The organism is Methylophaga muralis (genome assembly GCF_001720165.1).
Lineage (GTDB): Bacteria > Pseudomonadota > Gammaproteobacteria > Nitrosococcales > Methylophagaceae > Methylophaga > Methylophaga muralis.
The window spans coordinates 57,672-115,342 of the sequence record NZ_MCRI01000002.1 but is presented as its reverse complement, the minus strand read 5'-3'; the positions used below and the strand labels follow the sequence as shown (position 1 = coordinate 115,342).

Annotated in this window: 56 protein-coding genes and 5 pseudogenes (1 of these 61 only partly in view); 29 read left to right on the top strand and 32 right to left on the bottom strand. The window is 45.2% G+C overall.

Annotated features, from left to right (window positions below; all coding sequences use genetic code 11):
- Positions 1-67: 67 nt before the first annotated feature.
- Positions 68-1,021 carry an arsenic resistance protein gene (locus A9E74_RS02205; protein WP_069295029.1) on the top strand — a complete coding sequence of 318 codons (954 nt, stop codon included), beginning with the start codon at positions 68-70 and terminating at the stop codon, positions 1,019-1,021.
- A 104-nt stretch (positions 1,022-1,125) separates the two neighbouring features.
- Positions 1,126-1,638 (top strand): annotated as a pseudogene (locus A9E74_RS02200) (exopolysaccharide biosynthesis protein); the annotation flags it as partial.
- A gap of 37 nt (positions 1,639-1,675) precedes the next feature.
- On the opposite strand, the gene A9E74_RS02195 reads toward A9E74_RS02200, so the two are convergent.
- On the bottom strand, positions 1,676-2,740 hold the full coding sequence (locus A9E74_RS02195) for a Vgb family protein (RefSeq protein WP_245652012.1): 1,065 nt from the start codon (positions 2,738-2,740) through the stop codon (positions 1,676-1,678).
- A 176-nt stretch (positions 2,741-2,916) separates the two neighbouring features.
- Between A9E74_RS02195 and A9E74_RS02190 the strand changes: the two genes are divergently transcribed.
- The 7 genes and pseudogenes from A9E74_RS02190 to A9E74_RS02170 all read left to right on the top strand — a co-directional run bounded on the left by A9E74_RS02190 (position 2,917) and on the right by A9E74_RS02170 (position 8,410).
- Positions 2,917-3,639 (top strand): ZIP family metal transporter, encoded by a 723-nt coding sequence (locus A9E74_RS02190; RefSeq protein ID WP_069295028.1) that lies wholly within the window; start codon positions 2,917-2,919, stop codon positions 3,637-3,639.
- Positions 3,640-3,959: 320 nt separating this feature from the next.
- Positions 3,960-4,817, top strand: a complete 858-nt coding sequence (locus A9E74_RS02185; RefSeq protein WP_069295027.1) for a hypothetical protein — start codon at positions 3,960-3,962, stop codon at positions 4,815-4,817.
- Positions 4,818-5,106: 289 nt separating this feature from the next.
- Positions 5,107-5,976 (top strand): DinB family protein, encoded by an 870-nt coding sequence (locus A9E74_RS02180; RefSeq protein ID WP_218104272.1) that lies wholly within the window; start codon positions 5,107-5,109, stop codon positions 5,974-5,976.
- A 23-nt stretch (positions 5,977-5,999) separates the two neighbouring features.
- Positions 6,000-6,092 (top strand): annotated as a pseudogene (locus A9E74_RS15040) (SUMF1/EgtB/PvdO family nonheme iron enzyme); the annotation flags it as partial.
- 51 nt (positions 6,093-6,143) lie between these two features.
- Positions 6,144-6,416 carry an SUMF1/EgtB/PvdO family nonheme iron enzyme gene (locus A9E74_RS14475; RefSeq protein WP_245652011.1) on the top strand — a complete coding sequence of 91 codons (273 nt, stop codon included), beginning with the start codon at positions 6,144-6,146 and terminating at the stop codon, positions 6,414-6,416.
- Positions 6,416-7,444 carry an L-histidine N(alpha)-methyltransferase gene (gene egtD / locus A9E74_RS02175; protein ID WP_069295026.1) on the top strand — a complete coding sequence of 343 codons (1,029 nt, stop codon included), beginning with the start codon at positions 6,416-6,418 and terminating at the stop codon, positions 7,442-7,444. The genes A9E74_RS14475 and egtD overlap by 1 nt, the downstream gene beginning before the upstream one ends.
- A 93-nt stretch (positions 7,445-7,537) precedes the next feature.
- The gene (locus tag A9E74_RS02170; RefSeq protein WP_069295025.1) at positions 7,538-8,410 is read left to right on the top strand and encodes an ADP-polyphosphate phosphotransferase; all 873 of its coding nucleotides are present in this window, start codon (positions 7,538-7,540) and stop codon (positions 8,408-8,410) included.
- Positions 8,411-8,433: 23 nt separating this feature from the next.
- Here the strand turns inward: A9E74_RS02170 and A9E74_RS02165 are convergent, their stop codons facing one another.
- On the bottom strand, positions 8,434-8,904 hold the full coding sequence (locus A9E74_RS02165) for an Lrp/AsnC family transcriptional regulator (RefSeq protein ID WP_069295024.1): 471 nt from the start codon (positions 8,902-8,904) through the stop codon (positions 8,434-8,436).
- A 331-nt stretch (positions 8,905-9,235) separates the two neighbouring features.
- Here A9E74_RS02165 and leuA point away from each other — a divergent pair, with 331 nt between their 5' ends.
- The 3 genes from leuA to A9E74_RS02150 all read left to right on the top strand — a co-directional run bounded on the left by leuA (position 9,236) and on the right by A9E74_RS02150 (position 13,912).
- Positions 9,236-10,900 carry a 2-isopropylmalate synthase gene (gene leuA, locus A9E74_RS02160; protein ID WP_069295023.1) on the top strand — a complete coding sequence of 555 codons (1,665 nt, stop codon included), beginning with the start codon at positions 9,236-9,238 and terminating at the stop codon, positions 10,898-10,900.
- Between the two features lie 176 nt (positions 10,901-11,076).
- Complete coding sequence (locus tag A9E74_RS02155) at positions 11,077-11,514, top strand: LEA/WHy family protein (RefSeq protein WP_069295082.1); 438 nt, start codon at positions 11,077-11,079, stop codon at positions 11,512-11,514.
- A 289-nt stretch (positions 11,515-11,803) separates the two neighbouring features.
- Positions 11,804-13,912, top strand: a complete 2,109-nt coding sequence (locus A9E74_RS02150) for a methyl-accepting chemotaxis protein (protein WP_069295022.1) — start codon at positions 11,804-11,806, stop codon at positions 13,910-13,912.
- Positions 13,913-13,931: 19 nt separating this feature from the next.
- Here the strand turns inward: A9E74_RS02150 and A9E74_RS02145 are convergent, their stop codons facing one another.
- Positions 13,932-14,828 carry an SDR family oxidoreductase gene (locus tag A9E74_RS02145; RefSeq protein WP_069295021.1) on the bottom strand — a complete coding sequence of 299 codons (897 nt, stop codon included), beginning with the start codon at positions 14,826-14,828 and terminating at the stop codon, positions 13,932-13,934.
- Positions 14,829-15,203: 375 nt separating this feature from the next.
- Between A9E74_RS02145 and A9E74_RS02140 the strand changes: the two genes are divergently transcribed.
- From A9E74_RS02140 to A9E74_RS02115, 6 genes are all read left to right on the top strand, one after another.
- A complete protein-coding gene (locus A9E74_RS02140) occupies positions 15,204-15,668 on the top strand; it encodes a DUF2383 domain-containing protein (RefSeq protein ID WP_168800120.1) in 465 nt (154 codons plus the stop codon).
- A 93-nt stretch (positions 15,669-15,761) separates the two neighbouring features.
- Positions 15,762-16,175, top strand: coding sequence for a hypothetical protein (locus A9E74_RS02135; RefSeq protein WP_069295020.1), 414 nt, complete (start codon positions 15,762-15,764; stop codon positions 16,173-16,175).
- 137 nt (positions 16,176-16,312) lie between these two features.
- Entirely contained in the window at positions 16,313-17,020 is a 708-nt protein-coding gene (locus A9E74_RS02130; protein WP_069295019.1) for a hypothetical protein, read from the top strand.
- Positions 17,021-17,241: 221 nt separating this feature from the next.
- Positions 17,242-20,940, top strand: coding sequence for a methionine synthase (metH, locus tag A9E74_RS02125; RefSeq protein WP_069295018.1), 3,699 nt, complete (start codon positions 17,242-17,244; stop codon positions 20,938-20,940).
- A gap of 68 nt (positions 20,941-21,008) precedes the next feature.
- Positions 21,009-21,212, top strand: a complete 204-nt coding sequence (locus A9E74_RS02120) for a SlyX family protein (protein WP_069295017.1) — start codon at positions 21,009-21,011, stop codon at positions 21,210-21,212.
- A 13-nt stretch (positions 21,213-21,225) separates the two neighbouring features.
- Positions 21,226-23,259: a tRNA(Met) cytidine acetyltransferase TmcA gene (locus A9E74_RS02115; RefSeq protein WP_069295016.1), complete on the top strand. Its 2,034-nt coding sequence runs from the start codon at positions 21,226-21,228 to the stop codon at positions 23,257-23,259.
- Here the strand turns inward: A9E74_RS02115 and A9E74_RS02110 are convergent.
- Genes A9E74_RS02110 through rluC form a run of 8 tightly spaced genes read right to left on the bottom strand, consistent with a single transcriptional unit; the run spans position 23,248 to position 28,785 of the window.
- On the bottom strand, positions 23,248-23,586 hold the full coding sequence (locus tag A9E74_RS02110) for a Rieske (2Fe-2S) protein (RefSeq protein WP_069295015.1): 339 nt from the start codon (positions 23,584-23,586) through the stop codon (positions 23,248-23,250). The genes A9E74_RS02115 and A9E74_RS02110 overlap by 12 nt on opposite strands.
- Positions 23,583-24,446: a PfkB family carbohydrate kinase gene (locus A9E74_RS02105; RefSeq protein ID WP_069295014.1), complete on the bottom strand. Its 864-nt coding sequence runs from the start codon at positions 24,444-24,446 to the stop codon at positions 23,583-23,585. Before A9E74_RS02105 ends, A9E74_RS02110 begins: the two co-directional genes overlap by 4 nt.
- 12 nt (positions 24,447-24,458) lie before the next feature.
- The gene (locus A9E74_RS02100; protein ID WP_069295013.1) at positions 24,459-25,106 is read right to left on the bottom strand and encodes an adenylate kinase; all 648 of its coding nucleotides are present in this window, start codon (positions 25,104-25,106) and stop codon (positions 24,459-24,461) included.
- Positions 25,107-25,148: 42 nt separating this feature from the next.
- Entirely contained in the window at positions 25,149-25,988 is an 840-nt protein-coding gene (locus tag A9E74_RS02095; RefSeq protein WP_069295012.1) for an HDOD domain-containing protein, read from the bottom strand.
- Positions 25,979-26,140 (bottom strand): hypothetical protein, encoded by a 162-nt coding sequence (locus tag A9E74_RS14320; RefSeq protein ID WP_168800121.1) that lies wholly within the window; start codon positions 26,138-26,140, stop codon positions 25,979-25,981. The genes A9E74_RS02095 and A9E74_RS14320 overlap by 10 nt, the downstream gene beginning before the upstream one ends.
- The gene (locus A9E74_RS02090; protein WP_069295011.1) at positions 26,140-27,123 is read right to left on the bottom strand and encodes a S49 family peptidase; all 984 of its coding nucleotides are present in this window, start codon (positions 27,121-27,123) and stop codon (positions 26,140-26,142) included. Before A9E74_RS02090 ends, A9E74_RS14320 begins: the two co-directional genes overlap by 1 nt.
- A 43-nt stretch (positions 27,124-27,166) precedes the next feature.
- Entirely contained in the window at positions 27,167-27,829 is a 663-nt protein-coding gene (locus A9E74_RS02085) for an HAD-IA family hydrolase (protein ID WP_069295010.1), read from the bottom strand.
- Positions 27,826-28,785 (bottom strand): 23S rRNA pseudouridine(955/2504/2580) synthase RluC, encoded by a 960-nt coding sequence (gene rluC / locus A9E74_RS02080; protein ID WP_069295009.1) that lies wholly within the window; start codon positions 28,783-28,785, stop codon positions 27,826-27,828. Before rluC ends, A9E74_RS02085 begins: the two co-directional genes overlap by 4 nt.
- 541 nt (positions 28,786-29,326) lie before the next feature.
- On the opposite strand from rluC, the pseudogene A9E74_RS02075 reads away from it, so the two are divergent.
- Together A9E74_RS02075 and A9E74_RS02070 are read left to right on the top strand one after the other, a co-directional pair.
- Positions 29,327-31,764: pseudogene (locus A9E74_RS02075) on the top strand (Rne/Rng family ribonuclease).
- A gap of 16 nt (positions 31,765-31,780) precedes the next feature.
- Positions 31,781-32,041 (top strand): hypothetical protein, encoded by a 261-nt coding sequence (locus A9E74_RS02070; RefSeq protein WP_084002831.1) that lies wholly within the window; start codon positions 31,781-31,783, stop codon positions 32,039-32,041.
- Here the strand turns inward: A9E74_RS02070 and kdsB are convergent.
- The 7 genes from kdsB to A9E74_RS02035 all read right to left on the bottom strand — a co-directional run bounded on the left by kdsB (position 32,009) and on the right by A9E74_RS02035 (position 39,053).
- Complete coding sequence (kdsB, locus tag A9E74_RS02065) at positions 32,009-32,767, bottom strand: 3-deoxy-manno-octulosonate cytidylyltransferase (RefSeq protein ID WP_069295007.1); 759 nt, start codon at positions 32,765-32,767, stop codon at positions 32,009-32,011. The genes A9E74_RS02070 and kdsB overlap by 33 nt on opposite strands.
- Positions 32,767-32,946, bottom strand: a complete 180-nt coding sequence (locus A9E74_RS02060) for a Trm112 family protein (RefSeq protein WP_069295006.1) — start codon at positions 32,944-32,946, stop codon at positions 32,767-32,769. The genes kdsB and A9E74_RS02060 overlap by 1 nt, the downstream gene beginning before the upstream one ends.
- Positions 32,947-33,927, bottom strand: a complete 981-nt coding sequence (lpxK, locus tag A9E74_RS02055) for a tetraacyldisaccharide 4'-kinase (protein ID WP_069295005.1) — start codon at positions 33,925-33,927, stop codon at positions 32,947-32,949.
- Positions 33,927-35,681: a lipid A export permease/ATP-binding protein MsbA gene (gene msbA / locus A9E74_RS02050; protein ID WP_069295004.1), complete on the bottom strand. Its 1,755-nt coding sequence runs from the start codon at positions 35,679-35,681 to the stop codon at positions 33,927-33,929. The genes lpxK and msbA overlap by 1 nt, the downstream gene beginning before the upstream one ends.
- Positions 35,678-36,103, bottom strand: a complete 426-nt coding sequence (locus A9E74_RS02045; protein ID WP_069295003.1) for an ExbD/TolR family protein — start codon at positions 36,101-36,103, stop codon at positions 35,678-35,680. The genes msbA and A9E74_RS02045 overlap by 4 nt, the downstream gene beginning before the upstream one ends.
- Positions 36,100-36,735, bottom strand: a complete 636-nt coding sequence (locus A9E74_RS02040) for a MotA/TolQ/ExbB proton channel family protein (protein WP_069295002.1) — start codon at positions 36,733-36,735, stop codon at positions 36,100-36,102. The genes A9E74_RS02045 and A9E74_RS02040 overlap by 4 nt, the downstream gene beginning before the upstream one ends.
- 200 nt (positions 36,736-36,935) lie before the next feature.
- Entirely contained in the window at positions 36,936-39,053 is a 2,118-nt protein-coding gene (locus A9E74_RS02035) for a DNA internalization-related competence protein ComEC/Rec2 (protein ID WP_245652010.1), read from the bottom strand.
- A gap of 71 nt (positions 39,054-39,124) precedes the next feature.
- Between A9E74_RS02035 and A9E74_RS02030 the strand changes: the two genes are divergently transcribed.
- The gene (locus A9E74_RS02030; RefSeq protein WP_084002829.1) at positions 39,125-39,643 is read left to right on the top strand and encodes a DUF2062 domain-containing protein; all 519 of its coding nucleotides are present in this window, start codon (positions 39,125-39,127) and stop codon (positions 39,641-39,643) included.
- 1 nt (position 39,644) lies between these two features.
- On the opposite strand, the gene lolD is transcribed toward A9E74_RS02030, so the two are convergent.
- The 3 genes from lolD to rpiA are packed head-to-tail and all read right to left on the bottom strand — an operon-like array spanning position 39,645 to position 42,275.
- Entirely contained in the window at positions 39,645-40,325 is a 681-nt protein-coding gene (lolD, locus tag A9E74_RS02025) for a lipoprotein-releasing ABC transporter ATP-binding protein LolD (protein WP_069295000.1), read from the bottom strand.
- Entirely contained in the window at positions 40,318-41,565 is a 1,248-nt protein-coding gene (locus A9E74_RS02020; RefSeq protein WP_069294999.1) for a lipoprotein-releasing ABC transporter permease subunit, read from the bottom strand. Before A9E74_RS02020 ends, lolD begins: the two co-directional genes overlap by 8 nt.
- A gap of 47 nt (positions 41,566-41,612) precedes the next feature.
- Positions 41,613-42,275, bottom strand: coding sequence for a ribose-5-phosphate isomerase RpiA (gene rpiA, locus A9E74_RS02015; protein WP_069294998.1), 663 nt, complete (start codon positions 42,273-42,275; stop codon positions 41,613-41,615).
- 116 nt (positions 42,276-42,391) lie between these two features.
- Here rpiA and ilvA point away from each other — a divergent pair, with 116 nt between their 5' ends.
- Positions 42,392-43,906: a threonine ammonia-lyase, biosynthetic gene (ilvA, locus tag A9E74_RS02010; protein WP_069294997.1), complete on the top strand. Its 1,515-nt coding sequence runs from the start codon at positions 42,392-42,394 to the stop codon at positions 43,904-43,906.
- On the opposite strand, the gene A9E74_RS02005 is transcribed toward ilvA, so the two are convergent.
- Positions 43,907-44,617 carry an SIMPL domain-containing protein gene (locus A9E74_RS02005; protein WP_069294996.1) on the bottom strand — a complete coding sequence of 237 codons (711 nt, stop codon included), beginning with the start codon at positions 44,615-44,617 and terminating at the stop codon, positions 43,907-43,909.
- 137 nt (positions 44,618-44,754) lie between these two features.
- On the opposite strand from A9E74_RS02005, the pseudogene pgl reads away from it, so the two are divergent.
- The 3 genes and pseudogenes from pgl (at position 44,755) to apaG (ending at position 46,817) form a co-directional block, all read left to right on the top strand.
- A pseudogene (gene pgl, locus A9E74_RS02000) lies at positions 44,755-45,464 on the top strand (6-phosphogluconolactonase).
- 2 nt (positions 45,465-45,466) lie between these two features.
- Positions 45,467-46,435: a glucokinase gene (gene glk / locus A9E74_RS01995; protein ID WP_069294995.1), complete on the top strand. Its 969-nt coding sequence runs from the start codon at positions 45,467-45,469 to the stop codon at positions 46,433-46,435.
- Between the two features lies 1 nt (position 46,436).
- Positions 46,437-46,817, top strand: a complete 381-nt coding sequence (apaG, locus tag A9E74_RS01990) for a Co2+/Mg2+ efflux protein ApaG (protein WP_069295080.1) — start codon at positions 46,437-46,439, stop codon at positions 46,815-46,817.
- 11 nt (positions 46,818-46,828) lie between these two features.
- Here the strand turns inward: apaG and A9E74_RS01985 are convergent, their stop codons facing one another.
- Positions 46,829-47,689: a pentapeptide repeat-containing protein gene (locus A9E74_RS01985; protein ID WP_084002852.1), complete on the bottom strand. Its 861-nt coding sequence runs from the start codon at positions 47,687-47,689 to the stop codon at positions 46,829-46,831.
- Between the two features lie 63 nt (positions 47,690-47,752).
- On the opposite strand from A9E74_RS01985, the gene fliK reads away from it, so the two are divergent.
- The 4 genes from fliK to A9E74_RS15035 all read left to right on the top strand — a co-directional run bounded on the left by fliK (position 47,753) and on the right by A9E74_RS15035 (position 51,618).
- The gene (gene fliK, locus A9E74_RS01980) at positions 47,753-49,321 is read left to right on the top strand and encodes a flagellar hook-length control protein FliK (protein ID WP_176718895.1); all 1,569 of its coding nucleotides are present in this window, start codon (positions 47,753-47,755) and stop codon (positions 49,319-49,321) included.
- Positions 49,318-49,596, top strand: coding sequence for an EscU/YscU/HrcU family type III secretion system export apparatus switch protein (locus tag A9E74_RS01975; protein ID WP_069294992.1), 279 nt, complete (start codon positions 49,318-49,320; stop codon positions 49,594-49,596). Before fliK ends, A9E74_RS01975 begins: the two co-directional genes overlap by 4 nt.
- Positions 49,597-49,807: 211 nt before the next feature.
- The gene (locus tag A9E74_RS14895; protein WP_281198082.1) at positions 49,808-51,319 is read left to right on the top strand and encodes a diguanylate cyclase; all 1,512 of its coding nucleotides are present in this window, start codon (positions 49,808-49,810) and stop codon (positions 51,317-51,319) included.
- 14 nt (positions 51,320-51,333) lie between these two features.
- A complete protein-coding gene (locus tag A9E74_RS15035; protein ID WP_281198081.1) occupies positions 51,334-51,618 on the top strand; it encodes an EAL domain-containing protein in 285 nt (94 codons plus the stop codon).
- Here A9E74_RS15035 and A9E74_RS01965 read toward each other — a convergent pair.
- From A9E74_RS01965 to A9E74_RS01930, 9 genes and pseudogenes are all read right to left on the bottom strand, one after another.
- The gene (locus A9E74_RS01965) at positions 51,615-52,001 is read right to left on the bottom strand and encodes a DUF2802 domain-containing protein (protein ID WP_069294991.1); all 387 of its coding nucleotides are present in this window, start codon (positions 51,999-52,001) and stop codon (positions 51,615-51,617) included. The genes A9E74_RS15035 and A9E74_RS01965 overlap by 4 nt on opposite strands.
- A 15-nt stretch (positions 52,002-52,016) precedes the next feature.
- Complete coding sequence (locus A9E74_RS14315; RefSeq protein WP_176718894.1) at positions 52,017-52,193, bottom strand: hypothetical protein; 177 nt, start codon at positions 52,191-52,193, stop codon at positions 52,017-52,019.
- Positions 52,194-52,202: 9 nt separating this feature from the next.
- Entirely contained in the window at positions 52,203-52,682 is a 480-nt protein-coding gene (locus A9E74_RS01960; protein WP_084002825.1) for a chemotaxis protein CheW, read from the bottom strand.
- Positions 52,683-52,790: 108 nt separating this feature from the next.
- The gene (locus tag A9E74_RS01955; RefSeq protein ID WP_069294989.1) at positions 52,791-53,381 is read right to left on the bottom strand and encodes a chemotaxis protein CheW; all 591 of its coding nucleotides are present in this window, start codon (positions 53,379-53,381) and stop codon (positions 52,791-52,793) included.
- Positions 53,374-54,168, bottom strand: coding sequence for a ParA family protein (locus A9E74_RS01950; RefSeq protein WP_069294988.1), 795 nt, complete (start codon positions 54,166-54,168; stop codon positions 53,374-53,376). Before A9E74_RS01950 ends, A9E74_RS01955 begins: the two co-directional genes overlap by 8 nt.
- The gene (gene motD / locus A9E74_RS01945) at positions 54,165-55,079 is read right to left on the bottom strand and encodes a flagellar motor protein MotD (protein WP_069294987.1); all 915 of its coding nucleotides are present in this window, start codon (positions 55,077-55,079) and stop codon (positions 54,165-54,167) included. Before motD ends, A9E74_RS01950 begins: the two co-directional genes overlap by 4 nt.
- A 2-nt stretch (positions 55,080-55,081) precedes the next feature.
- Complete coding sequence (locus A9E74_RS01940) at positions 55,082-55,822, bottom strand: flagellar motor protein (RefSeq protein WP_069294986.1); 741 nt, start codon at positions 55,820-55,822, stop codon at positions 55,082-55,084.
- A 2-nt stretch (positions 55,823-55,824) separates the two neighbouring features.
- On the bottom strand, positions 55,825-56,865 hold the full coding sequence (locus A9E74_RS01935; protein ID WP_069294985.1) for a protein-glutamate methylesterase/protein-glutamine glutaminase: 1,041 nt from the start codon (positions 56,863-56,865) through the stop codon (positions 55,825-55,827).
- Positions 56,866-56,873: 8 nt separating this feature from the next.
- Positions 56,874-57,671 (bottom strand): annotated as a pseudogene (locus tag A9E74_RS01930) (chemotaxis protein CheA); it runs 1,202 nt beyond the window's last position.

Here is a 57,671-nt window from a genome sequence, read left to right as displayed (position 1 = left end):
GCTTGAAAAGCCTTTGGCACGATTGTGACACACATAAATTTCAGTTTGTTCAGGAAGGATTAATACGTTGACCCGCTTAACCTTGGAAAAAAATCAGCTGTTTATTTATCTGCTGGCAATATCGTTAGGCGTAATTTTGGGTATTAATGCACCGCAAACCAGTAGTTTGTTGGGAGTTATGTTGTGGCCGTTGCTTGGGCTTTTGCTTTATGCAACGTTTACTCAGGTGCCATTAATTCATTTGCAGCAAGCGTTCTACCAACCAAAATTTCTATTGGCAGCGATAACGGGAAATTTTGTATTCATTCCTCTTATTGTGGCGGGACTGATGTTGGTTGCCCCAGATAATCCTGCGGTGCGTTTAGGAATTTTATTGGTGTTATTAGTTCCGTGTACCGACTGGTTTATCACGTTCACACAACTGGGGCGCGGTGACTCCAATCTTGCAATAGCGTTTTCTCCCATCAGTTTGTTGTTACAAATTATTTTGTTGCCGTTTTATTTATGGTTGTTTTTAGGCCATGAGATAACAATCAGTTTGGCGCATCGGAATATGTTATGGGCTTTCGTCGGATTGATTATTTTTCCTTTATTGCTGGCATGGTTCACACAGAAGTGGGCCGACAGTCATGCTCTCGGTGAAAAAATCATCCATAAATTAGCTTGGTTTCCGGTGATATTACTGGCAACAGTGCTGTTTATCATTTCAGCAACTCAGGTGAATGTCGTCAGGGGCTCAGTGAGTTTATTGGCGAACCTGCTACTCATTTTTATATTGTTCTTAGCCATTGCAGCTTTAATTGCCAAGCTTTTATCCAGGTTATTACAACTGTCATCAACACAGGGTAGGGTATTAGCATTCAGTTTCGGCAGCAGAAATTCATTTGTGATGTTGCCGCTGGCGTTAGCTTTGCCCGTCGGGTATGAGTTGGCAGCGGTAGTCATCGTATTTCAATCATTAGTCGAGTTGCTTGGTATGTTGATATTTCTATGGTGGGTGCCGAAACATCTTTTTCCCTGATGACAGGCTCTAGCTAAATGGGTAAGGAACAAAAGGTAAGTGATCTCGAACAATTATTCGATTGCATAGGTGAGGCTGCCGAGTAAAAAAACGGCGAAAAGGTTTCCATCGATTTGATTATGGATATGATTGGTCGCCGTTCTTTTGGCCCCATGTTGCTGGTGGCGGGCTTGGTTATATTAGCTCCGGTAATTGGTGATATTCCGGGGGGGCCGAGCATTATGGGCATGTTTGTTTTTTTAATTGCCGTTCAGCTTTTAATCGGACAGGAACATTTCTGGTTACCCCATTGGCTGTTGCAACGGGCTATTTCCAGCGAAAAGCTGGCTACTGCCGTCAAATGGTTACGAAAACCGGCAGGTTATATCGATAAACTTATTCGTCCGCGTTTACTGGTTTTTGTAAACGGCACAGCCAAATATATTATTGCAGTCGTCTGTATTCTGATTGCGTTGATGCTGCCGTTTATGGAGGTCGTCCCGTTCAGTGCCAACGCCGGAGGTCTTGCCTTAGTGGCATTTGGTCTGGCCTTGATTGCCAAAGACGGATTACTCGCACTGCTGTCGTTTATTCTTACCGGTTTAACTGCGTCGCTAATAATCAGTAATTTATTTTAATACCGTTTTGAACGACCCTTATCTCTGACAGTGTCAGTCAATCCGGCACTACCGCTCGACCAATAGTATGTGCATCGGTGCCGAACCAAATGGCATTGCTTTCTTTATCAAACACCATATGTCTTACCGTTTGCCCGCCTGAAGGCACCTCATCAATCGCAATAAATTGTTCAGTTTTGCTATCAAAACCGATAAACCTGTTGGGTTGTAAACCGGTTTCGACATACCAGATACGATCCTGATTATCGACGGTCATCGCATATAAGCCTGCTGATTCACCACCGGGTGTCTGCCATTGCTGCATGGATTTATCCCGCGGATTGTAGACACCGACATAACCAACATCGGCATCCACCCACCAGACACGTCCGTCCGACGTTAAACCGATTCGACGAATAATGCTCTCTTCATTGGGAGTGTTAATGATTTCCAGTTGCATGGTTTGTGGATCTACGGTGCCAATGGCATTACTGCCCATAAAGGCAATCCATGGACGATCTTGTTTATCCATCACCAGCCCGTAAGGACGCATATTGTTACCGGGCACTTCAATGATGTCGACCTCACCCGATTCAGTGTTTAAGGTACCGATAAAACCAGCTTTGCCTGAGCGCTGAACGGTAAACCAGATATTGCCGTCGGAGGTCCAGTCCATCGTATGTGGATCGTTGACACCTTCCGGCATCTCATAACGAGTCACCTCACCGCTGGCAGGATCCAATCGACCGATATGTTTATCTTTATTGCCGGCATACCAAGGATAACCCTGATTATCGACAATGACTGTATGTGGGCCTGCTTTGGGAATTTCGTAGCGTTGCATTTCGCCTGAGACTGGATCTAATCTGGCGACATAATCACCAACCTGACCAACAAACCACACACTGCCATCCGGGCTGACATAGGGATCTCGAGGCCGGGTATTCTGCCATTCAACATTCCACTCGTAGAAATCCAGAGAAACCCTGTCAGCTTCATTTACGATATTTTTATCATTGGGTGAATCAGCCATAACCAAGCTACTGATAATAAGCCCTGTTAGTGTCGTCAGAAAATAGGCCATAAAGCGATGAAATTGAGCTGCCTGTTTAAGTGTTGTCATCTTTGTTCTCCATGCTTTTGGGGTGATGAGTTTCAATGATTGACATGTGTATGTGATAAAAGTGCTGATTAATTAATGATTTAAATATTCAAAGCCGGCTTGGTATGGTGTAGCAAATCTGGCTAATATCGAAAGTATTAATAAACAGCATTCTCAGCAAGTGGTGAAGGCAAACAATGGACAACACAACCGTTCTGCAGATTGTATTACTCACAATGGCCGCCGGTATCTGCATCCCTGTCGGTGGTTTTGTGGCCAGCTTTGAGCGGGTACATTCACAATGGCTGGAAAAAGAATTAAGGCACTTCATTATCGCTTTGGGGGGCGGCATTTTGCTGGGTGCGGTAATGCTGGTGCTGGTTCCCGAAGGCCTGGAGAATATGGGGGATTCTGTTTGGAATATTTTGTTTATTGTCGCTGGTGGCCTGGCTTTTTTCTACATAGAACGATTGCTCGGTTTGCACAAAAATGAATCTCCCCAGCTCATGGGCATGATATTGGATTATGTGCCGGAAGCTATCGCCTTAGGCGGTTTGATGGCACTGAACCCGGCTTCAGGACCTTTACTGGCATTGCTGATAGGATTACAGAATCTACCCGAGGGTTTTAACGCCTATCGCGAGCTAAAACAGCACAACAGGCACAGTAATGTGCTTAGCAAGATGACATTGTTTGTTGCGCTTGGTCCGATAGCCGGAGTGGCGGGCTATTTCTTTTTATCTGAACACCCCGGCATACTCGGGGCGATTATGCTGTTTGCCTCGGGTGGCATTCTGTATCTGGTGTTTCAGGACATTGCCCCTCAGTCAAAACTCGCCAGACACTGGGCTCCACCTTTGGGAGCGGTGTTCGGTTTTTGTCTGGCCCTGTTCAGCCATCTGTTGCTGAGTCATTCCTGACCATTATCTGCATAGTAATGATCACCGAAACGTCGCGAGATGATTATTTTTCGTGAACTTTAACCTATGTAATATCAGCCGACTGCTTTGGTTGCTACCTTGAACTTCGTAGTGTCTTTGAAAACTCTTTCAGCACTGACACTACGATACTTTTCCTCAGCTCACAAATGTCGAAAAGTATTCGTTGTAATTCTGTTTTATTCAATTGTCTGAATGGCATTTCAGGCGTTTAAAAAGTTAATTTCTGGGCATAACTGCCTAGGTGATTTTCCTCAGAAAAAGCAAATCCGGATTTGAAAGCAAATTAAAAGGAAAGCGATATGGAAACTCTCTCAGCAAGCAACAACAGTAGTGTGTCATGGGCAGCGATTTTTGCCGGGGCGGTTAGCGCCGCAGCCATGACATTGATAATGTTAATCCTCGGTTTTGGATTAGGTTTTTCCGTTATTTCACCTTGGCAGAATGAAGGTGTGAGTATGGAAGCCATTGGTTGGTCAACCGTTATCTGGTTAACCTTCACCCAAATCGTTTCAGCAGGACTCGGTGGTTATATGGCCGGTCGTCTTAGAACTCGCTGGACGGATATCAATATTGATGAAATTTATTTCCGTGACACGGCCCATGGCCTTATCAGCTGGGCAGTAGCCACGCTTCTGGTCGCAACATTAATACTCTCAAGTATTGGTGCAGTCATCAGTGGCTCGGCCAAAGCAGGAGCTTCTTTAGCCGGTGGTGCAACTTCGGCCGCACCAATGATCAGTGATGCCGTATCCGAGTCATCGGATTACGTTACCAATGCGCTTTTACGTACAGCCCCAGGTGCAGAAATTGAACAACGTGCTGATAGGGATGTTCGTGATGAACTCTCCACAATTGTGGTGCAGGCATTGCGTGATGGTGAGCTGAACGAAGACGACAAACAATATGTTGTCGGCTTGGTAGCAAACTACACCGAGCTGAATGAAGCTGAAGCAGAGCAACGTATTGATGAAGTGATTGCCCGAGCTCAACAAGCAGCCGCTGACGCTGAACTTGCTGCTCGTGAAGCGGCTGATGCTGCATTGACCAGTGCTACTTTTGCCTCGTTATGGTTGTTTATCGCTTTATTGATTGGTGCATATATCGCCAGCTTTATGGCTACGGTTGGCGGTCGTCAACGTGATTCAGTTATTCATTAATCCATTGATGACATTAAGCATCTTTTAAGGAGAAATATTATGCGATCTATTCTTTTATGGTTTTTAGGTGTGCCAATTCCAATCATTATTCTGTTGGCCATCTTGTTGTAGTTATCTGGAAAAAGGTGTGCGGGGTCGTTCACGACTCCGCTATCTCAAGTAAATGGTGGTCATCTCAACCCAGCAAGCAATGTGTTTGCAGTTGAGGACTTCAGTTCTCAATTTAACCAGCTAATCGCGACATTTTAAAGGTCAGGTGGTTGATAAAACCCAATATGGAGTTGAATCAATGACAAAAAAAAATGGAGTAACAGAGCAGAATTTTAACGGACAAATTGACCAGGAAATCGACAGATCTCTTCAGCAGGTATTTGCAGATGTCCGCCAACAAACGGAACAGATTTGTGCCAATTTGCTCACTGAAGATTTCGTGGTTCAACCCGCCAGCTTTGTCAGCCCACCCAAATGGCATTTGGCCCATACATCATGGTTTTTTGATTGTTTTATTTTAGAGCCGCTCAATATTGCTCAAACCAAAAAATCCTCGCAATACCATTATTTATTCAATTCCTACTACAAGAGTCAGGGAGCACATTGGTTGCAGACCAACCGGGGGCAATTGTCTCGTCCTTCGGTGAAGGAAATCATGAGCTATCGTCAAGGTATAACTGAGGCGGTTATTGAGCTTTTTGAGTCAAACTCGCTCTCTCTGAAACAATTAGAGGTTATTGCCACTGGTATTCAGCATGAACAGCAACATCAAGAATTGTTGTTGATGGATATTAAATTCATTCTTGGAAATCATCCTTGGCCGGATGCTTATCAACAAATAGCTGATACCGATAAGTTCTTACTGCCAGCAAGAGCATTAGGTTGGCTGGAATCGACAGAAAATATTTCGTTGTTCGGTGCACGGATAGATGATTTCTCTTTCGACAATGAACGACCACGCCATCGCCGCTGGATTAGCGGTTTTCAATTATCTGATCGGCTTATTAACAATGGTGAATATCTCGATTTTATGACTGATGGCGGATATAGACGACCTGAGCTATGGCTTAGTGATGGATGGGACTGGATACAGGAAAAACAAATCACCCATCCCTTGTACTGGCGTAAAAAAATCAAAATTGGGATGAATACCATCTCTGTGGTTTAGGCCCATTAAATACAAATTTACCCGTCAGCCATATCAGTTTGTATGAAGCAGATGCCTACGCGAGATGGATGGGAGCAAGGTTACCCACTGAGTTTGAGCTTGAGGCATATAGCTCTCGTGATAAAGAGCTCTTTAAATATGAAAAAGCTTTTTGGGACCCCAGTGAAATGGTATATCCAGCCCCTGATCGGGCCTGTGATGAATTTGATACCGGGTTACTCTGGCAATGGACCAGCAGTGCCTATTCGCCTTATCCCGGTTATAAAACAATCAATACAGCGTTAGGTGAATACAATGGCAAGTTCATGGCCAACCAATATGTTTTGAAGGGTGGTTGTGTGGCGACACCCAAAAATCATCTACGCGCTAGTTATCGTAATTTTTACCGTCCTTCAGATCGTTGGGCATTCACTGGTATTAGGTTAGCAAAGGATCTTTAATGAGTTATCTGGTTTTAGATTCGTTACGACATCAAACGCAAGACGTCCTGAAAGAGCAGTTTGCCTTTGATGTATTAATGGGCTTTTCCGCGCCATCGAAATTTCTGCCGAGTAAATATTTCTATGACGCTACAGGTAGTCGGCTCTTTGAACAGATCACCGAGTTGGAAGAATATTATCCAACTCGGTGTGAGTTTGAGATCCTCAACAAGGTTGGCGGTGAGATTGCTGAATTTATGCAGGGCAAGCCTTTTGAAATAGTCGAGCTGGGAGCTGGGGACGGGCGTAAAACCAAGGTTTTGCTTAGCCAGCTGTTAAAACTTACTGATCAATTTTCATACATTCCGATTGATATTTCGGAAAGCGCCATGGCCGATCTGGATGATTCCTTGAAGCAATCCCATCCGTCGCTGACCACGCATGGCATTGTCGGTGATTATTTCGCCAGTATCCGTCATCTGGAAAATACTTCTGACCGCCGAAAACTGGTGCTGTTGTTGGGATCAAATATCGGAAATTTTGATTTTCCAAGCGCCAAACGGTTTTTACACAGTATCTGGAAGTGTTTGAATCACAATGATTTATTATTGATGGGCTTTGATCTGAAAAAAGATATTGAAGTATTAACCCGAGCTTATAACGATAAACATGGCATTACTCGGGATTTCAATTTAAATGTGCTGACACGGATAAACACCGAGCTGGATGGTGAGTTTGATATCCAACGATTTACCCATCATGGAATGTACAATCCGCGGCATGGGGCGATGGAAAGTTATCTGGTATCCCTTGAGCATCAGGAAGTGCATATCGGCGCATTGGAAAAAACCTTTGAATTTAATGCCCATGAAGCGATCCACCTTGAGCTTTCTCATAAATACCTGTTATCCGATATGCAGCATCTAGCCGAGCAGACCGGCTTTAGCGTATTAAAAAACTGGCAGGATTCGCAATGTTATTTTGCTGATGGGCTGTGGCAAGTCAATAAAGACTTCCCTGAGAAAGATTTCTCTAGATCGGAATATTAGAGTATTTGAAATTTGTTCTTTGAGATTTTCAAGCGTTTAATAAGCAAATATTTCAGGTAAAAATGTCAGTCTAAACCTTCAAAGGCTATAAAAATGAAGCTTAATATCAGCGATTTTCAGGCATTGCCAGATAGTAAGGTGAAACTGAAAAAATGGCCTACTACAGTTGACCCGTTATACAGCTCAAAGAAAAACTACCAAAAATTGCTGCAAAAAAATGTCGAGGCATTAAGTGACTTGCAACATAAGCTTTACGCTGATAATCGTTTTTCAGTGTTACTGATTTTTCAGGGCATGGATGCTGCTGGCAAGGATGGGGCGATAAGACATGTGATGTCCGGTATTAATCCGCAGGGGTTTCAGGTATTCAGTTTTAAACAGCCCAGTGACAATGAGCTGGATCATGATTTTTTGTGGCGAACAGCACGTTGTCTGCCTGAACGAGGCCGCATCGGAATTTTTAATCGCTCTTATTATGAAGAAGTGCTGATTGTAAAAGTGCATCCTGAGTTTCTGGTAAATCAACGCTTAGCGGAAAAGTTACCACCCAAGCAAGCCTTTTGGCGTGAGCGCTATGGTTCAATCGTTGAGCATGAAGCACATTTGCATCGTAATGGTACCCGAATTATTAAGTTCTTTTTGCATCAGTCCAAAGATGAGCAGGCCAGACGTTTTATGCAGCGAATTGATGATCCGGATAAAAACTGGAAACTCACTACCGCTGATATCGAACAACGTGAATACTGGGATGATTACGCCAAAGCCTATGAAGACTGTATCAATGCTTCAACAAGCAAAGAAGCGCCTTGGTTCATCGTGCCAGCCGATGATAAACAGAATGCCCGGCTGATTATTTCGGAGATATTCTTAAAAACACTGAGCGATTTACCATTGGCTTATCCTCAAGCGACCGATGCACATAGACAGGAATTACAGTCTATTCGTGAGCATTTAGAAAAATCCTGAAAACATAACGCTTACCAAAGCGGTTAAATTAGCGGTAACGCCGTCGATTTAATCGGTGACTTCATCACAAACGAGGTATGCACACCGGTCACGCCTTCAATGCGGGTGAGTTTCTGCAACAGAAACTGTTGATAGGCATCCATATCCTTAACAATCACTTTCAATAAATAATCGGCTGTCTGTCCGGTAATTAAATGACACTCCAACACTTCCGGATAGCTGGCGAGTTTTTCTTCCAGGCCACTAAAACGTTCCGGCGTGTGTTTATCCATACTGATACCGATAAAGGCCATCAGCGTCAAACCGAGTTTGCGAGCATTCAATAACGCCACATAACCATCAATCAAACCGTTTTCTTCCATTTGTTTGACGCGTCTCAGTGTTGGAGAAGGCGAGAGGTTAATGGCTTCAGCCAATTCCTGATTGGAAATTCGTCCCTGCTTTTGCAGGATATCGAGAATCATCTGGTCATAACGATCCAGTTTTTCAGTCATTATTTACTCCAATAATTTATATTAAAAGCATTTTATGCTTTAAAAATTAATTTATCAGCAATTATATTTGTTATTGAGGTGATTTTAGGCAACTTTAGCAATTTAATTCTGCAGCTGACTCTCTATACTATTTCACATGCCTGAACCGGTAGCGTTATGAGCCACAAGCTTTGTTTAACGCAGTGATCTCAAGTTCACCACAAGTGAATGGCGGAAACTGAAAAATGATTGGTTATCCTCCAATCCATGTTAAATAAACCTACCGGAAGCGTTCTTAAATACACGTCATCAGGCAACTCTATTTTGCTTATCCAGACTCAGGAGTTAGAAGATGATTGCCAATCCCGCTCAAAAGTATCGCCGCTTTGAGCCTATTCAATTGCCGGATCGCCAATGGCCGAATCAGGTGATTGAAAAGCCGCCAATCTGGATGAGCACCGATCTGCGTGATGGCAATCAGGCGTTGATTGATCCGATGTCGGTCGAAACCAAAATGCGTTATTTCAAAGCTTTGGTGGAAATGGGCTTTAAGGAAATTGAAGTGGGATTTCCGTCAGCCTCAGAAACCGACTTTAATTTGGTACGCCGGTTGATCGAAGAAAATGTGATCCCGGATGATGTAACGATTGAAGTATTAACTCAGGCCCGTCAGGATTTGATTGAACGTACTGTTGAGTCACTGAAAGGTGCTCGTCGTGCCATTTTGCATATGTACAATCCGATTGCTCCAGCGTTTCGCAAAATCGTTTACAACACCGATAAAGCCGGTGTTAAAGAAATTGCTGAACAAGGCACACGCTGGGTCAAAGCGTTAACTGAACAACATCCGGAAACCGAATGGGTTTATCAATATTCTCCTGAAGTGTTTTCCAGCACTGAAGTGGAATTTGCCAAAGAGGTTTGTGATGCAGTGTCCGCCATCTGGCAGCCAACACCACAACGCAAGATGATTTTCAATTTGCCAGCCACGGTGGAGATGTCGACGCCTAATACTTATGCTGATCAAATCGAATGGATGCATCGCAACTTAAACAATCGAGACAGCATTATTTTGAGTGTGCATCCACATAATGATCGTGGCACTGCAGTCGCAGCAGCGGAATTGGCAGTGATGGCCGGTGCTGATCGGGTAGAGGGATGTTTGTTTGGTAATGGTGAACGTACCGGTAATGTTGATTTGGTGACATTGGCATTGAATTTATATTCGCAGGGTATCAACCCTGGTCTGGATTTCAGCCAGATTGATCAGATCCGCCAATTGGCAGAAGAATGCACACAGTTACCAGTTCATCCACGTCATCCCTATGCTGGTGAATTGGTGTTTACCGCGTTTTCCGGATCCCATCAGGATGCGATTAAAAAAGGTTTTTCCAAACAAGATCCCGAGGGCTTATGGGAAGTACCTTACTTGCCAATTGATCCGGCAGATTTAAATCGCAGTTATGATGCGGTGGTGCGGGTAAACAGCCAATCTGGCAAGGGCGGGGTGAGCTTTTTGTTACAACAGCGTGCCGGTTTTGAGTTACCACGTCGTTTGCAGATTGAATTCAGTAAAACAGTACAGAAAGTCAGTGATGCCAGCGGCAAAGAAGTGAATAGCGCCGATATCTTCAGCTTGTTTGATCAGGAATATTTACAGGTGAATTCGCCTTATCAGTTCCACAGCAGCAAGATCAGTGGTGAAGAGCATGCTGTCGAAGCGCATATCAACAGTATCTTTGAGGGGCAGCAGATCTCTTTGAGCGGACAGGGCAATGGGCCGATTGATGCCGCAGCCAAAGCCTTGGCACAACACACTGGACAAACTATTACGGTAGTGGATTACCACGAACATGGTTTGGGAGCTGGGTCTGATGTGGCAGCGGTGTGTTATGTGGAAATTAAAATCGGTGAAAGTCAGCCGATATTTGGGGTGGGGCAGGATGAAAATATTACTACTGCTGCAATCAAAGCATTAATCAATGGCGTAAACCGGTTAATACTTCAGGCAGCCTGAGAATCCCGATCGCCAGCGTGCCTGTTTGCCGCTGGCGATTCAGTTACTGATATCGAAGAACGCTCAATGGTTAAACACGGATTAATATATTACTCAGCCGTATCAGCTAGACTGATTTCCATTTAGCGTATTAGGAATGTCATGAATTTTGCAAAAAACTGCTTCTAGTAGTGCTGATGGCTTTAATATCAGCCTGTGCCAGCTGGTCACCCAGCTATGAAAAACCGCAGGTTAATATCACTTCTTTTTCTTTAGCGCCGGAATCCAATGGTCTGGCACCAAGATTTATTATCGGTTTGCAGATCATTAATCCCAATCGTAATGCTTTGCCGTTAAAGGGCATGAGTTATTCCATCGCGGTAGAAAATAACAACGTATTAAGCGGTGCAACGTCAGATTTACCCAGAATTCCGGGATATGGTATGGCTGATTTCACTATCGAGGCCAGCCCGGATTTACTGGGTAGCGCTCGATTAATCAACCGATTATTAGCTGGTCAGAACAAAAGTCTTGAGTACAGCTTCAAGGCAAAACTCGATATGGGAAGGTTAGTGCCTTTTGTGAACATAGAAGAAAACGGCCTTTTCAACTTATCGAACACAGCAGCAAATTAGTTTATGCGAACTGCTAGGCAGATTACTGACAACTCAATTGCACATACATAAATAATCTGGCAAAGTCAGTGCGGTTTGTCGCAATGACAAATCCTTCAGGCTTATCTCAAGCCTAACAGCGAAGCGGCTAAATTGAGACTCAATCACCAGACCAGGGCTAAAATCGAAATACATTGCCATCGTGGGCATTATTTCTGCCGTTCACTGAATGAGATTGATACGGTCTGCAATCAGACTGCAAATTAAGTGGTATACCGTCTGTACCAGTTCCCTCATATCGGAGTTATAGATGCACCTTTCCATTCAACAGCGTTTTAGTATTTGGGCCGGACTGAGTCTATTGACCGTCGTGGTAGTCACTGCACTGATTAGTGTCTGGCAATTTGGTACGATTAAACAGAATCTTGCTGAGCAAAGCCGCGAGATCACTGAGCAGCAAGCACAAGATTATTTACAATTATTGGCCCAGGATACTGCGGCGCAATTACGAATCCCCCTCGAAAGAGCTTTGCATACAGCTCAGGCGAATGCTGCAGTTATGCGGGCTGTTGTAGCGGATACGAACATCACTGAAAAGCGCGGTTTTGCACTCAAAATGCTGGAACAGACTTTGATGCTTAACGATGATTTCCTAGGTGTTTATGTTGCTTTTGAGCCAAACGAAATGGACGGAAGTGATTTCCTTTATCGTGACAGCTTGGGCAGTGATGCCCGAGGTCGCTTTATGCCCTATGTCGTGCGTTCCGATAATAATGGCTTTGTTGTGGAAAATCTGGAAGGTCTTGAAGACGCTACCATGGACGAAAATGGCGTAAGAGCCGGTGAGTATTATCTTTGTTCCAAAGACAGTAAAAGCAGTTGTGTCATTGATCCTTATCTTTATCCTGTTGGTGGTGAGCAAGTGTTATTGACCACTCTGGTTGCGCCAGTAATGGATAAAGGCCGCTTTATTGGTAATACGGGCATTGATATTTCGGCCGCATTTTTACAATCAGTGATTATTGATGTTGCTGCCCAGCTGTATCAGGGAGTTGGCCAAACTTTGTTAGTTAGTCCACGTGGAGTAATTGTCGGACATAGCCAGCAGCCTGAGCTAATTGGTCAGAACCTTAATGCATTAAATAGTGAGCTCAGAGAAGCATTACTCGCTGTTAGTGAAGCTGGACAAAGCCAGATTTTGCAACAACAAGGACAATTTGTTGTGCTCAGTCCATTTAAAATGCCGGGAAGTGAGCAGGCCTGGGTGACTTATCTTGCGGTTCCAGAAGCCAAAGTATTAGCAGCCGTAGCCGAACAGGAACAATTTCTTGATCGTGCTCAAACTACCTTTATCAGCAGTACTAGCTTGCTAGGTCTGATTTTGGCTCTGATTGGCGTGGGTGTGGTGTGGCTGGTGGCCCGCAGTAGTATCCAGCCACTATCAGATATGACCACTTTGGTTGCGTCAATTGCTGAAGGAGAAGGTGACCTGACCCAGAAACTTGATATTCAACGTCAGGATGAGACCGGTAAATTATCGGGTTTCCTGAATATCTTTATTGGCAAACTCCGCAAGTTGATTCAGCAGTTAATCCCATTGGGTGAAAATGTCAGTAAGTTATCTGCTGAAGGTCGTCAAATCAGTGAACAGACACGAGTAGAGATGGATCAGCAACAACAGTTGCTCGAAGAAATGGTTTCTGCGGTAACTGAAATGGCGGCTTCCGCTCAACAAATTGCCGGAAATGCTGATCGCACATCACAATTTGTCAGCAAAGCCAATGAGTCATCTCAATCTGGTGCAGGGCTGGTAAAACGTACTTCAGAGTCCATTCACGAGGTCAGTAACAGTGTGCAGGAATCCCAAACTGCCATGTTAGAACTGGAGAAAAATAGTGAGGCGATTGTCAGCATATTGTCAGTGATTCAAGGCATTGCTGAACAAACCAACCTGCTGGCACTCAATGCTGCAATTGAAGCTGCCCGAGCCGGGGAAAAAGGCCGAGGTTTTGCTGTGGTCGCAGATGAAGTGCGAGCGCTAGCTAGCAGAACTCAGGTGGCCACGGTGGATATCAAAGACAAACTAAGCGTGTTGCAAAAAGGCAGTCGTCAGGCCGCGGCAAAAATGCAGCAAAGCGGGCAGCAAGTAACGGAAACCGTTGATCTGGCCCGCGCAGCGGAGACGGCATTGCAAGATATTCAACAAGCAATCATTGAAGTTACGGAAATGACATTCCAGATTGCTTCGGCGACCGAAGAACAAAGCGCAGTATGTGAGGATGTCAGCATGAATCTTAATAAGATTTCGCAACTGGTCGAACATACCACCGAGGGCGCTCGCCAGCTGAATCAGGTGGGTAACCAACTGGATGAAGCAGCCAACAGTTTGAAGTATCAGTTGGGCTCATTCAAAGTTTGAATGGTGGGGGCCCAGCATTTTACATCTGCATTCGGCCTCCTGTGACACCGTAAATTTCACCAGTCACATAACTGGCATCCGCTGAGGCTAAAAAGACATAAACCGGAGCCAGTTCAGCTGGTTGGGCTGGACGACCAAATAAGGTGTTGGCACCAAAGTTTTTTACTTTTTCATCTGGCATAGTAGTCGGTATTAAGGGCGTCCACACCGGTCCTGGCGCTACACCATTTACTCGTACTCCCTGATTTATCGCTTCAGATGCCAGTGAAATAGTGAAATTAGCAATGGCTGCCTTAGTGGCAGCATACGGTGCAAGATTGCTGCTTGGCTCAAAAGCCTGGATGGAAGTGGTATTAATGATCGAGCCGCCTGGCGGAATATGTTTTAACGCAGCTCGGGAAAAATGAAAAAAGGCTTCGATATTGGTTTGAAACGCATAGCTGATTTCATCATCCGGGATGTCCTGAATTGATTCATAAGTTTGTTGAAACGCGGCGTTATTGACCAGAATATCCAGTCGGCCAAACTCTTCAATACACAAATCAACAGCACTATCACAAGCTGCACGATTGTTCGATTGATCCATTCTTATTGAAATGACTTTTCTGCCAGCTTCTTTGACCAAACGCTCTGTTTCATGGGCATCCTTTTCTTCACTGAGATAAGTAAACACAATATCGGCACCTTCTCGAGCATAAGCGAGTGCCACGGCCATGCCGATACCACTGTCACCTCCAGTAATTAAAGCTACTTGTCCGGCAAGTCTATCGTGGCCTTGATAACTATTTTCACCATGATCAGCTCTCGGCTGCATTTTGTTTTCTTCCCCGGGCAGTTTATGCGGCTGGGTCTCAAACTCTGGACGAGGGTAACGATTTCTCGGATCGGAGGATCTATTCGCAGATGTTTGTGTCACTTGTTAACCCCTTTACGGTGAACAATCAGAATTGCTGCTATCAACGATGCAAAAGCTATTCCGTCCATTAGAAGTGAGTGAAACCGTGGCTATCGTGAGGAAGTTAGTTCGCTAAAAACACTAATAAGATATTGGCCGAGTAAAAATTACCGATCATAGGAATTTTTTATATAGAAAATAGCGTTTTTTCTGGGGGGGATGCCTCACTGCCTTTTGCTTAAAGTGATGCTATAGCTTTGCTGCATCTTAAAAACTGCTGTCTGGCATAGAGCTTGCCACATTGCTAGTCAGTCTGGTCAACGTTAAATATAAACAGCGTGACTATTTATATAAAACAACAGCACCCATAAAAGCGATAAGCATATGATGGACACAATGAACGACAACGATTTTAGAAATATTGATGTGATGAATTCGGAAAACGTAATTTCCAAGTTAGGGGACTTAGTGGCATTGGAATTCAATGCCATTGAGACCTATGAAGCAGCAATAGAACGTCTTGAGAATCTTGATTATCGAGCAAAGATGACCGAGTTCCTCGGAGAACATGAACGTCATTTAATGCAATTATGTGATGCCATTATTCAAGAAGGTGGCACACCACCGGAAGGGGCAAATTACAAACAGTTTCTGACCAAAGGCCCGGTTGTTATTGCTGGAATTGGTGGAGACAAAGCCATTCTGCACGCCATGTTGTTAAACGAGAGCTTAACCAACAAACTTTATGAAAGTGCGAATGAAGAAATATTTCCAGGCTATATTCAACTTATGTTAAAGCAAGCTTTGGGTGACGTACGTCATCATAGAGTCTGGATTGAGTCAGCCATTGAGCAACACTAATTAAAAGATGTGTAGAAATAGAATTTTGATTGAAACATTAGGTTATATAGAACTGTCATTTTGCTAGTTACCTTTCCATAAAGGATTAAAGAAATGTTTAAAAAGTTATTTGTTTCAGCAGCGGTTTCGGCCATTTACTTTGCTACACCGGTCTTGGCTGAGGATTTGAATCAGCCTCAGGACCACCGATCAACGATAAATCAACAGCAGAGCAATCAAGTCGGCCAGCCAATCGATAACCGGATTGATAGTGAGATTAGACAGAATCAATCCAACACTCCAATTACTCCACAAACAACACAACCTCTGCCTGCAACTCCTCCTTCACGATCAGTTATGACACCTGAGCCACCACCACCTCCAACTCGGGTTAATCCGCAAACCCCGCAAACTACCGATCCTGCTTTACCCAATACCGGAGCTCCAGCGGGGAATACGCCAGTTGTGCCTGATACAACTTACCCCGATGCGACATATCCGGATGACACCACCACACCTTATCGTTGAAATCAGTATGAAACATTTATCAACGATAATTTCACTGCTCAATTTGGATGAGCCTGCGGCGTTAAAAAGTCGACATTCATGACGCCGCTTTGATTTAAAAACGCTTAAGCAAGTTCAAATAGATAAAGGACGTTGCCATGCCACATGCCAGAAAGTTAGATAGTCAGTCTATTCCGAGCCAGCAAAACCGGTTTCCTAAAACTGTCGCCAGTGACCATTTAACCACCGCCGACACTTCTGAAAAAAAACGTGTAAAAAGCCAACTTCATCCTGAATTTATTATTGATGAAATGGATTTCAAGGCATTGAGTAAAGCTGTTCCTGATGGGACGGTTGGTACCATTACCGAAGTCCATCAGCACAATACCGAATTGTTATTACACAAATTGGGCCAGCGACTCGCTTTTGAACGCGCCAGTGTCAGGCTTTATGAAGCGCTTATTTTTAAATGCCTCGCTGCACAAAAAGGCAAAAAGAAAGTTGTTTCATTGGATCTGTTAAGGCAATTTCGTGATGAAGAAGTCGAGCACAGTTTATTGCTTAAAAAAGCGATTGAAACATTAGGTTTTGATTCAGATGACTGGATTCCAGATATGGACTCCACGCTGCTTGCAACTTTGCAAATACCTAAAGTCTTCAGTCAGAAAAACACCAGTATTTTGCAATGTCTGGAATCGGTGCAGATTTTTGCTACCAACGATAATGCCGAATGGCACACCCTGCATGAACTGTTTACCAATATGGGATTGCAGGATTTAGCTGATGAATTTAACCAGGCGCTAGAAGAAGACAGCCGGCAATTGGAAATGCTTTCTCGTTGGATATATCAACTATCACACGTTTAAAGCAATTTCTGAAACTGCGACAAAATCCAAAGGGGAAGCATCAGCTTCCTTTTTTTTCATTAAAACTTAACTAAAAATAGGTTGTGAACGACTACAAGTACTGCTCATGTTCAGTTGTTTAATCTTCCTGGTAAAAGCAGTTGGCGTGGCCGAATACCAAAGAGTTTCTGTTATAATCAAGCGTTTTTTCCATACTCTAACTGCCTGACAGGAAAACCGTTTTGACCACAGCTTCTCATCAAATCCGCAGCCTGCTTGAACAAAAGATCCTGATCCTCGATGGCGGCATGGGCACCATGCTGCAAAGTTACAAATTGAGTGAAGCGGATTTCCGCGGTGAACGTTTTGCCAATCATCCTTGTGATGTTAAAGGTAACAACGATTTACTGTCGCTGACTCAGCCGCAGATCATTCGGGATATTCATCGGGCTTATTTTGAAGCCGGTGCCGATATAGTCGAAACCAATACCTTTAATGGTACTTCGATTGCAATGGCAGACTACCAGATGGAAGATCTGGTTTATGAATTGAACAAAGTCTCGGCGCAACTGGCGCGAGAAGTCGCTGATGAATTTACTGCCAGCAATCCTGACAAACCGCGCTTTGTTACCGGCGTATTAGGTCCTACCAATCGTACCGCCAGTATCTCTCCTGATGTAAACAATCCTGGTTTCCGTAATGTAAGTTTCGACCAGTTAGTTGAGGCCTATCTGGAAGCCATTCGCGGTTTGGTCGACGGTGGTAGTGATTTACTGTTGGTAGAAACGGTATTTGATACCTTGAATGCCAAAGCCGCTGTATTTGCGATCGAGCAGTATTTTGAACAACACGATGTGCATTTGCCGGTGATGATTTCTGGCACCATTACTGATGCCAGTGGCCGCACACTTTCTGGCCAAACTGCAGAGGCTTTCTGGAATTCGCTGTCACATGTACAGCCGATCTCCATTGGTTTGAACTGTGCTTTAGGTGCCGATCAACTGCGTCAGTATGTTGAAGAGCTGTCAAATATTTCCACCAGTTATGTCAGTGCGCATCCCAATGCCGGACTGCCAAATGAGTTTGGCGAATATGATGAATCACCGGAAGTGATGGCGGTTCAGATCAAGGAATGGGCCGAATCCGGTTTTCTGAATATTATCGGTGGTTGCTGTGGCACCACGCCGGCACATATCAAAGCAATTGCTGAAGCCGTCGAAGGTGTCAAACCACGCCAGCGCGTTGAAAATAAACATTATTGCCGTTTAAGTGGTCTGGAACCGCTGACCATTACACCAGAAAGTCTGTTTGTGAATATTGGTGAACGTACTAATGTCACCGGTTCAATCCGCTTTGCCAAACTGATCAAGGAAGGCGATTACGATACAGCTTTAGAGGTTGCCAGACAGCAGGTCGAAAACGGCGCGCAAATCATCGATATTAATATGGATGAAGGCATGCTGGATTCGCAGGACGCAATGGTGACCTTCCTCAATCTGGTCGCTGCCGAACCCGATATCAGCCGCGTGCCGATCATGATTGACTCCTCCAAATGGGAAATCATCGAAGCTGGCCTCAAATGTATTCAGGGCAAAGGCATCGTCAACTCGATCAGTCTCAAGGAAGGTGAGGAAAAATTCATCGAACAGGCCAAACTGGTACGCCGTTATGGCGCGGCCGTTATCGTCATGGCGTTCGATGAAGATGGTCAGGCCGATACCCGTGAACGTAAACGCGAAATCTGTACCCGCAGTTATGAGATCCTCACCGAAAAAGTACATTTCCCGCCGGAAGATATTATTTTCGATCCGAATATTTTTGCCGTGGCGACCGGTATTGATGAGCATAACAATTATGCCGTCGACTTTATTGAGGCCACCCGCGATATCAAGCAAAGCCTGCCACATGCGATGATCAGCGGTGGCGTCTCCAACGTGTCGTTTTCGTTCCGTGGTAATAATCCGGTACGTGAAGCGATTCATGCAGTGTTTCTCTACCACACCATCAAAGCCGGTATGGATATGGGTATCGTTAATGCCGGACAGCTGGCGATTTATGATGATTTACCGGAAGAACTACGTGAGCGGGTCGAAGACGTTATCTTAAACCGCCGCAATGATGCCACTGATCGTTTGCTGGAAATCGCTGATAAATATAAAGGCGATGGCAGTGTCGAGAAAAAAGAAGATCTGGAATGGCGCAGTCTGCCGGTAGTTAAACGGCTGGAATATGCGTTAGTCAAAGGTATCGCAGATTTTGTTGAAGAAGATACTGAGCTGGCGCGTCAGGAATATGCCAAACCATTGGAGGTCATCGAAGGCCCGTTGATGGACGGCATGAATGTGGTCGGTGATTTATTTGGTGAAGGCAAAATGTTTTTGCCACAGGTGGTTAAGTCCGCTCGGGTAATGAAAAAAGCCGTTGCCTATCTGATGCCATTCATCGAACTGGAAAAAGACGACAGCACCGTCAGTAGTAGTAACGGTAAGATCTTGATGGCGACGGTAAAAGGCGATGTTCACGATATCGGCAAGAACATTGTCGGCGTGGTATTGCAATGTAATAACTTTGAAATCATTGATCTGGGCGTGATGGTACCGGCACAGAAGATTTTGGATGCCGCACGTGAGCACAATGTCGATATTATCGGCTTGTCTGGATTGATTACGCCTTCTCTGGAAGAAATGGCGCATATGGCCAAGGAAATGGAACGACTTGGCTTTGAAATTCCGTTGATGATTGGCGGTGCAACGACTTCACTTATCCATACCGCAGTCAAAATTGACCCGAATTATCATGGCCCGGTGATTTACGTTAAAGATGCGTCACGTGCGGTCGGCGTGGCACAGAATCTGGTCAGTAAAATCACTCGTGACGACTTTGTTGGCAAAATCAAAACCGATTATCAGACCAAACGTGAACAGCATAAAGGCCGTAAATCCACTCGACGTTTACTGACTTTGAAACAGGCACGTGCGAATAAAACCAAAATCGACTGGCCGACATACCAAGCGGTAAAACCTGCACAGACCGGTATTCAGGTGTTTGATGATTATCCATTGCAGGAATTAGTGGATCGCATCGACTGGACGCCATTTTTCCAGTCATGGGAATTAGCAGGCAGATATCCCCGTATCCTGACTGACGAAATTGTCGGTGAGCATGCTACGCATTTATTTGAAGATGCGAAAAAAATGCTCAAACAGATCGTTGATGAAAAATGGCTTAAAGCACGTGCAGTAATTGGTTTATTCCCGGCCAACAGTGTCGGTGATGATGATATCGAAATTTATACCGATGACAGCCGTCAGCAGGTATTGATGAAATTACATTCGCTGCGTCAGCAAGCCGAGAAACCACCTGGCCGGCCAAATGCAGCTTTGGCTGATTTTCTGGCACCGAAAGAAACTGGCGTCGAAGACTATATCGGTGCATTTGCGGTCACCGCAGGAATCGGCATTGATGAGCATATCGAACGTTTTGAAGCCGATCATGATGATTATCACAGCATTATGCTCAAAGCACTGGCTGATCGTTTGGCGGAAGCGTTTGCCGAACGTATGCATGAAAGGGTGCGTAAGGAATTCTGGGGTTACAAAAAAGACGAACAGCTGGATAACGAAGATCTGATTGATGAGAAATATCAGGGTATTCGTCCAGCGCCGGGTTATCCGGCTTGTCCGGATCATACCGAAAAAGGTCTGTTATGGGATTTGCTGGACGTTGAAAAACGTATCGGCATGACGTTGACAGAAAGCTTTGCCATGTTGCCGACTGCAGCAGTCAGCGGTTTCTATTTTGCTCATCCGGAATCACGTTATTTTGGCCTCGGCAAAATCAGTGAAGATCAGGTCAAGGATTATGCAAAACGGAAAAACTGGACGCTTGATTACGCCGAGCGTTGGTTGGCGCCAGCATTATCCTATGATGGCGATGATTGATGTCACGCAGACCGTCATGTTTGATGCAATTTGTAGTCAACTATCTATAACAAAAGGGGGAGTTTGCTATGCATGAAGATATCGTAGATTTACAAACCCGCATGGCATTTCAGGATGGCGTTATTGAACAACTGAATCAAGTGGTGACCGATCAGCAACAGCAGATTGACCGTCTGGAACGGCGTATGGAAAAACTGCTTGGCCAGGTTGAAGCGCTGCAAGCCGACCAATTAGTTCAGCAGGCGGACGAACCGCCACCACCGCATTATTAAACTTCAGAAGTTGATGACATTGAGCTTGCCATTACGCCGCTGCTTGTTGGTAAAAGGTGATTTGCAACTTTGTCATCAAACTGTTGAAGCCTTATTGGCCGTCTGGCAAACAACAGAGCATATCTGGCTGACTGATTCGTCTCAGGCTACTGCCGGTAAATATAGCCAAAAACAAGCCCGCCAATTTCTCGGCCGGGAATTTGATGTGGTTGTTTTTGATGCATTGCAGGAGTTCAACGCAGATAGCTTTGCAGCCATTATCGGCACCATTCGTGCTGGTGGCATTCTGGTCATTTTGCTGCCAGAAACCAATCCTGGATCTAACTGGTATCAACGATTTTCAATGATTATCGAACGCTATCTGATGGATTTCGCTGAATTCCACCATTGGCTGCCGGGTCAGATTTTACCCAGTGATTTTCGACCAGAAAAACACACGACAACCAGTGCGTTTAAGCTCACAGTTGATCAACAAAATGCCTTAAGCCTGTTACATAAAACGGCATTTGGTCACCGGCGTCGACCTTTAGTTATTACTTCTGACAGAGGTCGTGGCAAAACAGCTTTGTTGGGCGTGGCTGCTGCTGAATTGCTCAAACAGGGTAAACAGAAAATCGTGGTTACGGCGCCAAGTTATGCCAGCGTCGACACCTTGTTTACACACGCTGCCAAACAATTGGCTGACGCTCAATTAGGTCATGGACAGTTATTTTGGAATGATGGCGAGATTCAGTTTGTTGCACCAGATGCATTGCTGGAAAATGAACTGGAAGCGGATGTTTTACTGGTTGATGAAGCGGCAGCATTAACTTTGCCGATGTTGACACTAATGTTACAACGTTATTCGCGTATCATTTTTGCAACGACTCTGCATGGGTACGAGGGCAGTGGTCGTGGGTTTAAATTGCAGTTCCAGCAAATTCTTGAACAACAAGCACCGGGGTGGAGGCAGATTGAATTAATCGAGCCGGTACGCTGGAATCTCGGCGATGTTTTGGAGCAATTCAGCTTTGAACTATGTTTACTGGATGCTGAGCCGGTTGCTGAAGAATTGATCGTCGATCTTGGGATACAACGGCTGCAGGTTAAAAAACTGACTGCAACAGAATTATTACAGGATGAAGCCTTATTAAGGCAATGTTTTGGCTTGATGGTGACTGCACACTACCGGACTCGACCATCCGATTTGCAAATGCTGCTGGATCGTGAAGATATGTGGCTGTTGGGTGTGTTTAATCAGCAGCAACTGGTCGCCAGTGTCTGGCTGGTTAAAGAAGGTCCGATTAACCCACGATTAGCTGCAGCAGTGTTTGCCGGTGAACGCCGATTACATGGTCATCTGTTACCACAAACTCTGCTGGCTCATTCGGGGATCAGTATTGCCGGTGAATATCATTATCAAAGAATTGTAAGGATTGCTGTCCATCCGGCGTTGCAGAATCGCGGGATCGGCAAGTATTTATTAAGCGCCGTGACCAGTCATTTACCGGAAAACACCGACATATTAGGCTGCAGTTTTGCTGCCAGTGAAGCTTTGTTAAGGTTCTGGCAAAACAGCGATTATCGATTACTGCGAGTGGGGGCACACAGTGATCATGTCAGCGGGCGGCATGCGGTAATTCTGGCAAAGCCAATTAGTAAGGTTGGTGAAGGACTGGTGGAGCAAACCCAGCAACGACTCATTCAGCAGTGGCCGGAATTGTTACATAGCCAACTATGCCATCTGGAAAGCGGGCTGATCCCGTTGTTGACCCAAATGCTGCCGGAATCCGAATTGCCACTCAGTGCGATAGATGAAGAAGAGATTACCGCTTATGCTTTCCAGAAGCGCCATTACGATGCCTGCCAGGTTGCCATTCGGACATTTGTGTTGAATTGCGTGGCACAGCAGCGATTTTTATCACTACCAACCTTAATGCAATTGATTTGTTTACGGTTTGTATTGCAGCAGCAACCGATAGCGGCAGTCTGCCGGCAACTTAATTTAAAAGGTAAGCAGGATCTGCTTCAGCAGTTGCGTGAAGCGGTGCGGATCTTATTGTTGTGAGACCAGATACAGCTCACCATCATTAATTTCTGTTTGTAAGGCGGTCAGGCTTTGTCCACGGCAGGGACCGGAAATACAATAGCCTTCTTCCAAGGTAAATAATGCGCCATGAGTTGAACATTGAATATGGGTTTCTTCCAGCGATAAAAACTTGTCCGGCTGCCAGTTCAATGGAATGCCTAAATGCGGGCAATGATTTAGATAGGCGCGGATTTGCTTGCCTTGGCGAAGCACGACAATATCCAGTTCACCTTCTTCTAATGGGATTTGAAATCCATAGCTTTGATGGTCTTTCAGGTCTTTGATATGACATACAAATTTTTTCATAATGATTTAACAAGATTCTCAAAACCATATTGTTGGCATTTGCGGGCAGCCAACTGACTGGCAAATTGCAGACTGTCATTAAGCGACTTTTTTGCCAACAGACTATGGATCATGCCGGCATTAAAGGTGTCACCAGCTCCCAGACTGTCGACTGCCTTTGGAATTTTGGTCGCGGGGCAAAAAATCATCTGTGCATTGTGCCAGCCATACGCTCCCTCTGCACCCCAGGTGCAGGTTGCTGAATGTGCATGACAAACAGCATCAAACAAATCCTCAGAAAGACGAAAACCTTTTGCTTCTGCATATGCTCTGGAGAAAAACAGCCAGTCTGCCATGTCGAATAAACTTTCGATGCTGTCACGAGGTTTTTCAATTTCAAGGGATATCGGCACATTTGGTGAATTTTGCCGACAATGTTCGAGTATTTTTGCTAGCTCTGTAATGTTGCGGCCTTCAAAATGTAACCAGTCGAACTGAGTTAAATCGATTTGTCGGAATGCGTCAAAAGATAATTCCGGGCAATCACGGTGATGCACAATGGTTCGACTGCCATTCTGGCGGTTCAGTGTGATATAGGAAGTTGGCATTTTGCCCTCGTTGAGGCGAGGGCAAAATTGGGTATTGATCTGATAGTGATTTAGATCGGCTTCGATAAGCTGAACATCAGCCTCATCAATCAAGGTTGCCGCCAAAAAACTTTGATGGCCCAGCTGACTTAGTACACAAAGTGTGTTGCTGGCATTACCACCACGGCTGATGCGCTGTGTTATTGCACGAACTTCATCGTCTTCTGCCGGAAAACTGGCAACTTCATTGATAATATCCAGTGTGGCAATGCCGGTGGCCAGAATAGCTGCCATCAGTTAATCAAATCAGATGTCGTCGAAAATAGCACCGACTGCATCAGTAATCGCATCAATATCACCGGTACCTTTAATGGTGTGTAGTTTGTTTTGCTGCTGATAAAAACCCACCAGTGGCGCGGTTTGTTCTTCGTATACTTTCAAACGATTTTCGATGGTGGCTTCGTTATCATCCTGACGCTGGAATAACTCGCCGCCACAGTTATCACAGACACCTTCTTCAGCCGGTGGTGATAAATGCACGTTAAAGATAGCACCACAATCTTTACAGGTACGACGTCCGGTTAAACGTTGCATCAATTCATTGAATGGTACATCCAGCAACACAACACCTTGTAACGGTTGTCCCAGATCAACAAGCATCTGATCCAATGCTTCCGCTTGAGCAATATTACGTGGGAAGCCATCGAGGATATAACCATTCTTGGCATCATCATGGGTTAAACGTTCACGAATAAGGCCAATCACGATTTCATCAGATACCAGGGCGCCAGCATCCATCGCGGATTTAGCCTGTTTACCCAGATCAGAACCTGCGGTGACGGCGGCACGTAACAAATCGCCAGTGGAAATTTGCGGGATATCGAATTTTTTCGATAGAAAAACACCCTGAGTGCCTTTACCGGAACCCGGCGCGCCAAGTAATACTGTTCTCATGTTTGCCTCTTACTAGTTTGCTGTTCGTTTAAAGTTAGATTCTTATAATAAGTTTGCTGCCAAATGCTCTAATTGTATGGCAACTTTACGCAATAACGGTGGAATTATCTCTGGGGACAAGCCTAATCTTTCCCAAGCGACGGGATCTAATGGCGGTACATGCATATCCCCACTATGGCCGAAAGGAACTGCGCTTACCATCACATCGGCCACGTGCACGATGCAGACTTCTACTGCGTAACCTGAAGCCACAGGCTGATGATGATGTCTGGCAACAAATCCTAACGATTCGGGTAAACGCCATGCCTGAATTAAGGCTTCACCGACTTCGGTATGATCAAAACCGATCACCCTTTTTTCAGCTAAATGTAAAACCTCATGGCCGAAACGGGCACTTTTAATCGATTCAGCGGCAAGCTCAGGCATTGACTGATACAGCACCAGACTGCCGATATTGTGCAACAGCCCGCCAATCAGATATTGCTCACTTTGTTTATGACCGGCGGCTTCAGCCAACAATTTGGCGCAGATAGCGCAAGCCAGACTGTGTCGCCAGAAGGTGTTCATCTCGATCAGTGTTTTTGGAATGCCAGTGAATGCATTGACTACAGAGGTTGCCAATACCAAATGGGTCAGTTCACGGATCCCGATAACGGTAATAGCTCTGGAAATAGTGTTGATTTGAGAAGGAAAACCGTAAAACGGACTATTAACGATCTTCAATAAGCGTGTTGTCAGCGCGGGATCGGTATTAATGATTTTACTGATATCGTCAATTGCACTATCTGGATCATTAATCAATTCATCCAGCCGCGCATAGGTACTGGGCGGTGAGACCAATTCGAGTGATTTATTAACCAGTGATTGCGCTGTTAAAGCCATGCTGCATCCGGTTCATCGGGTGTTAATTTTTCCAGCGATGCTTCATTAAATAACAAGGCAATCAATGGGTGGTTCAAATCAGCATAGCGGAACAATTCCTGACGTTCAGCCAGCGCCTTTGCTGCAAGTTCATCATGATGCCCGGTTGTCATTAGCGCAGATTCCAATATTGACTGCTGATTAATGTTTCGCTGATTTTGACGCCGAGACTGCCGGCAAATCGATCCAGATAGCTTGGGCGAGGCGTGTAATCGACAATGTCTTCTGCACCAACAATGTCTCTGGCAACTGTGCTGCTATTCGCAAGTCCATCAACCAAGCCGAGCTCAAGTGCCTGTTCACCTGACCAGAACAGGCCAGAGAAAATCTCATCATTATTTTTCAAGCGATCACCACGACCTGTTTTGACCACATCAATGAATTGCTGATGAATGTTATCAAGCATTTTGTGTGCATGCTCCACATCATCCTGTTGTAACGGCATAAAGGGATCCAGAAAAGCTTTATTTTCGCCAGCAGTCAATGAACGTCGTTCTACTCCTAGTTTATCCATTGCTTCAGTGAAGCCAAAACTATCCATACGTACGCCAATCGAACCGACAATACTGGCTTTATCTGCATAAATTTCATCAGCAGCTACTGCGATGTAATAGCCACCGGATGCACATACATCCTGAATAACGGCATAGACCCGGAAGTCAGGACGAGTGGCACGCAGGCGTGTTATTTCATCATTGATAACACCTGATTGAACCGGGCTGCCACCTGGGGTGTTCATTCGAATGATCAAGCCTTGGGCCTGTGGATTTTCAAATGCATCGCGAATACCGGTCACAATACGATCTGCACTAGCTTCAGTGTTTGGCGCGATCACGCCGCTTACTTCAACTAAAGCGGTATGGGGTCCTGATGGTAATGAGGAACCGCCGAATGGTCTGGTAACTAAAAATACGGCAACCAGATAAAGCAGGATTAAAAATTTAAATAGATAACCCCAACGGCGTGATGCACGTTGTTCTTTAATGGCAGCAAATGCGAGATCTTGTAAAAGTTTGCGTTCCCATTTGTCATTTTGCGCTGCATCATTTTGCGGTGGTTGCGTATGTTCCGGTGGGAAGTCGCCAAAAGTTGCCATTGTGTTTCATCCTGAACAATAAAGTGAGTGGGTCACATCATAATCAAAAGCGCACGTTGTTACCATGCAACCAATCATCCAATGCAAACAAGTCATTAACGATATGCAGCGGATCGCATGCTTCAAGCCTGTCCAATGCATGTGCACCGTGAGTGATAGCAACACTTTTCGCCTTTGCATTGTGAGCCATCAGCAAATCAAATTCGGTGTCACCAATCATAATCGTATCTTCAGCTTTTACACCGCAGAATTCGATTAATTGTTCCAGCATTTGCGGATGTGGTTTGGAATGACATTCATCCGCACAACGTGTTGCTGTAAATAAATCAGCCAAACCGGTTTCCGCTAGCACTTTATCCAGACCTCGCCGGCCCTTACCGGTTGCCACGCCGAGGAAAATATTCTGATTTGCCAGTTTATGCAATAACTCAACGGCATTATCAAACATCGGTGATTCATGTGGATGATCCAGCCAGATATCGCGATAAGCCATTGCCAGCCTTTGAATATCTGCATCGGTACTATGAGGATAAAGTGTACGAACAGCTTCAGAGAGTCCTAAACCAATAATCTGTCTGATCGCCGTATCGGTTAAGGGCGATAATTGCAGTTTGTGGATTGCTTCACGCATGCAAAACACAATATGACTGGTGGAATCCATCAGTGTGCCATCCCAATCAAAGACGATCAGCTGATAGTGACTCATGACTGTGCTTCCAATTTTTTTAAAACATCATTTAATGAATCAGGTAATTCAGCATGAAAGGTCACTGGCTCATGAGTGATTGGATGTTTGATGGAAAGCTGCCAGGCATGCAAAAACATACGTTTTAAGCCAAATTGTTTCAGACGTTTATTAAATTCGCGATCACCGTATTTTTCGTCACCGGCAACGGGATGTGACTGGCTGGCACTGTGTACCCGAATCTGGTGCGTTCTACCGGTATAAAGTTTGGCGGCAACCAGCTGACAATCAACAAAATTCTGTTTTACCTCAAACAAGGTTTTGGATTTTTTACCGTTAATATCCGGTGCAACCATGCGCTCACCTGAGCTCAAGGTATTCTTCTGCAATGCCAGATCAACAATATTTTCATTAGCCGGCCAGTGGCCCTTGGTTAACGTTAGATAACGTTTATCAGTTTCAGAATTTTTCATCTGTTCTTGTAGATTGAGCAGTGCTTCGCGACTTTTTGCTATCACCAGACATCCTGACGTATCCCGATCCAGACGATGTACCAATTCTACAAAGCGATTATCCGGGCGGATAATGCGCATGGCTTCAATAACGCCTAGCTGGATTTGGCTGCCTGCATGGACTGCAAGGCCGGAAGGCTTGTTAATCACCAGCAGAGCATCATCTTCCATTAGAATAGACTGCTCAAGCGCCTCGGTAAGCGAATCTGATAAATCTGTGATGATGACTTTTTCACTGACGCGAAGCGGGGGAATTCGCACTTGGTCACCGGCCTGCAGTCTGTAGGTCTGTTTGATGCGACCTTTATTGACCCGAACCTCACCTTTGCGCAGAGCACGATAAATCCGGCTTTTGGGAACACCTTTTTCCAATGTAATCAAAAAATTATCGATCCGCTGCCCAGCCTGATCGGCCCGAATATCGATAAATTGAACTGCTGGAGTTGCTTGTGAGGAATTCGCCATAAATTATTGTTAGGTTATTTCTTGCTGATGTGGTTGCAGACTGATATATTTCGCCGTTGGTCTGTACGTAAAATGAGGTCAGTATACCGACTTTCTATTAATCAGACTTAAGCAAACGTCGCGCCCCCTAGGAATGGGGTTGATGCGGCTAAGGACACGAAACGAATTTGAATACGCTGAACAGGGGTTCAGTGATGCAGGGCTCCCTAAAACGGAGCTTGTTTTTGAGAATAAATGGTTCCCACGTCTGGCTACAGCAAAACAAATAGCAAAAAATGTACAAGACAGGGCGACGAAGTAAATAATCAAACGTACTGTGACTAAAGAGAGTCGCAAACGTTATGTAGCGTTGCAGAACCCTATTGCAGCCACAATGTGATGACATTGTATTAATGACCAGTAATCTGAGAATTCGATGCTGGCAGTGCCCGATTAGTTGATTATATTGCTGTTAAAACGCCGTTCTGGATGCTCTGGGCAGGCTGATGCCGCCCGGCTTACTGACTGTACCGACGCGTGAACCTCTAACTGAGGTTTATGAATGAAACGAATTTTAATTAACGCAACGCACGAGGAAGAGTTGCGTGTTGCGATGGTCGATGGCCAACGCTTGTTCGATTTAGATATCGACACCCCTTCCAGAGAACAAAAGAAAGGCAATATTTACAAAGGTAAAATCACTCGCGTAGAACCCAGTCTTGAGGCTGTTTTTGTTGAATACGGTTCTGAGCGCCAAGCTTTCTGCCACTAAAAGAAATCAGCAAAACCTATTTCAGACAACACAAAGATGATGGCGAAGGTAATGGCCGCATCAATGTGCAGGACGTGCTTTCTGTCGGTCAGGAATTAGTCGTTCAGATTGAGAAAGAAGAGCGTGGAAATAAAGGCGCAGCACTGACTACCTTTATCAGCCTGGCGGGTCGTTATCTGGTATTAATGCCAAACAGTCCACGTGCCGGTGGTATTTCACGCCGCATTGAAGGTGATGATCGCGCTGAATTGCAAGAAGCCTTACGCGAGCTGGAAATCCCTGAAGGCATGGGCATGATCGTCCGCACCGCTGGTGTTGGCAAGCAAACCGAAGAGCTGCAATGGGATCTGGAATATCTGGTCCAGTTGTGGACAGCGATTGATTTAGCTACCAAAGACCGCAGCGCGCCATTTCTGGTTTATCAGGAAAGCAACATCATCATCCGTGCTTTACGTGATTATTTACGTAAGGATATTGGTGAAATACTGGTCGATTCCCCAGAAGTCTATCAAACCGGTTATGACTTCATGCGCATGGTTATGCCGCATGAATTGAATAAATTCAAGTTATACCAAGACAAAGTACCGTTATTTACCCGTTACCAACTGGAAAGCCAGATTGAGAGTGCCTTCCGTCATGAAGTGCGCCTGCCTTCCGGTGGTGCTTTGGTCATTGACCCCACTGAAGCGTTGATTTCAATTGACGTTAACTCGGCCCGTGCTAATAAAGGCGGTGATATCGAAGAAACGGCACTGAACACCAATCTCGAAGCGGCTGAAGAAATTGCCCGTCAATTACGCCTGCGTGATTTGGGTGGTCTGGTGGTTATCGACTTTATTGATATGGGCCCAACGCGCAATCAACGTGAAGTTGAAAACCGTCTGCGTGACCATTTGAAATCGGATCGGGCACGGGTGCAAATTGGCCGTATTTCCCGCTTTGGTTTGTTAGAAATGTCACGTCAACGTTTGCGTCCGGCACTAGGTGATGCACATCAGGAAGTTTGTCCACGTTGTGCTGGTTTAGGCCATGTACGTGGGGTTGAATCCTTAGGTTTAGCGGTGTTACGACTGGTTGAAGAAGAAGCCACTAAAGATAATGTCAGCCAATTGGTCGTGCAGTTGCCAGTCTCAGTTGCGACTTTCATGCTAAATGAAAAGCGTGCACAGATTGATGCGATTGAGAAACGTCATGGTGTGCGTTTGTTGCTGATTCCTAATCCACACTTGGAAACACCGCATTACGATATCGAACGCATCAAAGATGGCAATGAAAAACAAACCAGCAGCCATCAATTAATAAGCACGCCTGAAATCGAAGCGGCAGTAGTATTGAAAGAAAAACCCGTGATGGAGCAGCCTGCAGTTACCGGAATAGCTCCTATTGCTCCAGCACCAATTATCAAGCCGACCGCAGCCGTACAACCGGAACGTAAACCAAGTCTGTTAAAACGTTTGTTAGGAGTTTTAACTGGTTCGCCTGTGGAAGAGCCTGTGGAAGCATCCAAGCCGCGCACTGCAGAAAAAGAGAGCGATGCCGAGAGGGAAGCTCGTAATCAGAACCGTCGTAGTCGTGGACGCAACAATAGTAATCGACGCAATAACAACCGGCCACGTCGGCCGGAAGGTGTTGCAGGTGAAGAGCTGACTACTGCTAAAGCGGCTGCACCTAGTGCTGCTGCTAACGTTGTTGAAGCTGAAAATAAACCTGCAGTCGATGCTAACGGCGAAGAAAAATCACGTAATCCGAATGCTAAACGCTCGCGTCGTGGTGGTCGCCGTCGTCGTGGACGCGGTGAAGGTGACGTAGCAACTGCGACGGATACCACGGTTAACACCGCTAATGAAACAGTTGAAAAAGTGGAACGTGTCGAAAGAGGTAATGCTATTCCGACACCGCCGCCAGAAGTGAATGGTAATGCCATTCCTGCGCCGGAACCTGAAATAAACGGTAATGCGATTCCAGTTTCGACAGAGCCGGAGATTGATGGAAATAAAATACCGGAAAAATCTGCGCCACGTCGTTCGCGTACCAGCACCAGTGCCAGTACTAATAATCGTCGCCGTCGCGGTGCACCACCGAAAGATAAAGAAAACCGTGAAGCAAATGAGGTAGAAAAAAATTCTGCTTCGGCTGATAATGAGACTCAGAAGGTTGAAAAACCTAAGCCAGTTGAAAAACCAAAACCAACTGAAGAGAGTCCTAAAGCAGATGCCAAGGAATCATAAATTTAGCTGTGACGACTTGCTGAACCTTATTGGGCAGCAAGTCGTATATCACCATCAACGCTGTGAGATCATTGAGTTGCTGGACGGTTGTGAGTTGGTGTTACAAGAGCTCAATCAAGGTAGCAATATTCAGCCGACACAATATGGAGAAGGGCATCGCCCGGTGCCGGTCACCCATGTGTTACCGGTCTTTGATGGTGAAGGTGAATTACACACCGAACTTGTCGCTGCTGGCCTCGATCAATTATTGAGAGAGCAAGGCCTCTACGGCCAGTAAATCCTGTTCGGTATCTACACCATGACCAGGATCAACCTGGGCTTCAGTTAAATGTATCCGGTTTCCATGGTAAAGCGCCCGTAGCTGTTCCAATGATTCAAATTGTTCCGGTGGCGCAGGTGGTAATTCGTGATAACGATGTAAAAAATCCGCTCGATAAGCGTACATGCCAACATGTTTTAAATGCGGCATTGTGAATTTATCAATAGCCTGTTTGTTATTAAACTGTTCGCGTAGCCAGGGGATAGGGGCGCGACTAAAATACATCGCATAACCTTTAGCATCCACCACCACTTTAACGATATTAGGATCAAACACCTGCTTAGCATCTTCTAACGGGCTGTATAACGTTGTGATTGCTGCCTCACGATGATGGGCCAGATCTGCTGCAACTTGATTAATCAATACAGCGGGTAAACACGGCTCATCTCCCTGCACATTGACCACTAAATCATCACCATGGAATGCTCTTATTTGCGCCACCTCGGCCAAACGATCGGTGCCGGAAATATGATCATCACGGGTCATGCAGACATCCGCACCAAAACGCTTTGCGGCTTCGGCAATACGCTGATCATCGGTGGCAATAATCACTTCACTGGCTTCACTGGCTAAAGCGCGTTCATAAACATGTTGAATCATCGGCTTGCCAGCGATTTCTCGTAAAGGTTTGCCAGGCAGTCGGGTGGAAGCAAAGCGAGCTGGGATAATGATTTTAAATTGCATCAGTCGATTTCTTCTGCAGAAAGTTCTCGCGCCTCATCAATCAGCATTACTGGGATTTCATCACGAATCGGATAAGCAACTCGACAGGCTTTACAAACCAGTTCCTGTGATTGTTTGTCATAGATAAGACTGCTTTTGCAAACAGGGCAGGCGAGTATTTCCAATAACGTTTTATCCATTTAGAGTTCTCTTAGTTTTTGGTCGATTTCAGGGCCAAGCGAAGCACTCAGTTTGGCCTCAGCTGGTACATACCACATATTTTCGCTAGCAAATTGCTGACATTTTACCGCATCTTTTTCTGTCATCAGTATTGGGTATGGCTCGGGGAACTGGAAATCAGCGGCAGTGTAATGTTGATGATCGGCAAATGCATGGGGTATCACGGTTAATCCCAACTGCTGTAATTGATCAAAAAAACGTTGGGGATGACCGATACCTGCCACAGCATGAACGGGTGTGCTAACGAACTCGCTTAACGCTTTTTGAGTTGTTTCATTCTGTAATTGAACGGCCTGCTGGATCTGCAGCTGCATGTTAAGTGCAGCGTTATCTTGCACACCGTGTTGAATAATAAAGTCGACTGTCTGTAGGCGAGAGATCGGTTCGCGTAAAGGACCAGCGGGTAAACACGCCTTATTTCCAATACCGCGTTTAGTGTCAATAATGACAATTTCCAGGTCACGTTGTAGTCGGTAATGTTGTAAACCATCATCAGTAATAATGATGTTGCAGTTATTTTCTGCTAATAGTTGTTGACCGGCTGCAATCCGATCAGCAGCCACTACCACCGGACATTGAGTCCGTCTATGAATCAACAGCGGTTCATCCCCAACCTGTGCTGCCAGACTGTCATGATGAACACTACAAGGATAATAATCAGCTTTACCGCCATAACCACGACTGATAATACCCGGTCGCCAACCCTGTTTTTGTAAAAACAGGGCCAGCCAGATAACAAAAGGCGTTTTGCCACTGCCGCCGACACTGATATTGCCAACCACAATCACTGGGACTGGCAAGGCTAATTGTTTAAAAATGCCAGTTCGATATGCCTGGCGACGTAGCATGATAATTAATCGATAGAGCCAGCTTAAAGGCAATAACAGCCACGTTAACAGAGAGGGGCGATACCAGCTATTGGTCAGCCAATCCAATTTCATTAGTGCTGCTGAAACTGCAATCGATGTAATTCAGCATAATGGTGGCCTTTATCCAGCAATTGCTGATGTGTTCCGGTCTCAACAATATGGCCATCATGCATCACAACAATAAGATCGGCTTTTTCGATGGTTGAAAGCCGATGAGCAATCACTAATGTTGTCCGGCTTTGCATCAGATTTTCCAGAGCTTTCTGAATATGACGTTCAGCTTCAGAATCGAGAGAGGCGGTAGCCTCATCCAGAATCAGAATCGGTGTATCACGTAGTAACGCTCGGGCTATCGCCAGTCGTTGGCGTTGTCCGCCTGATAGTAAGACACCGTTCTGTCCCACCTGCGTTTGTAATCCTTCTGGAAGCCGTTGAATAAACTCCCAGGCATGGGCCTGTTTAGCCGCTTCGATAATACGTTCTTCCGCAACGGCTTGTTTCTGACCATAGGTAATATTATTGGCGATAGTATCGTTAAATAAAATAACCTGTTGATTGACAAGCGAAATCTGATTTCGCAGGTCAAGTAGTTTGAGGCTGCAAATATCTATTTCATCAATGAAAATCTGACCGCTGGTTGGCATATAAAAACGTGGTAACAGGCTGACTAAGGTCGTTTTACCACTACCAGAATGGCCAACAAAAGCAATGGTCTGACCAGCCTTGATTTCAAAACTGATATTGTCCAACACTTTTCGTGCAGTATTGTCGTATTGAAAGCTCACCTGCTGATAGCGAATATCGCCTTTAGCCTGTTTAAGTTCGCGCTCACCGGTATCTGCTTCAGGTTGCTGATCCAGCATAGTAAACACACTGTCTGCAGCAGCAATACCAGCCTGCAGTTTTGAGTTGAGTTTGGTAAGCCGTTTAAGCGGAGTCAAAATCATGAACATGGCGGTGATAAATGAGATGAAGGTACCGACAGTAATTTGATTCAAAACCTGCGGCAGGGTCGCCAGATAAATCACTACAGCTAAACCTAGCACTGCAATCAGTTCGATAATGGGCTGACTGGTTGCTTCGGTCGCAATTTTTTTCATTCGTTGGCGGCGATTGAGTTGGTTAACCTTATCAAACCGTTTGGCTTCGTATTGATGGCTGCCAAAGGTTTTAACTTCCCGATGACCTTCAATGACTTCACTTGATGTATGGCTCACATCTCCCATGGAATTCTGAATGGTTTTACTGATACGACGGAAACGGGTACTGATTTTATAAACCAGTAATCCTATAAACGGTACGGTCAGCAAGATAATTAATGACAACATGCCATTGAGATAAATCATCCAGGCCAGAAGACCGACGATAGTCAATGTATCCCTGACCAAAACCAGTATGGCGTCAGTAGCTGCGTCTGCCACTTGCTCAACGTCGTAGAGTAATTTCGACATTAACTGACCGGAGGTACTCTTGTCGTAAAAACTGGCTGGTAAGGTCAGCAAACGATCAAACATCTCAGTACGCAAGGTCATAATGACATTACGGGCGATCCAGCCTAATCCATAGGTTGTCAGGAAATTCGCGACACCTCGAACCAGAAAAATGCCAATCAGCACGATGGGGATCCATTTGATAATAAAAGGATCTTTCTCAACAAAGCTGCCATCCATTAATGGTTTCATCAGGGCAGCCATTGCGGTTTCGCTACCGGCATATACCAGCATGGCCAGAATCACAGCAGCAAATACCAGCCAATAGGGTTTGACATAGGTAAGCAGGCGCTTATAGAGCTGAAAAGCGCTCATCTCAGTCGCTATTTGTTTCATGGAGTCTCAGTTGTTTTTTGTCGTGTCGCTAGCGTCAAACGGGTAAAGCCGAGTAATTGGGCTGCATCCATGGCAGTAACGATATGTTGGTATTCAGCATTGGCATCTGCACTGATAATAATATGTGGATCGTCATTGTCACCGGCCGTGGCTTTGAGTAAATCACGCAAAGCATCACGGGTCAGTTCGGCCATTGGGGTGTCGTTGACCAGCACTTCACCATTGGCCCGAATAATAATATCAATCGGCGCTTCCTGTTCTACTAATGCCTGGCCACTGGCTTCGGGCAAATCGACTTTTAAAGAGCTTTCGCGGATAAAACTGGTCGACACCATAAAAAACAGTAATAACAAAAACACCACATCAATCATCGGGGTGAGATTGACATCAGGTTCCTCAGAGTTACGAGGCAGCAATTTCATTGCGCACGAGCCTCATCGGGGTCAAATTCACGTTCGCCATGTAACATTTCAATTAATTGCATGGCTTGTTCTTCCATACTGACGACCAGCTGATTAATTTTTCCGCGGAAGTAGCGATAAAAAATGACGCTGGGAATAGCCACAACCAAACCCGCTGCCGTGGTAAGTAATGCTTCTGAAATGCCGCCAGCCAGTGTTTCAGGATTACCGACACCTTCCAGCGTAATCACCGCAAACACTTTGATCATGCCGATAACCGTTCCCAATAAACCAATCAAAGGTGATATGGCGGCAATGGTTCCCAAGGTATTAAGATTGCGTTCAAGTTGTTGGGTCACATGTCGACCGGTGTCTTCAATACTCTCTTTGGTGATATCGCGGGAGCTATTGCGATTAATTAGTCCGGCGGCGAGAATTTGGCCAAGAGGAGAATTTTTTTGTAACGAGTTGATTCGATATTGGTCGATTTGTTTGAACTGTAACCATTGCCAGATTTGGGTAATTAACTCAGGTGGTGCGATTCGACGTTGTTGTAGGCTCCAAAATCGCTCTGCAATAATCGCAATCGCAATTATTGAACAGCCAAGTAGCGGTAACATCAGCCAGCCACCTGCTTTAAATAGTTCCAGCATGCTCCATCCGTCCCAGTTATTGAAATGTTGTCATGATACGTGAAAACGCGATTATTCAGTAGCGTTGCGCATCCAAATTCTGCGCTGTTGTTCGCGCCAGCTTGCAGGCATTAAATTCATCTGTGGATCGAGTTTTATCTGTAATGCGCCTTGGGTACCGGTTTGATGGGCTTGGCTACCTATTTTATGGTAACGGGCAACTACTTCGGCAGCCGGAAAGTTATAACGGTTTTGAAAGCCACTGGCGAATAAAACAAAGCTAGGTGATACCTGTTCAATAAAAGCAGCAGACGATGAGCTGCGACTGCATGATGAGGTGCAACGATAATATCTGCACTGAGTTGCTGAGCATATTTTCGCACCAACTCGATTTCGGCCCGACGTTCAATGTCACCCGTTAATAAGATACTGCCGTATGGACTAGTGATTTTAAGTACGCAGGATAAATCATTACGCGTGCCTGATTGGTTAACAGCGGGATGAAAAATTTCAAACTGCACGTAATCCCATTGCCACGATTGACCCTGCAGGCAGGGCTTACTGCCAGTGAGTTTATCCGGATCACTGCTTAATATCTGCTTGGTCGGATAAGCTGCTAAAACCGCATCGGCACCACCGATATGGTCATTGTCAGCATGACTTATCATCAACATATCCAATTGTTGAACCCCGTGATAACGGAGAAAAGGAACAACAACTGCTGAGCCGGTATCAAACTCGCCAAAAGCAGGACCGGTATCAAATACCAAAGTGTGATGTTGGGTTTGTATGACAGCAGACAGGCCCTGTCCCACATCAAGTAAGGTAAACCAGACTTCTGCAGGACCAGGTCGATTGGGACTGTAAAAGAAAATTGGCAGTAGTAATACAGCACCTAACCAGCGCAGTGGCCATCCACGCGGGGCAAGTAGTATCAATATACCAATTACTGACAAGCACAGCAGTCCAACAGAAAACACTGGAGTTTGCCAAACTGACAAGGGCGACCTGGCCAGAAAATCCAGATACCACCATAAAATAGATAATAACCTTTCAGTAAAATCCAGCAACCAGACGGCTAGCGGTATATCAATGCTTAATAGCGCCATCGTCACTAATAACAATGGCACAATCAAAAAACTCACCACAGGTACAGCTACTAAATTGGCCAGTGGGGCAATTAAAGACGTTTCCCGAAAGAACAACAATAACAACGGCGTTAACGCGACAGCTATCCACAAATGAATATGTAACCAAAGCCACTTTCGTGCGGGTTGACGATATTGTGCTACATACAGAATGCTTAACACGGCGGCAAAGGATAGCCAGAAACCGACGGCCAACACGGCAAATGGGTCGATGAACAGGACCAATATCAAACTCAGACTTAAAACCTGCAAGGGCTCTATGCGGCGTTTAATAAAGATACTGAGCATGACTACCGTGACCATTACCAAAGCACGTTGCGTTGGGATGGATAAACCCGCTAACAAGGCATAGAAAATGGCAAGTAACAGGCCGCCAATTGCACCAGCTTGCCGATCACTTAATTTTAGTAACTGTTGGCTACGCATCCGCCAGATGGTTTTGATGGCAAAAAAGCCTAATGCCGCGGCCAATCCGATATGTAACCCAGAGATCGCTAAAAGATGGCTGGTTCCGGTTTGTCTTAACGTTTCCCATTGTGCTGAAATCATTCGATCCCGGTTACCGACAGCCAAACCCTCAATCAAAGCCAAATGGGGACTGTGTTCCAAAGTAGCAGACATTTTGGCAATTAACGCTGACCGCCAATGGTTGATCGAGAATATCGAAGCCGATTGGAGTTTCTGATTTAAATCCGATTGCCGTATATAACCTGTCGCCCCAATCTTTTGCTGAAATAACCAGGATTCATAATCAAAACCGCCAGGGTTCGCCATTCCTTGAGGCACTTTCAAGCGCACCAGAAGTTGCCATTTTTCATTGGCTTGAGGGACGAGCTCAGGCGGGTAATACCAACTCAGACGAATTTTTTCAGGTAATTTTATGTTGTGATTTTCAGGTTTAAATTCAAATCGAACCCGTTGATCGTTATGATGGGGCAAAGAGTCAATGAAACCAGTAACCAGGATATCTTGTCCCTGAATAGAAGGATCAAGTTGGTTATCCAATCTTAAGTGGGCTTGTGTGCTGGTCCAAACTAACGCCACAACAAATGTCAGAACGGTCCAATTTGACCTGTGCCAAGCAATTATAATCAAGGGGAAAAGTGTGAGCAGCCAATACCATGCCGGTAGCTGTGGCAACCATGCTACCAGCAAACAGCCCGACAAAAATGCAATAGCAGGTTTGACCATATATCCCTATAATGACCGCCGTTTGTCCGTAATACTGAGACGCAATGCCTCGTAAGTTCCTGAAACGAATAATGCCAGATCACGTCACCATGCGCGAGCATAAGCACTTGCGTCGTTTTGGTGAAAAGATCATGGCGCCTGAGTTATGGCATTTGAACAGGAAGTCAGTATCAGCAGCAGTAGCGATTGGCTTATTTCTGGCGTTTATTCCGATGCCGGCACAAATGCTTGTCGCAGCCATTTTTGCTATTTGGCTGCGCGTCAATCTGCCTATCGCGGTGATGAGTGTCTGGATCACTAATCCGCTGACAATGGCACCCATTTTCTTTTTCAGTTACAAAATTGGCGCAATGATATTGGATGTGCCGCTTCGAACCCACGAATTCGCTTTTAGTCTTGAGTGGCTCTGGGAAGAATTAGGTTTTATCTGGCAACCGTTTTTACTCGGTTCAGTAATATGTGGTGTATTGGCTGCTGTACTGGGAGTTATAGTCGTTCGACTAATCTGGCGCTTGGTGGTTATTCACAGCTGGTTAAAGCGTTATCGCCGTCAAAAAGCGCGACGTGATAATGACAGTAACCAACCATAAATTAGTTTTGTAACTTACCGTCAATTAATACCAATTGTTGATCCATCTTGGCGGCTAATTGCCGATCATGAGTCACGATCACCAGAGCGGTACCTAGCTCAGCATTCAGCTGCATAATCAAATCAAAAATGCCTTCAGCCGTATGATGATCCAGATTTCCTGTTGGTTCATCGGCTAATAAGCAGGCTGGTTTGGTAATCAAGGCACGGGCTAAAGCTGCACGTTGACGTTCACCACCGGATAATTCACTGGGTTTGTGATGTACGCGATGGCCGAGACCAACCTGTTCCAATAACTGAGTTGCCTGCTGTTTAGCTGATTTTGGATGCATACCGCCAATTACCAATGGCATGGCGACATTTTCTTCCGCGGTAAACTCTGGCAGCAAATGATGAAACTGGTAAACAAAGCCCAACGATTGATTACGTAATTTGCTCAGTGCACTAACAGAAAGCGTACTGATATCCTGATCTAATACTTCAATTAGTCCACTGGTTGGACTATCCAGTCCTCCCAACAGATGTAGCAGGGTACTTTTACCAGAACCGGAGCTGCCAACAATCGCAATGCGATCACCTGCAACAACGTTCAGATTGATATCCTGCAGAACAGGGGTTTCCAGATTGCCATCTTTGTATCGCTTCGCCAGATTCTGGCAACGGATTACATTGGTATTAGTCATAGCGTAATGCCTCAGCCGGTTTCACCTGTGCTGCACGCCAGGAAGGGTAAATGGTCGACAGAATCGATAATACAAAGGCGGTAATACCAATAACGGTCACATCATTCCAATTCAGCTCTGATGGCAGATCACTAATGTAATAGACCTCTGCGGGCAAGAATTGGTAACCCAGTAGAGTTTCAATCCAGGCGATAATATTCGATACATTCAGCGCCAGAATTACTCCACCTATCACGCCTAGCAGTGTACCAATCAAGCCAATAACAATACCTTGCACCATGAAAATACCCATGATGCCGCGAGGGGACATACCTAATGTTCGGAGAATGGCGATGTCTGAGTATTTATCGGTCACCATCATTACCAATGTTGAAACGATGTTGAAAGCAGCAACGGCGACAATCAGCATCAGGATGACAAACATCACGGTTTTTTCAGTTTTTAATGCGCGGAAAAAGTTGGCGTGTTGGTAGGTCCAGTCAGCCGCACGATATTCTGCCGGTAAGCTATGCAATAAATCACGGGTAATGCGCGGCGCTTGGTAAACGTCATCTAATTGCAATCGTAGGCCCGTCACTTTGCCGGGAATACGAAATAAATTAGCGGCATCCTCAATATTCATGATGGCTAAGGCACTGTCATATTCATACATGCCAATTTCAAAAACACCAGAGACAGTCAAACGTTTCAGTCGTGGAATAACGCCGGCAGGTGTTGGTGTAACGTGCGGTGTTATCACAGTAATCTTGTCGCCGGTGCCCACGCCCATGGCGATAGCCAAATCCTTACCCAGAATGATGCCGTAACTACCCGGTTGCAGCGAGTCAAAACGACCCTGAATGATTTTGTCGCCAATGCTGGAAACCTTGGGTTCTAGAGCCGGATCCACACCACGGACTTGCGTGCCTCGAACCCGGCTGCCTTGATTGAGCATCGCCTGACCTTCAACAAAAGGTGCTGTACTAACCACACGCGGAAAGCCTTCAACCAGTGCTTCGGCTTTTTTCCAGTCAGCCAGTGTGCCGTCCGAGCCAGTAACAAACGCATGTGAGGTCATGCCCAGGATGCGTTCTCGTAATTCCTTTTCAAAACCATTCATCACCGATAACACGGTAATCAATGCCGCCACGCCGAGTGCAACACCCAGCATGGAGGTCATGGAAATGAACGAAATAAAATGATTACGCCGTTTGGCCCGGGTATAGCGGGCGCCAATATAGACACTTAGTGGTCTGAACATATTTTCGCTCTGGCAAGAAGCCCGCCTTTACAGCGGGCAAGTGCAAATTATTTAGGGTTGACGATTTGGGTGCCGGTTTCAGTGCCCAGCAATAATACATCTGCAGGACGCATGGCAAACAAGCCGTTAGTCACTACGCCTACGATATCGTTCAGGGTTTTTTCCAACTTGATTGGTTCCATGATGTCCAGACCGTGCACATCCAGAATGACATTATGGTTATCAGTGATAACACCTTCACGATAAACCGGCTGACCGCCCAGTTTTACGATTTCACGGGCGACATAACTACGTGCCATCGGAATAACTTCAACCGGTAAGGGGAATTTACCCAGTACATCCACTAATTTGGTTGCATCAGCAATACAGACAAATTTGTCTGCTACCGCAGCGATAATTTTTTCGCGGGTTAATGCACCGCCGCCACCTTTAATCAGTTGCAGATTATGGTTGGACTCATCCGCACCATCGACATACACCGCAACTTCTTTAACATCATTTAAATCGAAGACTTCAATGCCATAATCTTTTAAACGCTGTGTTGAAGCATTTGAGCTGGATACGGCACCTTCAATACGATGTTTGATAGTAGCTAGCGCATCGATAAAGTGATTTACAGTTGAACCCGTGCCCACACCTACTACACCGTCAGTGGTAATGTATTCCAAAGCTGACCATGCAGCTTGTTTCTTCATTTCATCAGCAGTCATTGCGATTCCTTGTTAATTTGAATGGCTTGATTTATCCGGCCAATTATAGAGATAAATGGTCGGCAATGGTAACGTAGTCATCTTTGTTTAACTTAACAGACTGAATCTGGAACCCCATGCTCACAGGCTATGTAGAAAAAATCCTCAAAGCGCGCGTTTATGATGTCGCTATCGAAACACCTTTGGATTTAATGCCAAGATTATCCAAGCGACTGGATAATCAGATTCTGATTAAGCGTGAAGACTTACAGTCGGTGTTTTCCTTTAAGTTGCGTGGCGCTTATAACCGGATGAGCCATTTGACTGAAGCCGAGCGAAAGCAGGGCGTAGTCGCCGCTTCAGCAGGTAATCATGCGCAAGGCGTGGCATTGGCAGCCAATAAAATGGGTATTTCGGCAATGATCGTCATGCCGATTACCACTCCACCTATTAAGGTTGAAGCGGTTCGCATGCTGGGTGCTGATATTACCCTGCATGGCAACAGTTACGACGAAGCCTTTGATTTTGCGCAGCAGGTTTCTATCGACCAAGGCCGGGTGTTTATTCATCCTTATGATGATCCTTTAGTGATCGCCGGGCAGGGCACCATTGCGATGGAAATCATGCGCCAGCACCCGGATCCGGTATACGCAGTATTTATTCCGGTAGGTGGCGGCGGCTTGCTCGCCGGAATGGCAGCTTATATCAAAGCAATATGGCCGGAAATTAAGATTATTGCTGTTGAACCAGCTGATGCGGCCAGCCTTAAGGCTGCTCTGGATGCAGGGGAGCGGGTCAAACTGGATCAGGTTGGTTTGTTTGCCGATGGTACAGCGGTCAGACAGGTTGGCGAAGAGCCGTTTCGTATTGCACAAAAGACGGTCGATCATGTGGTCACCGTGGAAACAGATGAAATTTGCGCCGCGATAATGGATGTGTTTGACGACACCCGCTCGATAGCTGAACCGTCGGGTGCTTTGTCGATTGCCGGTGCTAAAAAATATATCCAGCAAAATGGTTTACGTAACAAAACCATGGTGGTTATCAACAGTGGCGCGAATATGAATTTCGATCGGCTTCGTCATGTGGCTGAACGGGCGGAAATTGGTGAACGTCGGGAAGTGTTGTTTGCCGCAACCATTGATGAACAGCCGGGCAGTTTCCAACGGTTCTGCAAAGCTTTGGCCGATCGCGGTATTACCGAATTCAATTATCGTTATGCGGATAAACAGCAAGCACAGGTGTTTGTTGGTGTGAGAATGTCGGGCCGTGACGAAGAGCGGCAGATTCTGTTTGAGAATCTGACTCAGGCGGGTTATCAGTGGATTGATTTCAGCGATAACGAAATGGCTAAATTACATGTTCGTTATATGGTTGGCGGACATGCACCGCAAGCTGAGAATGAGCGTTTGATTCGCTTTGAGTTTCCGGAACGTCCTGGCGCCTTATTACGTTTTCTGACGCATATCGGACAACGCTGGAATATCAGCCTGTTTCATTACCGTAATCATGGTGCTGCCTATGGCAGGGTGCTGGTGGGTATCCAGGTAACGCCTGAATTCAATGAAGAATTTCAGGCGTTTCTGGATAATCTGGGCTATGTCTACTGGCTGGAGACGGATAACCCGGCTTATGATTTATTTTTAAAGTGATTAATTGGTTACAGTAGTAGTGTCGCTGATTAATTGAATCTGACCATGAACATCAACAGAGACTTTATTGCTGCCCGCTTCAAGGGCAGCAGGCGCACTTTTGCTGCTCATATCGGCTGACATCATCATTTGGCTTTCCATGCGATATACCGGGGCATAACCACTGGTGTTTACCGACATATTCACCAGCCGGTAACCGGGTTCATTGAACTGTTGCTGCACTAACGATGCTTTATCACGAAACTTACTGATAGCCTGCTGCATTAATTCATTTTGCGTAGATTCGATTAAAGCATCGGACAGCGAAAATTCAATCGATTGCACCGTACCTAATGCTTGCACCTCACCCAGTAATTCACTCATTTGAGTGAAATCATGGCTATGTAAACGGATTTGTTGGCTGACCTGCCAGGAGACGATCTGACTGTCTTTATACATCGGACGGGTTTGATAACCGGTTGTTTGAGATTTTACTGAAGCAAAGGCTTTGATTTTTTCGAGCAATTGGTTGCTGCGCTGATTGACCTGTTGGCCTAATTTAGTCGGATCAGTACCATTGAGCATGACCTGTATCACGCTGGTTACTTGATCATTAGCCACTTCTGTTGACGCTGTTGCATTGAGGTTGATTAGGTTAAAGTTCAATTCAGTTTCAGCCGTCGCATTGGCTGAAAACAACAGCAGTGCTATAACAAAAAAGGTGTTTTTCATACTTTTTGATTCCTGTGAGAGAAAACGATCGTTGAGTTTGGCTTGCTGTCAGCGCAGCATGGTTGCTAAATTAACAGGATTTAACTGACACTGTCAGCGGATTACCGCACAAAATTATTTTAACGTTGAGGATAGACATGAAAGCTGTACAAAAAATTCTGCCTGATTCAGAGCGCCTGATTGAAGCTGCTGCCGAACATTTCGTCGTGACTGCACGCTCTGCTATTGCAAAACGAGGCGTCTTTTATGTTGCTTTGGCAGGTGGGTCGACTCCTAAAGGTTTATATCAAAAACTCGCAACATCGCCTTACGTAGAGCAAATTGACTGGGCAAGGGTGCATATCTTTTTTGGCGATGAGCGTTGTGTACCGGCAACGCATGATGACAGTAATTTCAAAATGGCCAGACTGGCGATGCTCGATCATTTACCCATCCCCGCAGAAAATGTGCATCGCATGCCAACCGAAAGTGGCGATGCTGCTGAAGTCGCCAGTCGCTACGAGGCGACCATCAAATTGGTTATGGAAGATAAACCTTTTGATTTGGTGTTGTTAGGCTTAGGTCCGGATGGCCACATTGCGTCACTGTTTCCTGAACTCCGGCACTTGAGGTAACCGATACGTTAACCGCCAGTTTGTTTGTAGAAAAATTTCAATCCTGGCGCGTGACATTGACTTACCCAGTCATTAATTCCGCCCGGCAGGTCATTGTATTTATTGCCGGTGAGTCCAAAGCGGAAATTGTCAGAGATATCACTTCCGAATCAGTAAGAGGATTACCGGTACAACGGCTCGCGCCAACAGGTGATTACTACTGGTTTATGGATGAAGCAGCCGCAGCGAAATAATTATGAAAACGTTGTTAGCGGCTGACATCGGTGGTACCAAAACGTTATTGCAATTGAGCTATTCCGATGGCGAAGTCATAGCGCAACAACGTTTTGACAATAATGCTTTTGCTGATTTTGAACGTCTGCTGACAACATTTTTATCATCAATACCGGCTAATATTTTTCCTGTAACAAGTGCCTGTTTTGCCATTGCAGCACCGATAACTGGCCGACGCGTTCAATTAACCAATCTTCCCTGGATAATTGATGCCGACAAACTTTTAGCTGATTTTCCGATTGCCGAGCTTGAATTAGTCAATGATTTTGCAGCGGTAGGTCATGGTATTGGCGAATTGGCTGAGCAAGATTTAATTGTCTTGCAGCAAGGTGAGCCACAGGCCAAATCATTAAGAGCCGTTATCGGAGCGGGAACAGGGTTGGGACAAGCCATAATGTCACCTATCCATAAAGGCTGGCGGGTCTGGTCAACTCAAGGTGGTCATACTGATTTTGCTCCACTGGATCAAGCACAGCAACCGTTACTGACTAAGTTGTTGGCGCAATTTGAACATGTCTCGTATGAGCGGGTATTGTCGGGATCAGGTTTAGTCATGCTCTATCAGTTTATGGCGGAGCAGCAAGGAATAATTAGTGACAATACCTTATCTGCTGAGCAGATAAGTGAACAGGCGATGCTGCATGCTGAACCGTTGGCGGTAAAAGTCATGCAACTGTTTATAGAGATTTACGGTGCTCAGGCCGGTAATCTGGCGCTGACGACATTACCCAGAGCCGGGCTTTTTATTGCCGGCGGTATTGCAACCAAAAATTTAGCGTTATTTGAACAAGACCATTTTATGCAATCTTTCCTCGCAAAAGGACGGATGAGAGAGGTATTGGAGCAAATTCCAGTCTACCTCATCAATAATCCTGAGGTAGGACTGATAGGAGCACGTCTGTTGGCTCAAAAAGCGTTGTATAATGTCTAACATGACGGATAAAAATAATCACATTCTGGTTAATGTAGAAACCACCTATCTGGATCACGAATCTGATCCGGCAAAGGCAAGGTATCTTTTTGCCTATACCATCACCATTACCAATGAAGGCGACACGCCTGCAAGACTATTGTCACGCTATTGGAAAATTACCGGTGGAGATGGTCATGAGCAAGAAGTGGAAGGTGATGGTGTTGTTGGACAACATCCTTATTTAGCTCCGACTGAGACTTTTACCTATACCAGTGCAGCTATGCTGGATACACCTGTCGGCATGATGCAAGGTCATTACAATATGATGGATGATAACGGCAGTCGTTTTGCTGTTGATATACCGGCATTTACCTTGGCAGCACCACAAAAGTTACATTGAAAATCGCTGCTTTATAAGCACTTTCCAACTGAACCCGTTGCGCAAATACGCCCGTCAATCCAGATAGCTTTATCCAATATAGCGTTTTGCAATTCACTGCCGCCCAATTTGGCATCCCGCAAATTAGCAAAGCTCAAATCACTGTAGGTTAAATTGCTGTAAGACAAATCGGCTTGTTGCAGATTTGCGCCTTTCAAATTGCTGCCTTGCAGATTGGCATAACTCAGATTAGTCAGCTGGAGATCGGCATAACTCAAATCAGCTTCATGCAAATCACTGTTCATCATGTTTGACATTGCCAGTGCGCTGTTACGCAGATTTGCTTTTGTCATGTTAACCGAAGAAATATTCATGCCGGGTTTCAGACAATTTTCCCAATTTACTTCTGGCGCTGGAGCACTGTCACAATCTGCATCCGAAAGCGTTGAGGGGGTAGGGAATAAAAAAGCGCTGACAAATATGCCGATTAAAATCAAAGCAATAATCAATATTGGCCAGAAACGGGCGGGACGTTCTGGTTTAAGCCTTTGCAATAATTCACTACGTTGCTGACGTTGTTGAATTAAAAATTCGGGTTCCTGCTTACGTCGTTGTTCCCGGCGCATTTCACGTTCGGCTTCTGTCAGTGGCTGATCATTGCGCCGATCAAAGCCATCACGCTCATCAATAGTCAATGGTGGGGGAATGATGGGCTCGACAACTTCCTGTTCAAGAATCTCACTTAATGGTTGCCAATGCTGTTGGTCAGCACTAATCTCGGTTTGAGGATTAATTCTGCCCAATTGCAGATTACTTTTCAGCAAAGCCATAGTGAATGGACCATTAACGGTCTTATTCTGGCGGGTGTACCATTTTGTACTGAATTTTTTCATTGGCCGGTCTTTGGCAGCAAGTTGGTTGTTATACTAGCATTGTGTTTAACGCTGGGTGAATTCATGCAAATACCTCAGACCTCACAGGCTGCTCAGGTCACTGTAAGTGGTTCGGTAAGTCCAACGTTGGCGTTATCGCCCGGACAAATTGCGCAAGCTGTGGTGGTATCGTCAGGTAAAGCTGGCGAAAATGTCGATATTCAGTTGGCTGGAAAGGTGGTTACCATTCAGGCTGGCGTCGATTTACAGCGAGGTCAGACTATCGAATTGCAGCGAACCGATACTGGTGATAAAGCGGCTTTTAAATTGGTCTCCGTAGCTGCAATTCCACCAGTTTTAACTGACTTTCGGCCGGGTCAAACGTTACTTGCCGAAGTTATAAAGATGTTGCCTCAGCAATCTATCCTGCTGGCACTGCAGCAAACTGGAAAATTACCTGTTCCATTGGAATTGGATGTCAGCAGATTGAGTTCCAGTTTCAAACCTGGCCAACAACTTTTAGTACAAATTCTCAGTAGCTCACCTTTAAATGTCTCGTTACAGAATCCGAGTCTGAATGTTGCAGAAACCCTCAATTCTCAACAGCGTCGATTATTACCGCTGGTTTTAGCACAACCCCCGCAATTACAAAATGTGATTAATGCATTACCGGAATTGAAATCGATGGTGCCGGTGCAAAATGCGGTCAGCCAGATGTGGCAAAACATCCGCGAGCTACAATCCGTCCAACAACCAGCCAATTTGCTGCAAGCTATTCAACAGTCTGGTGTGTTTCTGGAGCGTCAATTGCTGCAGCCGAATCCTCAAATAAACGGTGATTTTAAGGCCAACTTACTGAAGCTGGCTGCGGCGCTGGAAGGGCAAATCCGCCAGACAGCTAATGGTCAAATAAATGCTCAGAACCTTCCGGTCGAAATTCGTACGGCATTGATAAATTTACTTAATCAGCCAGCGGCATTGCAGCAACTTCCATCACATATTACCAATGCACTTTTGGCAAGTGGTCAGACTCCCGCGCAGCTATTGACCATGTTGCTCGCCGGACAGACACCCACTGGTACAGCGGCTAACAGTCAACAAGCCCTAACGGCGCAGAATATAACCACCCAGCAAATTGCTCAGAATGCTCAATTGCAGGCTGGAGTAAATGATTTAGCGAGATTGCAGATTTTACTTCGAGAAGTAGAAACAGCTATCGCCAGGGTGCAAATGAACCAACTGACTATGGTCAGAGAAGCAGATAATCCCGCGCAACCGCAAGTATGGTTGATGGATGTGCCGCTGCGTGACAGACAACAACTGCAGTGGATGCAATTACAACTACAAAAAGGGTCAAAGCAAGATTCGGATGCTGAGGAACAGTGGCAAGTCACGCTTAATCTGGAAACTCAAAACCTGGGTAAATTGCGTGCTTCTATTGGTTTGCAGGCAACCATGGTCAGTGTTTCCTTAACCGCTGAGGATCCAAAAGCCGTGGCTTTACTGGAACAGAATATTGATATCCTGCAGCAGAAATTATCCGCACTGAATTTACAAGTGCGTCAATTAAGTTGTCATTGCGCTCCGGTTGAGTGGTTAACACCGGTTGCACAGAGTTCTCAGACAGATGCTTTATTGGATATCTCTGTATGAAACAACAGGATCAGCCATTACGTGCGATTGCACTGCATTATGATGGGGATAATGCGCCAACGGTGACGGCAAGTGGTGAAGGTGACATCGCCGCAGAAATTATCCGTATTGCCAAGCAACATAATATTCCATTACGTGAAGATGCGGCATTGGCTGACATGCTTAAAGATATGCAATTAGGTGAAGCGATACCCGAAGCGTTGTATCGCGTTATCGCAGAAGTGATTGCTTATGCCTATATTGTTTCAGGAAAGTTCCCTAAGGAAAAAAGTTAAATTCCTATCGCATTAATCAGTGTTAAAGCATTTTTTAACCGTTTTGGGTGGGGTTTATTCTTTAATACTTTATAAATAGCATTATGAAAATCGTATTAAGTATTGATTTTAAAATATAAAGCAGCTATTTTCATTTGTATGTATTTCACAACCGGTCATAAGAAACCGCCTACAAAAACAGATGAATACGCTACTCACCATTGAGTCACCGATGTCAAAGACATCCGAGCAGAGCCTGACGGCACCGATCTCTGCTGCGGAAGTTAATGATTTATTGGCTGCTCGTATTTTGATTGGTGGCACGCGTTTATCCGATCTGGCTTTTCTACAAACCATGTTGTCATTGAGTGGTTTTACCAATATCACCACCGCAAATGGCCCCGAAAAGCTGATGCAGGTATTGAGACAGACCATTACCGACGATCATTGTGATATTGATTTAATTATTCTGGACTGTCGTTTAGGTGATTGTAATGCCCGCGAATTGCGTCTCAAGCTGGACCAATTCGATGAGTGGCGATTGATCCCGGTGATCGCCTTAACCGAAAAATCCCAATGGAATCACAATCAGCTGTTAACCGATTTAGGCCATGGTGTTACATCTTTGTTATATCGGCCTTTAACCGCAGAAGCGTTACCTCCAGCTGTTATGACCACTTTAGCTATCAAACGCGAGCGGGATCACTATCATCTTCGCCAACAACAGATTGAAGATGAAAATGCCCAATTGCGGGTTATGGAAGCACGTCTGCAATTTTCAGTAAATCACGATGACTTAACTGGCCTCGCTAATCGGCGCCGCCTGGAACAGGCTCTTGATATTACCTTAACCCAGGTACGAAATTTCCATACCAGTAGCGCGGTATTTTATATCGATCTGGATAGTTTCAAAGTGCTTAATGATGCAGAAGGTCATGAGGCGGGCGATACCTTATTGGTACAGGTGGCAAATTCGTTAAGGGGCTTTTTTAAAGTCCGCGATACCCTGGTAAGAATCGGTTCAGACGAATTCGCTGTATTAGTGGACACCATCGATCCAGAGACAGCGGTTGCTCGGGCCGAAGGGTTGCGAGATTTGTTTGATGGCTATAGTTTCACCTTTCATGATCATGAATATCATTTATCCGCCAGTATCGGTGTTAAATGCATTACTGAAGCCAACCTCTCGACCGTGGGTGAAATCCTGTCTCATGCCAATCAAGCCTGCTATACAGCTAAAAAGCGTGGGCGCAATCGAGTTCATGTATATAGCCCTGCAGATCGGGAAATGTATGCGTTAAGACACAGTGTAGAGTGGGCACCCAGAATTCGTGCGGCGTTAAAGCAAGAAAATTTCATCCTCGAATTTCAACCTATCTACTCGCTGAAAGAAAACAAAATCAATCATTATGAATGTTTGATTCGAATGCGCGGGCAGGGCGACAAACTGTATTACCCTCAGGATTTTATTCCGGTAGCAGAAGCCATGGGACTGATTCATCAGATTGATCTATGGGTTGTCAGCCATGCCTTTGAACTACTCAGAAATATTCCGGGAGACATTGCTCTGGCAGTGAATTTATCAGGCAATATTTTTCTGGATAAAAATTTATATCCGTTGGTTGAACGCAAACTGTTGGAAACCGGAGTCGATCCATCACGTTTAGTCTTTGAAATTACCGAAACTTCTGCCATTTCCAACTTTGATCAAACCAAACAAATGGTGGATAGCTGCGCCATTTAGGCTGTCGATTTGCGTTGGATGATTTTGGCGCTGGATTTAACTCGTACAGTTATTTAAAACACTTCCCGGTGGATATTTTGAAGATTGATGGTGGTTTTATCACCAATTTACATAATGATCCGGTGGATCAGTTATTGGTGAAATCAATGATCGATATCTCACATAGCCTCGGCAAGAAAACCGTGGCGGAATTTGTCGAAGACAGAGATACGCTGAAAATGCTGCAGGATTTTGGTGTCGACTTTGTGCAAGGCTATTTAATCGGTAAGCCGCAACGTGCATTGCCGCCGAAGCATTAGTGTAAGTCTGTTACTGAATGACGCTGCGCGCCATGCAGGCGGGTAATCAATAAAGCTTCTTCTTCACTTAAATTACAATTATCAATCAGCTGGTTAATATCTACGCCTTTGCGGGCTAAGCGAATAGCATGCTCATAGCTTTGCTGTTGCGGTTGCCCCAGATCCATAGTGTTTTGCTGTTCACGCATCTTCATCAAAGCTTGTTCAAATCGCACAATTCGTTCATCAGAACCCACCGCCGCACTGCAAAGTGCTGATAATTGCTGTTGCAAGGAGGTTATTTGACTGGCTTGCGCCCGACTTAATCGAAAAAACCGGTAGCTGGTCAACAGCAAAACAAGGCCCAGTAAACCGATCAGGATGTATAAGCTATATAAGATCATAATGTGCTCCCAAAATCACACATATTCATCAATAATGCCGGTTTTAGGCGGCCGTTTAGGTGGAATGTCTTCATGGTCTTCCGATTTTCGCTCATCCGGCTTTTTCGGTTTATAACGCCGTTTCTCATCTGCTGGCGTGTCCACATGGGTGGAGGGCACCAGTGGTTGAGCAGGATGAATTTCATCGGCCATTTGATCACATTAAAAGCTGGCGATATCAGCTATTTCATCATCATTCAGCAGTTTGTTCACATCAACCAGAATCAGTAGGTTTTTATCTCGACTACAGACACCCTGAATAAAGCGTGAACTGTCTTCACTGCTGACATTCGGTGCGGTGTCGATTTCTGATTGATGTAGATAAACCACTTCTGCAACACTATCAACCAACATGCCAATAACGTTGCCGTTTACTTCAGCGATGATAATGCGCGAGTCCTCATCCGTTTCCCGCGAAGGCAAGCCAAATCGCTTACGGGTATCGATGACTGTAACGACATTGCCACGCAGATTGATGATTCCCAATACATAATCTGGCGCACCGGGTACCGGGGCAATTTCAGTAGGTCGTAATACTTCCTGTACCTGCATCACATTGATGCCGTATACCTCCTGCTCCAATTGGTAAGAAACCCACTGAAGAATCGGATCATTTCCGGCCTGATTTGCTTGTTCGCTCATTTTTGTTTCCTTATTCACAAAACATTGACTCAGGTGATGCTGCCAATTTTATGACGTTCTTTATCTAAACCTAATCAAAGCACAGTTTGTGCCAGTTTTTTTGCTCTGTTATCGTAATAATTTCAATAATTCTGTTAACGAGATAATACTGCTTAATGGTGACATCAACATACCTGCTAGCCATGGTCTTTGCCCAGGCTCACGTCGCCAACGCACATTTTCGTCCTCAAGCTTCACTACATGACGTATAGCAGAGACTGCTAATCCTAACTGTTTATTGTTCACTAGTAATATGTAGCGGTTATCTTCTGAATTACTTGATTGATTGGTAATTAATGTTGTCAGATCAATCACTTCTGTATGTTGTTTAGGACGGCTTAAGGTGCCAACCACATAGCTTGCATATCCTGGTATTTGTGAAAGACCTTCTTCCGGCCAGTTTTCAATGCCATCCAGTTCATCGAGTGACAATGCCAATTGCATACCGGCAACTTCAAACAATAATGCCTGACCTTTTTTCTCAGGAAGAGTATTGATGGTTTCACTGATGTCAGGTTCAATCGCTGCAACTATTGGAGCTGTTTCAATGGTTTCAGTTACATTTTGCTCAAGCGTTTCCAGCTCATCATCTAGCAATAACTCTTGCAGATAATTTGCCAGGGCTTGCTGAGGCTCTTTAATTTGCGTTGGCTTAGACATTTTTGTCCGACTTTGCCGTAGGGGCTTTGAGGAGTTTTTTCATTAACCTTTCATAGGCCATACTGCCACGACTTTCAAGATTAAGCGCGGGTAGCGGGATACCTGACTTGCTGGCATCACGAAATTGAGTATCAATCGGGATAGCGTCCTGCCAGAGATTCTCCTCATGATCCTGTTGCATTTTCAATAAAGTCTGCGTGCCGGCGCGAGTCCGGCGATCAAACATGGTCGGCACAATCAAATAAGGCAGTTTGTGCTGGCGGGAGTGATTGATTAGCTGCAGGGTATGCAACATGCGTTCAAGTCCTTTCAATGCCAGAAACTCAGTTTGTACCGGTATTAATAATTCATCACAGGCCGCAAGTGCATTTACCATCAACACGCCCAGCATCGGCGGGCAGTCTATCAATACATATTCAAAACGATCATGAAGTTGCTGTAGGGTTTTGTGAATAACCAAACCTTTACCACTCTGAATACCTAACTGACGATCCAAGGTAGCCATGGCCGTTGCTGCGGGTAACAGGTAAATATTCTCCTGACTGGTCTTTTTTAATGTTTTGAATATTGCATTCAGAGGTTGCTGGTCTGACTGCTGAAATAAAGTGTAGACACTGTGTTCAATCGTGTCAGGATCAAAACCAAAATAAGTGGTTAATGAGCCATGCGGATCCATATCCACTAATAAGGTGGAATGACCTTTCAACGCAAGATGGCTGGCCAGACTCACCACCGTGGTGGTTTTGCCGACGCCGCCTTTTTGATTGGCAATGGCCCAGACCGTCATGGTGATGTTTCACCAATATCGGTGGGCGCCAAAAGCGGCGAGGTCAGGCTGTCTGTAATAGGTGTACGAATATTCTCCACCTCTGTTGCAGGTTGATTTAATTGCTCATCAAATACTTCAAGGGTTCTTCGACTTTCCTGACTGCCTAAAATCACTAATACAACGCGGCGGTTTTTTTGCCTGCCAGCTTCTGTTTCATTATCTGCAATGGGTTTAAATTCACCATAACCAATCGCAGACATCCTGCCCGGTTCAATGCCAAAGCGATCCAATAAATTGACTACGCTAGCGGCCCTGGCGGCGGACAATTCCCAATTAGATGGAAAACGCGTTGTATTGATAGGTTGATCATCAGTAAAGCCTTCAACCTGAAGAGGGTTTGCGACTGGGGCCAAGACATCTGCAATTTGACCGATAACAGGCACAGCTTCCCGAGCCAGGCGTGCATCGCCGCTGGCAAACAGAAAACTTGAGTTAATCTCTACCTCTAACCAATCATCGGTTTGTTTAATTGTTACATTTTCATTAGTAATTAAATCAGCAAGCGCATTGCTAAGTTGTTGTGAAATATCATTAATAGTACGCACACTTTGCTCAGAAACCGGTGGTCGTTCTTTAGGTAATTCCGGCAATTCAATTTCAAAATCAGGCACATCCGGTTTGCCGGGAGAGGCGACACGTTCACCTTGTCCACGGCTAACCTCACCAACCTGAATCGGATCACTGCTACGAGTTGGCTGCGAAAAAACGCTTTCCAAGGTTTCTGACAATACCCGGTATTTACCTTCATTGACCGACGAGATGGAATACATCACTACAAAAAACGCAAATAACAAGGTAATGAAATCAGCATAGGAAACCAACCACCGTTCGTGGTTTTCGTGTTCTTCATAGCGTTTTCTGCGGGCCATAATTAACTTAAATATGCCTGCAGACGGCTCTCGATATTGCGTGGATTATCTCCGTCAGCCACGCTGATCAAACCATCTATCAACATCATTTGTAATTGGGTGCGCCGTTGCACCAGCGTTTTGAGTTTGTTACCAATTGGTAAAAACAATAAATTTGCCAAGCCGACACCATAGATAGTAGCCACGAATGCCACTGCGATACCAGAGCCCAGAGATGAAGGATCTGCTAGATTTCCCATCACATGTATCAGTCCTAATACTGCGCCAATGATACCTATGGTCGGCGAGTAACCGCCCATGGCCTCATAGACTTTAGCTGCCTGTAAATCGTTGTTTTCCATAATATCGAGATCGGTTTCCAAAATCTCCCGAATGATTTCTGGCTCGGCACCGTCGGCAATAAGCTGCAAGCCTTTCTGCGTAAAGATATCTGATTCCTGCAAGGCCATTGCCTCCAAACGGAGTAAACCCTCACGTCGGGCGATTTGGTTCCAGTCGAGAATTTTTTCTAATAATCGTTTAGCGGATTGTTGGGGAGGCTTGAAGATCCACACGGTCATTTTAAGCGCACGGATAAAGGTATTCATCGGCGTTTGTAACATTACCGCACCGAGCGTGCCGCCCAACACGATTAACAGCGCTACGGCGTTAAGAATGGTGTCGAGATGACCACCTTCCAGATACTGGCCTACAATGATGGCGCCAAACCCAATCAATAAGCCCAGTATGCTGAGAATATCCATGGCTATTTAAGCGCCGTCAGTAGTTTACCAATTTCCGTCAGACTCAAAATTTTATCTGCTATACCTGCTTTGGCAACGGCCATAGGCATGCCATAGATGGTACTGCTTTGTTGATCCTGAGCCCATATAGTCGCGCCTTTTTGATGCATTTTTATTGCACCTTCACAACCATCGGCCCCCATTCCGGTGAGGATAATGGTCAGGGTTTGTGCCGGACAAATCTGTGACACTGATTCCAGAGTGACATCTATACAGGGTCGGTAAGTAGCAGTTTCAGGGCCTGGGTCTACCTGCAAATAGAGCTGACCGCGGCGACCTTTAAGTAATAACTGCTGACCACCAGGTGCCAAATAAGCAACCCCCGGGCGTAGAGGATCATTTTGTTGAGCTTCTTTAATCTGAATATCACATTGTGAATTTAATCGTTCAGCAAATGATGGTGTAAATGTCGCTGGCATATGTTGCAGGAGAATAATCGGAAATGGAAAATTAGCCGGCAATTGTGACAAAACATTCTGTAACGCTACTGGCCCACCGGTTGATGTACCAATCACCACTAATTCTATTTTCTTCTTTTCAGCAGGAATAACGGGTGTGGCGGGTTGTTCCGGAGCTTTAACAATGGATGTATGTTTATTGGGCTTGGAATGGGTTGCCAGAAAATTAATGCGATCACAGAGTTTTTGGCGGGCACTGGCCTTGTCCTGGGCTAAATCTTCAAACCGTTTTGGTAAAAAGTCCATAGCCCCTGCATCTAAAGCATCCAGAGTTGCTTTGGCACCATCAGTTGTCCATGTTGACAGCATTAATACCGGAGTAGGACGTCGTCGCATGATTTTCTTGACGGCGCCAATACCATCCAGTAGAGGCATTTCCAAATCCATGGTGACCACATCGGGTCTATAACGAGATACCTGTTCTACCGCCTCCAAACCATCAGCGGCACTGGCAATAACTTCCAGCCGCGGATCGGCGTTAATGATTTCAGTCAGTCGCCGGCGGAAAAATGCTGAATCATCAACAATCAGTACCTTTACAGTCACAAATATCCTTAATAATTTCGATGTGCGTAGGTATTCATTAACTCTGGGAAATCGAGAATAAGTGCAATACGTCCATCACCGGTAATGGTTGCTCCAGCAAAACCTTTGGTGCCGTGCAAAAGGGCGCCAAGAGGTTTTATGACGACTTCTTCCTGTCCTATCAGTTGGTCAACAACGAAACCTACTTTACGTGTGCCAACGTTAACAATAACGACATGTTCAGTCGTTGCTTTACGTTCTGCAACATTCTGTTTGTTGAGCCATTTACGCAAATAAAATAGTGGCAAAGCTTTGTTTCTTACGATAACCGTTTGTTGACCATCTACGGTATTGGTTTTATTCAAATCGAGGTTAAAAATTTCATTCACACTGACTAGCGGAAAAGCAAAAATCTGATTGCCCAGCATCACCATCAAAGTGGGCATAATGGCCAGGGTTAATGGCACCTTAATTGAAAGTGTTGTGCCTTTACCGATTTCAGACTGAATATCAATCACGCCGTTTAGTTTGGAAATGCTGGTCTTGACCACGTCCATGCCCACACCACGACCGGAAATATCAGAGATTTCCTGTTTCATAGAAAAGCCTGGAGCAAAAATCAGCGCAAAACATTCGGATTCAGTTAGTCGGGAAGCTGCCTCTTCATCCATCATGCCTTTTTCAACGGCTTTGCGACGCAACACTTCAGGATTCATACCAGCACCATCATCTGAAATGGTTAACAGAATATGGTCACCTTCCTGTGCCGCTGCGAGAACGATTTGGCCTTGTTTAGGTTTACCAGCAGCTTCACGCGCATCCGGCAT

Coding starts and splice junctions, on each gene's coding strand:
- A9E74_RS02195 (WP_245652012.1), bottom strand. CDS start 2,740: ATGACAACACTTAAACAGGCAGCTCAATTTCATCGCTTTATGGCCTAT.
- A9E74_RS02190 (WP_069295028.1), top strand. CDS start 2,917: ATGGACAACACAACCGTTCTGCAGATTGTATTACTCACAATGGCCGCC.
- A9E74_RS02185 (WP_069295027.1), top strand. CDS start 3,960: ATGGAAACTCTCTCAGCAAGCAACAACAGTAGTGTGTCATGGGCAGCG.
- A9E74_RS02180 (WP_218104272.1), top strand. CDS start 5,107: ATGACAAAAAAAAATGGAGTAACAGAGCAGAATTTTAACGGACAAATT.
- A9E74_RS14475 (WP_245652011.1), top strand. CDS start 6,144: ATGGTATATCCAGCCCCTGATCGGGCCTGTGATGAATTTGATACCGGG.
- egtD (WP_069295026.1), top strand. CDS start 6,416: ATGAGTTATCTGGTTTTAGATTCGTTACGACATCAAACGCAAGACGTC.
- A9E74_RS02170 (WP_069295025.1), top strand. CDS start 7,538: ATGAAGCTTAATATCAGCGATTTTCAGGCATTGCCAGATAGTAAGGTG.
- A9E74_RS02165 (WP_069295024.1), bottom strand. CDS start 8,904: ATGACTGAAAAACTGGATCGTTATGACCAGATGATTCTCGATATCCTG.
- leuA (WP_069295023.1), top strand. CDS start 9,236: ATGATTGCCAATCCCGCTCAAAAGTATCGCCGCTTTGAGCCTATTCAA.
- A9E74_RS02155 (WP_069295082.1), top strand. CDS start 11,077: ATGGCTTTAATATCAGCCTGTGCCAGCTGGTCACCCAGCTATGAAAAA.
- A9E74_RS02150 (WP_069295022.1), top strand. CDS start 11,804: ATGCACCTTTCCATTCAACAGCGTTTTAGTATTTGGGCCGGACTGAGT.
- A9E74_RS02140 (WP_168800120.1), top strand. CDS start 15,204: ATGAACGACAACGATTTTAGAAATATTGATGTGATGAATTCGGAAAAC.
- A9E74_RS02135 (WP_069295020.1), top strand. CDS start 15,762: ATGTTTAAAAAGTTATTTGTTTCAGCAGCGGTTTCGGCCATTTACTTT.
- A9E74_RS02130 (WP_069295019.1), top strand. CDS start 16,313: ATGCCACATGCCAGAAAGTTAGATAGTCAGTCTATTCCGAGCCAGCAA.
- A9E74_RS02120 (WP_069295017.1), top strand. CDS start 21,009: ATGCATGAAGATATCGTAGATTTACAAACCCGCATGGCATTTCAGGAT.
- A9E74_RS02115 (WP_069295016.1), top strand. CDS start 21,226: ATGACATTGAGCTTGCCATTACGCCGCTGCTTGTTGGTAAAAGGTGAT.
- A9E74_RS02110 (WP_069295015.1), bottom strand. CDS start 23,586: ATGAAAAAATTTGTATGTCATATCAAAGACCTGAAAGACCATCAAAGC.
- A9E74_RS02105 (WP_069295014.1), bottom strand. CDS start 24,446: ATGGCAGCTATTCTGGCCACCGGCATTGCCACACTGGATATTATCAAT.
- A9E74_RS02100 (WP_069295013.1), bottom strand. CDS start 25,106: ATGAGAACAGTATTACTTGGCGCGCCGGGTTCCGGTAAAGGCACTCAG.
- A9E74_RS02095 (WP_069295012.1), bottom strand. CDS start 25,988: ATGGCTTTAACAGCGCAATCACTGGTTAATAAATCACTCGAATTGGTC.
- A9E74_RS14320 (WP_168800121.1), bottom strand. CDS start 26,140: ATGACAACCGGGCATCATGATGAACTTGCAGCAAAGGCGCTGGCTGAA.
- A9E74_RS02090 (WP_069295011.1), bottom strand. CDS start 27,123: ATGGCAACTTTTGGCGACTTCCCACCGGAACATACGCAACCACCGCAA.
- A9E74_RS02085 (WP_069295010.1), bottom strand. CDS start 27,829: ATGAGTCACTATCAGCTGATCGTCTTTGATTGGGATGGCACACTGATG.
- rluC (WP_069295009.1), bottom strand. CDS start 28,785: ATGGCGAATTCCTCACAAGCAACTCCAGCAGTTCAATTTATCGATATT.
- kdsB (WP_069295007.1), bottom strand. CDS start 32,767: ATGCAATTTAAAATCATTATCCCAGCTCGCTTTGCTTCCACCCGACTG.
- A9E74_RS02060 (WP_069295006.1), bottom strand. CDS start 32,946: ATGGATAAAACGTTATTGGAAATACTCGCCTGCCCTGTTTGCAAAAGC.
- lpxK (WP_069295005.1), bottom strand. CDS start 33,927: ATGAAATTGGATTGGCTGACCAATAGCTGGTATCGCCCCTCTCTGTTA.
- msbA (WP_069295004.1), bottom strand. CDS start 35,681: ATGAAACAAATAGCGACTGAGATGAGCGCTTTTCAGCTCTATAAGCGC.
- A9E74_RS02045 (WP_069295003.1), bottom strand. CDS start 36,103: ATGAAATTGCTGCCTCGTAACTCTGAGGAACCTGATGTCAATCTCACC.
- A9E74_RS02040 (WP_069295002.1), bottom strand. CDS start 36,735: ATGCTGGAACTATTTAAAGCAGGTGGCTGGCTGATGTTACCGCTACTT.
- A9E74_RS02035 (WP_245652010.1), bottom strand. CDS start 39,053: ATGGTCAAACCTGCTATTGCATTTTTGTCGGGCTGTTTGCTGGTAGCA.
- A9E74_RS02030 (WP_084002829.1), top strand. CDS start 39,125: ATGCCAGATCACGTCACCATGCGCGAGCATAAGCACTTGCGTCGTTTT.
- lolD (WP_069295000.1), bottom strand. CDS start 40,325: ATGACTAATACCAATGTAATCCGTTGCCAGAATCTGGCGAAGCGATAC.
- A9E74_RS02020 (WP_069294999.1), bottom strand. CDS start 41,565: ATGTTCAGACCACTAAGTGTCTATATTGGCGCCCGCTATACCCGGGCC.
- rpiA (WP_069294998.1), bottom strand. CDS start 42,275: ATGACTGCTGATGAAATGAAGAAACAAGCTGCATGGTCAGCTTTGGAA.
- ilvA (WP_069294997.1), top strand. CDS start 42,392: ATGCTCACAGGCTATGTAGAAAAAATCCTCAAAGCGCGCGTTTATGAT.
- A9E74_RS02005 (WP_069294996.1), bottom strand. CDS start 44,617: ATGAAAAACACCTTTTTTGTTATAGCACTGCTGTTGTTTTCAGCCAAT.
- glk (WP_069294995.1), top strand. CDS start 45,467: ATGAAAACGTTGTTAGCGGCTGACATCGGTGGTACCAAAACGTTATTG.
- apaG (WP_069295080.1), top strand. CDS start 46,437: ATGACGGATAAAAATAATCACATTCTGGTTAATGTAGAAACCACCTAT.
- A9E74_RS01985 (WP_084002852.1), bottom strand. CDS start 47,689: ATGAAAAAATTCAGTACAAAATGGTACACCCGCCAGAATAAGACCGTT.
- fliK (WP_176718895.1), top strand. CDS start 47,753: ATGCAAATACCTCAGACCTCACAGGCTGCTCAGGTCACTGTAAGTGGT.
- A9E74_RS01975 (WP_069294992.1), top strand. CDS start 49,318: ATGAAACAACAGGATCAGCCATTACGTGCGATTGCACTGCATTATGAT.
- A9E74_RS14895 (WP_281198082.1), top strand. CDS start 49,808: ATGTCAAAGACATCCGAGCAGAGCCTGACGGCACCGATCTCTGCTGCG.
- A9E74_RS01965 (WP_069294991.1), bottom strand. CDS start 52,001: ATGATCTTATATAGCTTATACATCCTGATCGGTTTACTGGGCCTTGTT.
- A9E74_RS14315 (WP_176718894.1), bottom strand. CDS start 52,193: ATGGCCGATGAAATTCATCCTGCTCAACCACTGGTGCCCTCCACCCAT.
- A9E74_RS01960 (WP_084002825.1), bottom strand. CDS start 52,682: ATGAGCGAACAAGCAAATCAGGCCGGAAATGATCCGATTCTTCAGTGG.
- A9E74_RS01955 (WP_069294989.1), bottom strand. CDS start 53,381: ATGTCTAAGCCAACGCAAATTAAAGAGCCTCAGCAAGCCCTGGCAAAT.
- A9E74_RS01950 (WP_069294988.1), bottom strand. CDS start 54,168: ATGACGGTCTGGGCCATTGCCAATCAAAAAGGCGGCGTCGGCAAAACC.
- motD (WP_069294987.1), bottom strand. CDS start 55,079: ATGGCCCGCAGAAAACGCTATGAAGAACACGAAAACCACGAACGGTGG.
- A9E74_RS01940 (WP_069294986.1), bottom strand. CDS start 55,822: ATGGATATTCTCAGCATACTGGGCTTATTGATTGGGTTTGGCGCCATC.